Origin of the sequence: Arthrobacter sp. (assembly GCF_030540645.1) — a bacterium.
Classification (GTDB): domain Bacteria; phylum Actinomycetota; class Actinomycetes; order Actinomycetales; family Micrococcaceae; genus Specibacter.
In genome coordinates, this window is record NZ_JAUNVV010000012.1 from 7,488 (window position 1) to 54,588 (window position 47,101).

The 47,101-nt window shown below is 62.0% G+C and carries 39 protein-coding genes and 2 pseudogenes; 27 read left to right on the top strand and 14 right to left on the bottom strand.

All coding sequences use genetic code 11. The features are described from left to right. The 17 genes and pseudogenes from Q4P21_RS03950 to secG all read left to right on the top strand — a co-directional run. A pseudogene (locus Q4P21_RS03950) lies at nt 1–601 on the top strand (trans-aconitate 2-methyltransferase); the annotation flags it as partial. Continuing rightward, nucleotides 598–1,296, top strand: a complete 699-nt coding sequence (locus Q4P21_RS03955) for a PIG-L deacetylase family protein (RefSeq protein ID WP_303387543.1) — start codon at nt 598–600, stop codon at nt 1,294–1,296. The pseudogene Q4P21_RS03950 and the gene Q4P21_RS03955, both read left to right, overlap by 4 nt. Nucleotides 1,297–1,427: 131 nt before the next feature. Beyond that, nucleotides 1,428–3,191, top strand: coding sequence for an ABC transporter ATP-binding protein (locus Q4P21_RS03960; protein WP_303387544.1), 1,764 nt, complete (start codon nt 1,428–1,430; stop codon nt 3,189–3,191). Then, the gene (locus Q4P21_RS03965; protein ID WP_303387545.1) at nt 3,188–5,122 is read left to right on the top strand and encodes an ABC transporter ATP-binding protein; all 1,935 of its coding nucleotides are present in this window, start codon (nt 3,188–3,190) and stop codon (nt 5,120–5,122) included. Before Q4P21_RS03960 ends, Q4P21_RS03965 begins: the two co-directional genes overlap by 4 nt. Next, a complete protein-coding gene (locus tag Q4P21_RS03970) occupies nt 5,119–5,502 on the top strand; it encodes a GntR family transcriptional regulator (RefSeq protein ID WP_303387546.1) in 384 nt (127 codons plus the stop codon). The genes Q4P21_RS03965 and Q4P21_RS03970 overlap by 4 nt, the downstream gene beginning before the upstream one ends. Before the next feature lie 113 nt (nt 5,503–5,615). Beyond that, the gene (uvrA, locus tag Q4P21_RS03975) at nt 5,616–8,504 is read left to right on the top strand and encodes an excinuclease ABC subunit UvrA (RefSeq protein WP_303387547.1); all 2,889 of its coding nucleotides are present in this window, start codon (nt 5,616–5,618) and stop codon (nt 8,502–8,504) included. Between the two features lie 194 nt (nt 8,505–8,698). Further along, nucleotides 8,699–9,490, top strand: a complete 792-nt coding sequence (locus tag Q4P21_RS03980) for an HAD hydrolase-like protein (protein ID WP_303387548.1) — start codon at nt 8,699–8,701, stop codon at nt 9,488–9,490. Further along, complete coding sequence (locus tag Q4P21_RS03985; RefSeq protein ID WP_303387549.1) at nt 9,477–10,145, top strand: 1-acyl-sn-glycerol-3-phosphate acyltransferase; 669 nt, start codon at nt 9,477–9,479, stop codon at nt 10,143–10,145. Before Q4P21_RS03980 ends, Q4P21_RS03985 begins: the two co-directional genes overlap by 14 nt. Before the next feature lie 3 nt (nt 10,146–10,148). Then, nucleotides 10,149–12,152 (top strand): excinuclease ABC subunit UvrC, encoded by a 2,004-nt coding sequence (gene uvrC / locus Q4P21_RS03990; RefSeq protein ID WP_303387550.1) that lies wholly within the window; start codon nt 10,149–10,151, stop codon nt 12,150–12,152. Between the two features lie 66 nt (nt 12,153–12,218). Next, nucleotides 12,219–13,139 carry an RNase adapter RapZ gene (gene rapZ / locus Q4P21_RS03995; RefSeq protein ID WP_303387551.1) on the top strand — a complete coding sequence of 307 codons (921 nt, stop codon included), beginning with the start codon at nt 12,219–12,221 and terminating at the stop codon, nt 13,137–13,139. Between the two features lie 17 nt (nt 13,140–13,156). Continuing rightward, the gene (yvcK, locus tag Q4P21_RS04000) at nt 13,157–14,137 is read left to right on the top strand and encodes a uridine diphosphate-N-acetylglucosamine-binding protein YvcK (RefSeq protein ID WP_303387573.1); all 981 of its coding nucleotides are present in this window, start codon (nt 13,157–13,159) and stop codon (nt 14,135–14,137) included. A 25-nt stretch (nt 14,138–14,162) separates the two neighbouring features. Then, nucleotides 14,163–15,143 carry a DNA-binding protein WhiA gene (gene whiA / locus Q4P21_RS04005; protein WP_303387552.1) on the top strand — a complete coding sequence of 327 codons (981 nt, stop codon included), beginning with the start codon at nt 14,163–14,165 and terminating at the stop codon, nt 15,141–15,143. 107 nt (nt 15,144–15,250) lie between these two features. Beyond that, nucleotides 15,251–15,874, top strand: coding sequence for a superoxide dismutase (locus tag Q4P21_RS04010; protein ID WP_207344379.1), 624 nt, complete (start codon nt 15,251–15,253; stop codon nt 15,872–15,874). Between the two features lie 242 nt (nt 15,875–16,116). Continuing rightward, nucleotides 16,117–17,124 carry a type I glyceraldehyde-3-phosphate dehydrogenase gene (gap, locus tag Q4P21_RS04015; RefSeq protein ID WP_303387553.1) on the top strand — a complete coding sequence of 336 codons (1,008 nt, stop codon included), beginning with the start codon at nt 16,117–16,119 and terminating at the stop codon, nt 17,122–17,124. A gap of 8 nt (nt 17,125–17,132) precedes the next feature. Then, nucleotides 17,133–18,368, top strand: a pseudogene (gene pgk / locus Q4P21_RS04020) (phosphoglycerate kinase); the annotation flags it as partial. A 111-nt stretch (nt 18,369–18,479) separates the two neighbouring features. Beyond that, nucleotides 18,480–19,295 (top strand): triose-phosphate isomerase, encoded by an 816-nt coding sequence (gene tpiA, locus Q4P21_RS04025; protein WP_303387574.1) that lies wholly within the window; start codon nt 18,480–18,482, stop codon nt 19,293–19,295. Between the two features lie 75 nt (nt 19,296–19,370). After that, nucleotides 19,371–19,622: a preprotein translocase subunit SecG gene (secG, locus tag Q4P21_RS04030; RefSeq protein ID WP_207344382.1), complete on the top strand. Its 252-nt coding sequence runs from the start codon at nt 19,371–19,373 to the stop codon at nt 19,620–19,622. A gap of 79 nt (nt 19,623–19,701) precedes the next feature. Here the strand turns inward: secG and pgl are convergent, their stop codons facing one another. From pgl to tkt, 6 genes are all read right to left on the bottom strand, one after another. After that, complete coding sequence (pgl, locus tag Q4P21_RS04035; RefSeq protein ID WP_303387554.1) at nt 19,702–20,505, bottom strand: 6-phosphogluconolactonase; 804 nt, start codon at nt 20,503–20,505, stop codon at nt 19,702–19,704. Next, a complete protein-coding gene (locus Q4P21_RS04040; protein ID WP_303387575.1) occupies nt 20,502–21,443 on the bottom strand; it encodes a glucose-6-phosphate dehydrogenase assembly protein OpcA in 942 nt (313 codons plus the stop codon). The genes pgl and Q4P21_RS04040 overlap by 4 nt, the downstream gene beginning before the upstream one ends. Continuing rightward, nucleotides 21,440–22,984, bottom strand: a complete 1,545-nt coding sequence (zwf, locus tag Q4P21_RS04045; protein ID WP_303387555.1) for a glucose-6-phosphate dehydrogenase — start codon at nt 22,982–22,984, stop codon at nt 21,440–21,442. The genes Q4P21_RS04040 and zwf overlap by 4 nt, the downstream gene beginning before the upstream one ends. 16 nt (nt 22,985–23,000) lie before the next feature. Beyond that, on the bottom strand, nt 23,001–24,638 hold the full coding sequence (locus Q4P21_RS04050) for a glucose-6-phosphate isomerase (RefSeq protein WP_303387556.1): 1,638 nt from the start codon (nt 24,636–24,638) through the stop codon (nt 23,001–23,003). A gap of 5 nt (nt 24,639–24,643) precedes the next feature. Continuing rightward, on the bottom strand, nt 24,644–25,765 hold the full coding sequence (gene tal / locus Q4P21_RS04055; RefSeq protein ID WP_303387557.1) for a transaldolase: 1,122 nt from the start codon (nt 25,763–25,765) through the stop codon (nt 24,644–24,646). A 159-nt stretch (nt 25,766–25,924) separates the two neighbouring features. Then, a complete protein-coding gene (gene tkt, locus Q4P21_RS04060) occupies nt 25,925–28,051 on the bottom strand; it encodes a transketolase (RefSeq protein ID WP_303387558.1) in 2,127 nt (708 codons plus the stop codon). A gap of 435 nt (nt 28,052–28,486) precedes the next feature. Here tkt and Q4P21_RS04065 point away from each other — a divergent pair, with 435 nt between their 5' ends. Beyond that, on the top strand, nt 28,487–29,446 hold the full coding sequence (locus Q4P21_RS04065) for a heme o synthase (RefSeq protein WP_303387559.1): 960 nt from the start codon (nt 28,487–28,489) through the stop codon (nt 29,444–29,446). Between the two features lie 262 nt (nt 29,447–29,708). Here the strand turns inward: Q4P21_RS04065 and Q4P21_RS04070 are convergent, their stop codons facing one another. From Q4P21_RS04070 to Q4P21_RS04080, 3 genes are read right to left on the bottom strand one after another with little or no spacing between them, the layout of a single operon-like run. Further along, nucleotides 29,709–30,638: a heme A synthase gene (locus Q4P21_RS04070; protein ID WP_303387560.1), complete on the bottom strand. Its 930-nt coding sequence runs from the start codon at nt 30,636–30,638 to the stop codon at nt 29,709–29,711. 59 nt (nt 30,639–30,697) lie between these two features. Continuing rightward, on the bottom strand, nt 30,698–31,468 hold the full coding sequence (locus tag Q4P21_RS04075; protein ID WP_303387561.1) for an ABC transporter permease: 771 nt from the start codon (nt 31,466–31,468) through the stop codon (nt 30,698–30,700). Then, nucleotides 31,465–32,403 (bottom strand): ABC transporter ATP-binding protein, encoded by a 939-nt coding sequence (locus Q4P21_RS04080; RefSeq protein ID WP_303387576.1) that lies wholly within the window; start codon nt 32,401–32,403, stop codon nt 31,465–31,467. Before Q4P21_RS04080 ends, Q4P21_RS04075 begins: the two co-directional genes overlap by 4 nt. Nucleotides 32,404–32,624: 221 nt before the next feature. Between Q4P21_RS04080 and Q4P21_RS04085 the strand changes: the two genes are divergently transcribed. Genes Q4P21_RS04085 through Q4P21_RS04110 form a run of 6 tightly spaced genes read left to right on the top strand, consistent with a single transcriptional unit; the run spans nt 32,625 to nt 37,756 of the window. Further along, nucleotides 32,625–33,413: a metalloregulator ArsR/SmtB family transcription factor gene (locus Q4P21_RS04085; protein ID WP_303387562.1), complete on the top strand. Its 789-nt coding sequence runs from the start codon at nt 32,625–32,627 to the stop codon at nt 33,411–33,413. Further along, the gene (gene sufB, locus Q4P21_RS04090) at nt 33,413–34,888 is read left to right on the top strand and encodes a Fe-S cluster assembly protein SufB (protein WP_303387563.1); all 1,476 of its coding nucleotides are present in this window, start codon (nt 33,413–33,415) and stop codon (nt 34,886–34,888) included. Before Q4P21_RS04085 ends, sufB begins: the two co-directional genes overlap by 1 nt. Next, on the top strand, nt 34,889–36,205 hold the full coding sequence (gene sufD, locus Q4P21_RS04095; protein WP_303387564.1) for a Fe-S cluster assembly protein SufD: 1,317 nt from the start codon (nt 34,889–34,891) through the stop codon (nt 36,203–36,205). Continuing rightward, complete coding sequence (locus Q4P21_RS04100) at nt 36,202–36,558, top strand: non-heme iron oxygenase ferredoxin subunit (RefSeq protein WP_303387565.1); 357 nt, start codon at nt 36,202–36,204, stop codon at nt 36,556–36,558. The genes sufD and Q4P21_RS04100 overlap by 4 nt, the downstream gene beginning before the upstream one ends. Before the next feature lie 41 nt (nt 36,559–36,599). Beyond that, the gene (gene sufC, locus Q4P21_RS04105; RefSeq protein WP_303387566.1) at nt 36,600–37,370 is read left to right on the top strand and encodes a Fe-S cluster assembly ATPase SufC; all 771 of its coding nucleotides are present in this window, start codon (nt 36,600–36,602) and stop codon (nt 37,368–37,370) included. Between the two features lie 35 nt (nt 37,371–37,405). After that, entirely contained in the window at nt 37,406–37,756 is a 351-nt protein-coding gene (locus Q4P21_RS04110) for a metal-sulfur cluster assembly factor (protein WP_207344396.1), read from the top strand. Nucleotides 37,757–37,895: 139 nt separating this feature from the next. On the opposite strand, the gene Q4P21_RS04115 is transcribed toward Q4P21_RS04110, so the two are convergent. After that, on the bottom strand, nt 37,896–38,798 hold the full coding sequence (locus tag Q4P21_RS04115) for a neutral zinc metallopeptidase (protein WP_303387567.1): 903 nt from the start codon (nt 38,796–38,798) through the stop codon (nt 37,896–37,898). A gap of 75 nt (nt 38,799–38,873) precedes the next feature. Here Q4P21_RS04115 and Q4P21_RS04120 point away from each other — a divergent pair, with 75 nt between their 5' ends. Together Q4P21_RS04120 and Q4P21_RS04125 are read left to right on the top strand one after the other, a co-directional pair. Continuing rightward, nucleotides 38,874–40,283: a class I adenylate-forming enzyme family protein gene (locus tag Q4P21_RS04120; RefSeq protein WP_303387568.1), complete on the top strand. Its 1,410-nt coding sequence runs from the start codon at nt 38,874–38,876 to the stop codon at nt 40,281–40,283. Then, complete coding sequence (locus Q4P21_RS04125) at nt 40,264–41,451, top strand: thiolase family protein (protein ID WP_303387569.1); 1,188 nt, start codon at nt 40,264–40,266, stop codon at nt 41,449–41,451. The genes Q4P21_RS04120 and Q4P21_RS04125 overlap by 20 nt, the downstream gene beginning before the upstream one ends. Nucleotides 41,452–41,600: 149 nt before the next feature. Here the strand turns inward: Q4P21_RS04125 and Q4P21_RS04130 are convergent, their stop codons facing one another. From Q4P21_RS04130 to Q4P21_RS04145, 4 genes are all read right to left on the bottom strand, one after another. Next, nucleotides 41,601–42,617 carry a bile acid:sodium symporter family protein gene (locus Q4P21_RS04130; RefSeq protein WP_303387570.1) on the bottom strand — a complete coding sequence of 339 codons (1,017 nt, stop codon included), beginning with the start codon at nt 42,615–42,617 and terminating at the stop codon, nt 41,601–41,603. Nucleotides 42,618–43,201: 584 nt separating this feature from the next. Beyond that, nucleotides 43,202–43,852, bottom strand: a complete 651-nt coding sequence (locus Q4P21_RS04135; RefSeq protein ID WP_303387571.1) for an energy-coupling factor transporter transmembrane protein EcfT — start codon at nt 43,850–43,852, stop codon at nt 43,202–43,204. Beyond that, complete coding sequence (locus Q4P21_RS04140) at nt 43,852–44,544, bottom strand: energy-coupling factor ABC transporter ATP-binding protein (RefSeq protein ID WP_303387577.1); 693 nt, start codon at nt 44,542–44,544, stop codon at nt 43,852–43,854. Before Q4P21_RS04140 ends, Q4P21_RS04135 begins: the two co-directional genes overlap by 1 nt. Nucleotides 44,545–44,570: 26 nt before the next feature. Beyond that, a complete protein-coding gene (locus Q4P21_RS04145) occupies nt 44,571–45,221 on the bottom strand; it encodes a biotin transporter BioY (protein WP_303387572.1) in 651 nt (216 codons plus the stop codon). A gap of 152 nt (nt 45,222–45,373) precedes the next feature. Between Q4P21_RS04145 and Q4P21_RS04150 the strand changes: the two genes are divergently transcribed. Beyond that, nucleotides 45,374–46,972 carry an ABC-F family ATP-binding cassette domain-containing protein gene (locus Q4P21_RS04150; RefSeq protein WP_207345986.1) on the top strand — a complete coding sequence of 533 codons (1,599 nt, stop codon included), beginning with the start codon at nt 45,374–45,376 and terminating at the stop codon, nt 46,970–46,972. Nucleotides 46,973–47,101: the final 129 nt, after the last annotated feature.

Below are 47,101 nucleotides of genomic sequence, written 5' to 3' on the forward strand. Positions count from 1 at the left end.
CTCTGATGCTCCGGGCCTCAGTTTCGCTGTGGCGGACATCACCGACTGGCATCCTGCGGGGGACACGTTCGGCCCGACTCCCGACGGACGTGCTCCGGAGAGCCGCGCCCCCGACGTCGTCGTATCCAACGCTGCACTCCAATGGGTCCCCGGGCACCGCGCCCTGATGGCTGGTTGGTTGGATGAGTTGCACCCCGGAGCGTGGCTGGGCGTGCAGGTGCCCGGGAACTTCAACGCCCCCTCACACGTGATCATGCGCGAACTGGCAGCAAGTGCCCGGTGGCGCAAACAGCTCGACGGCGTGCTGCGCCACGGGGATGCGGTGGGGGAGCCAGCCGAGTATCAGGAGCTGTTCCTGCGGGCTGGCGTGCAGGCGGAAGTGTGGGAAACCACCTACCTGCACCTGCTGCAGGGCAAGGACCCCGTGCTTGACTGGGTGCGTGGCACCGGTCTGAGCCCTGTTCTGGCAGCGTTGGGGCCGGATGAGAGCGAACACTTTGAGAAGGAGTATGCAACCGTGCTCGCGCAGGCGTATCCGCCGGGTGGGCATGGCACAGTATTTCCATTTAGGCGCATTTTCATGGTGGGAGAGAAGCAATGAGTGAACTTCAGGAGTTTCCGCAGGACTGGCAGCGGGCGCTGGTGATTGTGGCGCACCCCGACGACCCCGAATACGGGCAGGGGGCCGCGGTTGCCGAATGGGTTGCCCAGGGGAAGGAGTTGCACTATTTGCTGGCAACCCATGGTGAGGCAGGCATTGCCGGACTGGCACCGGAGCTTTCCGGGCCGCTTCGTGCTGTGGAACAGCGGCGGGCGTGCGACCAGGTGGGTGTCAGTGAGTTGACCATGCTCCACTATCCCGATGGAAGAATTCAGGAAGGTCCTGGGCTGCGGCTGGATTTTGCCCGGCATATCCGCCGCGTCAAGCCGGACTTAGTGTTGACAATCAACCACCGGGATCACTGGGGGCCGGGACGTTGGAACAGCGCCGACCACCGGGCCGTGGGACGCACCGTCCTGGACGCCGTCTCCGACGCAGACAACGACTGGATCTTCCCCGAATTGCTGCAGGAAGGACTGCGCCGGCACAAGGTGCGGTGGGTTGCCATCAGTTCGCCGCAGCCGACGCACGCCCAAACCGTCAGCAGCGCCAGTATTGAAAAGGCGGTGGCCTCGCTCGCCGAACACAAGGAATACCTTCGGGCACTCAGCGACGAAGCCGTGGAAATTCAGGCCCGCAGGCACATCGAAATGGTCACGGACGGTGGTGCAGTGGCGTTTGAACTCTATGGCTGAAGAGGCCTAGCGGCGGCCCGGTTCCGCTCTCAGCGGTTGGGCACAGACATTGTCGGCAGGCAGGAGTAAATTGTTCTCAGCGGATGGTTGTCAATGCGAACTGATTATTCGCGCAAGTCATAGGAGGATGTGTGCTGTTCAAGCTTGTTGCCCGCAATCTGGCACCACACAAGGTGCCGTTGATTGCCATTGTGGTGCTGCAGTTCCTGTCAACGCTGGCAACGTTGTACCTGCCCACGCTCAACGCCGACATCATCGACGACGGCGTGGTCAAGGGCAACATCGGCCTGATCTGGAGCTTGGGCCAATGGATGCTGCTGATCACCGCCGGTCAGATCGTGTGCGCCATCACGGCCACGTATCTCAGTGCCCGGCTGGCCATGGGTGTGGGACGGCAGATCCGCCGCGACCTTTTCAATAAAGTCGAGACGTTTTCCTCCCAGGAAGTGGGCACCATCGGTGCCCCGTCATTGATTACCCGTACCACCAACGATGTCCAGCAAGTGCAGATGCTCACGTTGATGTCCTTCACCCTGATGGTGACAGCGCCCATTATGAGCATCGGCGGAGTCATCCTCGCCATGGCCCAGGACGTGCCACTGTCCGGCCTGCTGCTCGTCATCCTCCCGGTACTACTCGTCGCCATCGGGCTCATTGTGCGTGTCCTGGTCCCCACCTTCCGGAAGGTCCAGCGCCAGCTCGACGACATCAACGGCGTGCTGCGCGAGCAAATCACCGGCATCAGCGTCATCCGCGCCTTCGGCCGCCGGAACTACGAGGCCGACCGTTTCGCCACAGCCAACGGTGCCTTGACAGCGTCCCAACTGCGGGCCGGTCGACTTATGGCCCTGATGTTTCCCACCATCTTCTTCGTCGTCAACGTCACCAGCGTGGGCGTGCTGTGGTTCGGCGGGCAGCGGATCGACTCCGGTGCCATGCAGATCGGCGCCCTCACGGCGTTCCTGAGCTACATCATGCAAATACTCATGGCCGTCATGATGGCCATGTTCATGTTCATGATGATCCCGCGCGCCGCCGTCAGCGCTGAGCGCATCATGGAGGTCCTCACCACGGACTCCACCGTGGTGGACGCGCAGGACGCCGTGCACGTTGCCAAGCTCGACGGCGTGTTGCACGTCCGTGACGCAGCGTTCCGTTACCCCGGTGCCAAGGACCCCGTCCTTTCGGGTGTCACGTTCAGCGCGGGCCCCGGAACCACGACGGCGATCATCGGCTCCACCGGTAGCGGCAAGTCCACACTGGTGAACCTCATACCCCGTCTGTTGGATGCCACGACCGGGGACATCGAGCTGGGTGGATACAACATCAAGGCCGTCACCTTGGCAGGGCTGCGCGGTTCCATCGGGCTCGTGCCGCAAAAGGCGTATCTGTTCACCGGGACGGTGGCCAGCAACCTTCGCATGGGCAACCCCGACGCCACCGATGAACAGTTGTGGGAGGCCTTGGAGACGGCCCAAGCCGCAGATTTTGTGCGCCGCATGCCCGGGGAACTGCAGGCAACCATTGGACAAGGCGGTTCCAACGTCTCCGGCGGCCAGCGCCAGCGCCTGTGCATAGCCCGGGCCATCACGGCGCAGCCGTCGCTCTACTTGTTTGACGACAGCTTCTCCGCCCTCGACTACGCCACCGACGCCAAGCTGCGGGCCGCCCTGAAACCCGTAACCCGAGAGGCTGCCGTGCTTGTCGTGGCACAGCGTGTGGGCACCATCAAGGATGCCGACAATATCCTCGTGCTTGATGAAGGGCGTCTGGTGGGACAGGGAACCCACGAACAACTGCTCGAAACGTGCCCCACCTACCAAGAAATCGTCACCTCGCAACTCAGCGCAGAGGACTCGGACATCAGCGCAGAGGACCAGGAGAGCCCAGCATGAGCATGATGAGAGGACGCGGCGGTCCGCCACAAAAAAAGGCCATGAACTTTGGGCCCAGCCTTAAGCGAATCCTGCTGCTGATGGCCCCCGACAAGGTTCGCATCGCCGTCGTGTTGGTCATGGCCGCCATTTCGGTGGGCTTGTCAGTGGTGGCGCCCAAAATCCTGGGCAACGCCACGGACATCATCTTTGACGGTGTCGTGGGGAAAATGCTCCAGCAGTTCCCGGCTGGCACCACCAAGGACCAGGCTGTGGCAGCGCTGCGTGCCAGCGGCCAAGGTCAACTGGCGGACATGCTCTCAGCCATGAACGTGGTGCCAGGACAGGGCCTTGACTTATCGGCTCTCGGGGCAATCCTGCTGGTTGTGCTGGGCCTGTATGTGTGCGCCTTCTTCTTCAACTGGTCGCAGGGCTACATGACCACAGGCATAGTCCAACGTGCGATGTACCGCTTGCGGCAGGGCATTGAGGAAAAGCTCGACCGGCTGCCCATGTCCCACTTTCAAGAAGAATCCCGCGGTGACGTGCTGTCCCGCGTCACGAATGACATCGACAACTTCGGCCAAACCCTCAACCAGACCCTGACTCAGATCCTTATTGCCGTCCTGACCGTCGTTGGGGTGCTGGGCATGATGTTCTCCATCTCCCCGCTGTTGGCCGGCATCTCCCTGCTCACGCTGCCCATCGTGGCCCTGATCACGGTGCTCATTGCCAAGCGGTCACAGGTGCAATTTGCGGCACAGTGGAAAAGCACGGGCGACTTGAACGGCCATGTGGAGGAAATGTTCACCGGACACGAGATCGTGAAGGCCTTCGGCCAGCAGGAAGCAGCGATTGAAAAGTTTAAGGTTTCCAACGACTACCTGTATGAATCCAGTGCCAAGGCACAGTTCATTTCAGGGATCATCATGCCGAGCACCAACTTTGTGGCGAATCTGAACTACGTGGTGATTGCCGTGCTCGGCGGTATCCAGGTAGCCCAGGGCGTCATCACCATCGGCAGCGTTCAGGCGTTCATCCAGTACTCGCGCCAGTTCAGCCAGCCCATGGCCCAGCTGGCCAGCATGATCAACCTGCTCCAATCCGGTGTGGCGTCGGCCGAGCGGGTCTTTGAACTGCTCGATGCGCAGGAGCAGCGGCCCGACCACATTCCAGCTGCCCTCTTGGCAGAGCCTGCCGGACGCGTCGTGTTCGACCACGTCAACTTTGGCTACAAGCCGGACGAGCCGCTCATCAAGGACCTTTCCTTCGTCGCCGAGCCGGGTGAGACGGTGGCCATTGTCGGTCCCACCGGTGCTGGCAAGACCACGCTGGTGAACCTGCTCATGCGGTTCTACGAGATTGATTCCGGGACCATCACCGTCGACGGCGTCAACACGGCCAAGCTGACCCGCGAGGACCTGCGCAGCCAGTTCGGCATGGTCCTGCAGGATGCGTGGCTGTTTATCGGCACCATTCGGGCCAACCTGGCCTACGGGAAGCTGGATGCCACCGACGAGGAGATCCTGGCAGCGGCCAAGGCAACGCACGTGGAGCACTTTGTGCGCTCACTCCCGGATGGCTACGAGACCATCTTGACGGACGACGGCGGTGGGCTCAGCCAAGGGCAGCGCCAGCTCATGACCATTGCGCGCGCCTGGATCTCCAACCCTGGCATCCTCATCCTTGACGAGGCCACCAGCTCCGTTGACACCCGCACCGAAGTCATGATCCGCCAAGCCATGAATCGGCTGCGCGCCAACCGGACCAGCTTCGTCATCGCGCACCGGCTTTCCACGATCCGTGATGCGGATCTGATCCTTGTCATGGACCACGGTGAGATCATTGAACAAGGCAGTCATGAGGAACTGTTGGCACGCAAGGGTTTCTACTACGATCTGTACATGAGTCAATTCGGAGATCCCATGGTGGAGGAGGTGGCGCAGCGATGAACTCAATGGATGTACTCTTGCGACGCTGGCACCTTGACACGGCGTCAACTGTGCCGCCGTTCGAGCAAATCCGTCTGCGCATCCTTGATCTGGCATCCTCCGGTGGCCTAGCCGTGGGGAGCCGGCTACCGTCGGTGCGGGCGCTTGCGGCCGAACTCAGCGTGGCAGCGAACACCGTGGCCCGGGCATACCGAGAGCTGGAGCAAGCAGGCATTGTGGTGACCGCCGGGCGCAGCGGCACGGCCGTTGCCTCCGGGGGGGACAAGATGGCCGCCCAGGTGGCGGCTGCTGCGGACGTGTTCGCCGCCGTCGTGCGTGAAATGGGAGTGCCGCAGGCGCAGGCGCTGCGCATCGTCACGGCAGCGCTTGAGCACCGCTAAAATCTGAACAATACTTCGAACGAACTTTCGATTAGACTAAATCATGAATGCAATGCGCGGCGGACCGCCAGCCGTTACGCGGCCCTGCCGTGGACAGTGATGTGAAGGAAACAATGGCCCAGTCTTCAACCCCTGCAAGTGTGCAAAAGCGCCCCGACCTGTCGCGTCTGGTGGTCAAGGGGGCTCGTGAACACAACCTGCGCAACGTCGACCTCGACCTGCCGCGTGACGCCATGATCGTGTTCACCGGGCTTTCCGGTTCCGGAAAGTCCTCGCTGGCTTTCGACACGATCTTTGCCGAGGGTCAGCGCCGCTATGTGGAATCCCTCTCCGCCTATGCGCGCCAGTTCCTGGGCCAGGTGGACAAACCCGATGTGGACTTCATCGAGGGGCTGTCCCCGGCCGTCTCGATCGACCAGAAGTCGACGAGCAAGAACCCCCGTTCCACCGTGGGCACCATCACTGAAATCTATGACTACATGCGCCTGCTCTGGGCCCGGGTGGGCACACCGCACTGCCCCGTGTGCGGGGAGCCGATCGCGAAGCAGACACCGCAGCAAATCGTGGACCAGCTGTTGGAGATGGCCGACGGCACACGGTTTCAGATCCTGGCGCCGGTGGTGCGGGACCGCAAGGGAGAATTTGTTGAGCTGTTCAAGGAGCTCACCGCCAAGGGATATTCGCGTGCCCGGGTCGACGGCGAGCAGATCCAGCTCTCGGATCCGCCCAAGCTGAAGAAGACGTTCAAGCACACCATCGAGGTGGTGGTTGACCGCCTGGTGGTGAAGGATGGCATTCAGCAGCGCCTGACGGACTCCGTGGAAACTGCCTTGGGCCTGGCAGACGGCCGTGTCCTGGCTGACTTGGTCGACTTGGAGGAAGCGGACCCTGCACGTTTGCGGTCCTTCTCCGAGAATTTGGCCTGTCCCAATGAGCACCCGCTGGCCATCGATGAGATTGAGCCGCGTTCGTTCTCTTTCAACAACCCCTTTGGCGCCTGTACTGCGTGCAGCGGCATCGGCACGAAACTCGAAGTCGACGAGGAGCTTGTGGTCCCCAACCCGTTCCTGTCGCTGCGCGAAGGTGCCATTGCCCCGTGGTCGCTGGGCACCGCCACCACCGATTACTGGAACAGGCTCCTGGACGGACTGGCGGCGGACCTCGGTTTTGCGCTGGAGACGCCATGGAACAAGCTGGACTCCGATGCGCGCACCGCCATCCTGTACGGCAAGGACCACAAAGTGGTGGTGCAGTACAAGAACCGTTTTGGCCGCGAACGCAAGTACAGCACCGGCTTTGAGGGTGCCGTGCAGTACATCCAGCGTAAGCACACCGAAACGGAGTCGGACTCCGCCCGTGACCGCTACGAAGAGTACATGCGCCAGATTCCGTGCCCGTCCTGCGGCGGCGCACGCCTGAATCCTGCCTCGCTGTCAGTGCTGATCAACGACAAGTCGATCGCCGAAGTATGTGCGCTGTCCATGCGTGACTGCTTTGCGTTCCTATCCAACCTGGTACTGACCGGCCGTGAAGCCCAGATTGCCAGCCAGGTGTTGAAGGAAATCCAAGCCCGGCTGAAGTTCCTGCTGGACGTCGGTCTGGAATACCTGAACCTGGAACGTGCCTCCGCCACTCTCTCCGGCGGTGAAGCCCAGCGCATCCGCCTGGCCACACAGATTGGCTCCGGCCTGGTCGGCGTCCTCTACGTGCTGGACGAGCCGTCCATCGGCCTGCACCAACGCGACAACCGCAGGCTCATTGAAACGTTGACTCGCCTGCGCGATCTGGGCAACACGCTCATCGTCGTCGAGCATGACGAGGACACCATCAAGGAGGCCGACTGGATCGTGGACATCGGCCCCGGCGCCGGCGAGCACGGCGGGGAAGTGGTGCACTCCGGCTCCTTGGAGGGACTGCTGGCCAACACCCGCTCCCTGACAGGTGACTATCTATCAGGCCGCAGAAGCATTCCACTGCCAGCCAAGCGGCGCAAGTATGACAAAAAACGTGAACTCGTCGTGGTGGGCGCGAAGGAAAACAACCTGCTCAACCTTGACGTGAAGTTCCCGCTCGGTGTGTTCACTGCGGTCACGGGTGTCAGCGGCTCCGGCAAGTCAACGCTCGTCAACGAGATCCTGTACAAGGTCCTGGCCAACAAGCTCAACGGTGCCAAGCAGGTAGCCGGTCGGCACCTGCGCATTGACGGGCTGGAACACCTCGACAAGGTGGTCCACGTGGACCAAAGCCCCATTGGCCGCACCCCGCGTTCCAACCCGGCCACGTACACGGGCGTTTTCGACAACATCCGCAAGCTCTTTGCGGAGACGAACGAGTCCAAGATGCGCGGCTACCAGCCGGGCCGCTTCTCCTTCAACGTCAAGGGCGGGCGCTGCGAAGCGTGCACGGGCGACGGCACGTTGAAGATTGAAATGAACTTCCTGCCCGACGTGTACGTTCCCTGCGAGGTGTGCCACGGCGCGCGCTACAACCGTGAAACCCTCGAGGTGCACTACAAGGGCAAGTCCATTGCGGACGTGCTGAACATGCCGATCGAGGAGGGCGCGGAGTTCTTCGCCGCGTTCACCCCGATCGCCAGGCACCTGCGCACGCTGGTCGACGTCGGGCTTGGCTACGTGCGGCTGGGGCAGGCGTCCACCACGCTCTCCGGCGGCGAGGCGCAGCGCGTGAAGCTGGCTGCGGAACTGCAAAAACGTTCCAACGGACGCAGCATCTACGTTTTGGACGAGCCCACCACGGGCCTGCACTTTGAAGACATCCGCAAGCTGCTGCTCGTGCTGCAGGGGCTCGTGGACAAGGGAAACACCGTCATTGTCATTGAACACAACCTCGATGTGATCAAGAGTGCCGACTGGATTGTGGACCTCGGCCCCGACGGGGGCACTGGCGGCGGGCGCGTTGTGGCCACCGGCACGCCGGAGAAAGTGGCGAAAAGCACGGAAAGCTACACGGCGGAGTTCCTGCGCGAGGTCCTGGCGCCCTAGCCCCTTCCACTACGACGCACGAGTTGCCACTTATGGCGCCCAAGAACGTGTTTTGGGCACCACAAGTGGCATCTCGCGACGACTCGAGCCGACAGGGCAGCATTTAGGCGTTTGATGTCCGGCTAGTGTGCTGAAATATGTGCGCTGGGACATAGATGAGGCAAGCCGGTGCCCTATCGTGAGAAACTATGGACGTGACTACGCCCTCTCCAGCCATAAACAACACCGGTCGCCGCTCAGCCGTCATTTTTGATCTGGATGGCACGCTGGTGGACCCTGCAGGCGGCATTACCGGTGGGGTTGAACATGCCCTCCGCGCCATGAACATTCCGGTCCCGGACACAAACGTCCTGAACAGCCTGATCGGACCCAAGTTGGCTGACACCCTTATCCGCGTTGCCGGCGTGCCAGCGGCGCAGGTGCACGAAGTAATCGCTATCTACCGGCAGTGGTACCGCGAACGTGGCATGGCAATGTCACTGGTGTACCCGGGCGTCAGGGAACTGTTGGGGCAGTTGAAGAACGACGGCGTGGTGCTGGCTGTTGCCACGCAAAAGCCGGAGCCGCTCGCCAAGGTGCTTTTAGCCCACCACGGACTGGCCGACTACTTTTTTGTTATTCGCGGCTCCCATTCCAACGAGTCGCTCATGCCTGGGGATGACGGCTACCGCCCCGGCAAGAACGAGATCATTGCCGCAGCGTTGCAGGACCTGGTTGCGCACCCGAACGGAGTGGAGCATGCCGTCATGGTGGGGGACAGGAGTCAGGACGTGCAGGGGGCGCGCAGCAACGGGCTCGACTGCATTGGGGTCGCCTGGGGATTTGCCGGTGACGGTGAGTTGGCCGGGGCGGGTGTGAGCGTGCTTGTCCACAATGCCGGCGAACTGGAACTGGCACTGGCAACGCCCACGGCACCGCAGGCGGAGAAAATGCGCTCGAGCAGCACGTCAGGGAAATCAGGAGAGGCCCATCATGGAGCTGTATGACCTGACCCGGGTGTTGACGCGAGGCACCATTGCTGCGCTGTGCAGGCCTACCGTGGAGGGGTTGGAGAATGTGCCTGTGGAGGGTCCCTTCATTGTGGCGCCCAACCACTTGTCCTTCTTTGACTCGGTCATTGTGCAGGCACTGACCCCTCGCCCGGTGTCATTCTTTGCCAAGGCTGAGTACTTCACGGGCAAAGGCCTGAAGGGCAGGGCCATGAAGTCGTTCTTTGAGTCTGTGCACTCCATTCCCGTGGAACGCGGCGAGCAGGCGGCCAGTGTGCAGGCACTGAAAACCCTGTTGGAGATTCTGGGCCGTGATGAAGGGGTGGGCATCTATCCCGAAGGCACCAGATCGCGCGACGGCATCCTGTACCGGGGACGCACAGGAGTGGGCTGGCTGGCATTGACCACCGGAGCACCGGTGGTGCCCGTGGGCGTCATTGGCACGGAAAAGTTGCAGCCGGCCGGGAAAAAGACGTTCAGGCCGGCGAAGTTCACGCTGCGCTTTGGCAAGCCGCTCTACTTTGATAAAACCGGCCCGGACCATTCCCTGCCGGCACGCCGCCATGCTACCGACACCATCATGGACGCAATCGCGGAACTGTCCGGGCAGAAACGCAGCACGAAGTACAACCAGAGCCCCAGCATCGAGTAACCCATGGCAAATCCAGAAAGCTACAGGCCCAAACCGGGCGAAATTCCCACAGATCCCGGCGTCTACCGTTTCCGCGACGAGAACGGGCGCATCATCTACGTCGGCAAGGCCAAAAACCTCCGCTCGCGCCTGAACTCGTACTTTGCCAACCCCGCGACTTTGCTGCCTAAAACCCATGCCATGGTCCACCACGCGGCCAGCGTGCAGTGGACCATCGTGGGCAGCGAGCTTGAGGCGCTGCAACTCGAATACACGTGGATCAAGGAATTCACCCCCCGCTACAACTTGGCGTTCCGGGACGACAAAACGTACCCCTACCTCGCTGTTTCCATGGGGGAAAAGTTCCCGCGGGTCCAAGTCATGCGCGGGGAACGGCGCAAGGGCACAAAATACTTCGGCCCCTATACGGCTGGGGCCATCCGCGAAACCATGGACACGCTGCTGCGCGTGTTCCCCGTGCGTAGCTGCAGTCCGGGGGTGCTGCGCCGTGCCGAACGCAGCGGTCGCCCCTGCCTGTTGGGCTACATCGACAAGTGCGCGGCCCCGTGCGTGGGTCGCATCAGCATCGAGGACCACAAGGCACTGGCCCAGGACTTCTGCGATTTCATGAGCGGGGAGGCGAAACGCTTCATCGTGGACCTGGAAAAGCAAATGGCTGCCGCAGTGGCCGAACTCGACTACGAGTTGGCTGCCCGGCTGCGCGATGACATCATCGCCTTGCGCAAGGTCTTTGAACGCAACGCCGTGGTGTTGTCCGAGGACACGAATGTGGATATCTTCGCCATCGAACAAGATGAACTCGAAGCAGCGGTCCAAGTGTTTTACGTGCGCGGCGGGCGCATCAAGGGCCAGCGCGGCTGGGTGGTGGAAAAAGTGGAGGACGCCACGCCCGCCGAATTGTGGGAGCGCCTCATGCAGCAGGTCTACGGGGAGGAGGCAGCGCAGCCGGAGGCCATACCGCGGCAAATCCTTGTGCCCGAACTTCCCTCCAACCATGAGGAACTGGCTGTGTGGCTGGGTGGGCTGCGCCACGGCAAGGTGTCCATCAAGGTGCCCCAGCGCGGAGACAAGGCGGCGCTGATGGACACCGTCCAGGCCAATGCGCGCCAGGCCATGATTCTGCACAAATCACGACGCGCGGGCGACCTCACCACCCGTTCCCTCGCCCTGCAGGAGCTGCAGGAGGCCCTCGAACTGCCCATGCCACTGCTGCGCATTGAGTGTTATGACATCTCCCACGTGCAGGGCACCAATGTGGTGGCGTCGATGGTGGTGGTGGAAGACGGACTGTCCAAGAAGAGCGAGTACCGCAAGTTCGCCATTACCGGTGATGCCGCCATCGACGACACAGCCTCCATGCATGACGTGATCACCCGGCGCTTCAAGAACTACCTTGCGGAAAAAGCAGAACGTGCGCAACAGGTGTCAGTCAGTGGGGAAGTCGGTGCCGCTCAGCCGATGGGTGCGGGGGAGGCCGGGATGCTGCCCAAGTCAAAGTTTGCCTACCCGCCCAACCTGGTGGTGGTGGACGGCGGTGTGCCCCAGGTCAATGCTGCCGCCCGTGCCCTTGCCGAGCTGGGTATTGACGACGTCGCCGTGGTGGGCCTGGCCAAACGGCTGGAAGAAGTGTGGGTGCCCGGCAGCGACTTCCCTGTGATCCTGCCACGGTCGTCGGAAGGGTTGTACCTGCTTCAACGCATCCGTGACGAAGCGCACCGCTTTGCCATCACGTTCCACCGCGCTAAGCGTGGCAAGGCCATGACTGCCTCAATCCTTGACACCGTTCCAGGGATGGGTGCGGCCAAGCAGAAGAACCTGCTGACGCATTTTGGCTCGCTGAAGAAAATACGCTCGGCCAGTTTGGAAGAACTTGCGGAGGCGAAGGGTATTGGCCCAGTGCTGGCGCAAGCGATTTTTGACACCGTCAACGCGGCAGGAGCAGGTGCCGGCAGCGTCGAAGAAGCTGCTCCGGCAGTGAATATGACCACCGGCGAGATTCTTGACTAGGCTTGCAGGGTGGCAACGGCCAATAGCGCCCGCCACGCACAGGCAACCAACCGACAGGGAAGAGCAATGACCGAACAGCAAGACCCAACCGTCGAAGACGTGGAATTGACACCCGTGAAGCCTGTTGAATCGGAACTGCTGGTGGTCACGGGCATGTCCGGGGCCGGACGCAGTACTGCTGCCAACGCGCTGGAGGACCACGGCTGGTACGTCATTGAGAACCTGCCCCCGCAGATGCTGGGCACCTTGTCGGAGCTCGTGGCACGGATGCCGGCAGCGCTGCCCAAGCTCGCCGTTGTCGTCGATGTTCGCGGCAAGGCGCTCTTTGCCGACATCCGTGACTCCCTCAACGCGCTTTCCGCAGCTGGGGTGGCCTACCGGGTGCTGTTCCTGGATGCCAGCGACGACACCCTGGTCCGCCGGTTTGAACAAGGCCGCCGCCCGCACCCGCTCCAAAAGGATGGCCGCATCCTTGACGGCATTGCGGCCGAAAGGTTGCTGCTGGCGGATATGAAGTCGCAGGCGGAAATCGTGCTTGACACCTCCGTCATGAACGTCCACCAGCTCGGCACGGCAGTCACTGAGCTGTTCTCCGAATCAGGCCCCGTGGTGTTGTCCCTGACGGTGATGAGCTTTGGTTTCAAGTACGGTCTGCCGGTGGATGCCAACTATGTTGCGGACGTGCGCTTCATCCCCAACCCGCACTGGATTCCCCAGCTGCGCCCGCTGACCGGTCAGGATGAGGCGGTCAGCAACTTCGTGCTCAAGGACAATGGGGCTGCGGACTTCGTTGACCGCTATGTCCACGCCCTGGAACCGGTGCTTGAGGGCTACCGCCGCGAAAACAAGCACTACGCCACGATCGCCGTAGGTTGCACCGGCGGAAAGCATCGCTCGGTGGCAGTCGCCATTGAGCTGGCAAAACGCCTGAGCCAGCTGCCGCGTGTGACCACCAGCATCCGGCACCGCGATCTGGGCCGGGAGTAGGCGTGTACACGGGAATCCTGCCGATCATCCCCGCGGCGAGCAAACTGCCAAGCCCCGACGCCGGTGTGCGCGTTGCCGCACTCGGAGGCGGGCACGGACTGTCCGCATCCCTGTCCGCGCTGCGTCTGCTGACAGGGAACATCACTGCCGTTGTCACTGTCGCGGACGACGGCGGCTCCTCCGGGCGCCTGCGCGAAGAGTTGGGTGTCCTTCCGCCGGGAGACTTGCGGATGGCCCTGGCCGCGCTGTGTGATGACACCGACTGGGGCCGCACGTGGCGTGACGTCATGCAGCACCGCTTCAGTTCCAAGGAAGGCGTCACCGGGTCGCTGGACAACCACGCTCTCGGGAACCTGCTCATCGTCACCCTGTGGGAGCTGCTGGGAGACACCGTGGCAGGCCTGCGCTGGGCTGGTGCCCTCTTGGGCGCGCGCGGGGAGGTGCTGCCGATGGCCAGCGTCCCGCTGACCATCGAAGGGCACGTGCGCGGCAACGGGACACCGGGGCAGCTGATCCGCGGCCAGTCACTGCTGGCCAAAGCTGGCGAAGTGGAAAACGTGCAGCTAGTGCCACAGGATGCCCCGGCTTGCACCGAAGCCGTTGCGGCCATACGCAACGCCGACTGGGTGGTGCTGGGACCAGGTTCCTGGTACACCTCGGTGCTGCCGCACCTGCTGCTGCCGACCATGCGTGAGGCGTTGTGCAGCACCAGTGCCAAACGCCTGCTCACCATGAACCTGGACGTCAATGATGCCGAGGCGGTGGGCATGAACGCAGCCGACCATTTGCATGTGATCTCACGCTACGCCCCCAACTTCAGTGTCGACGTTGTGCTGGCCGACCCGCATTCGGTGGGAGACCTGGTCGAGTTTAAGGAAGCAGCCGCCATGATCGGGGCAGAGGTTGTCTTTGCCCAGGTGGGAAGTTCCACCGGCACGGCCGTCCACGACCCGCTGCGTCTGGCAGCTGCATACCGCGATATTTTTGGGGAACACTAATGCTCGTGAAAGTGAAGGCTGAACCATGGCGCTGACAGCTGCCGTTAAAGAGGAATTGTCCCGGCTTGACGTGAAGAAGTCCTCGGTGCGCAAGGCCGAAGTGTCAGCACTGCTGCGCTTTGCCGGCGGACTTCACATCGTCTCCGGGCGCATTGTCATTGAAGCCGAAGTGGACACAGCGGCCACCGCGCGGCGCCTGCGGGCGGCCATTGCCGAAATGTATGGGCATCAAAGTGAAATCGTCGTGGTTTCCGGCGGCGGCCTGCGCCGCGGCAGCCGCTATGTGGTGCGTGTAGTGCGCGACGGCGAGGCACTGGCCCGGCAGAGCGGTTTGCTGGACGGGCGGGGCCGGCCCGTGCGCGGCCTGCCGTCCGCCGTCGTCAACGGCTCCACCGCTGACGCCGAGGCTGTGTGGCGCGGGGCATTCCTGGCCCATGGTTCGCTGACGGAACCAGGACGTTCCTCAGCCCTTGAAGTCACCTGCCCGGGCCCCGAAGCAGCACTGGCGCTGGTGGGTGCTGCACGGCGGCTGGACATTTCCGCCAAGGCCCGTGACGTGCGGGGCATCGACCGGGTGGTCATTCGTGACGGCGATACCATCGCTGCACTGTTGGTGCGCATGGGCGCCCATGACACGTTCCTTGTCTGGGAGGAACGGCGCATGCGCAAGGAAGTGCGGGCCACGGCCAACCGCCTCGCCAATTTCGACGACGCCAATCTGCGCCGCTCGGCACAGGCCGCAGTCGCTGCCGGCGCCCGTGTTGAACGGGCTCTGGAAATTTTGGGCGAGGACGTCCCGGACCACTTGAAGTACGCCGGGGCACTGCGTGTGGCTCACAAGCAGGCGAGTCTTGATGAGCTGGGCCGGCTTGCCGACCCGCCGCTGACGAAGGACGCCATTGCCGGACGGATCCGGCGCCTGCTTGCCATGGCAGACAAAAAGGCGAAAGATACTGGTATCCCGGGCACTGAGTCGAATGTCACTTTTGACATGCTCGATGGCTAGGACGCCTAGTATGAAAGAGTAGAGAGCGGAGCCGCCGCAGAGACGGTGGTTCCGCGTCCGGGGCTCGGCTCCGGTCAGACACCAAGAAGAATCGCAATGGAGGAACAGTGACTAAGTACACACTTCCGGAACTCAGCTATGATTACGCTGCCCTGGAACCGAATATTTCCGCCCGCATCATGGAATTGCACCACAGCAAGCACCACGCCGCCTACGTGGCTGGCGCGAACACTGCAATGGACCAGCTCGCCGAAGCCCGCGAAAGCAACAACTTCGCCAACGTCGCCAAGTACTCCAAGGATTTGGCCTTCAACCTGGGCGGTCACACCAACCACTCGATCTTCTGGAACAACCTTTCCCCCGAAGGCGGCGACAAGCCCGAGGGTGAACTGGCCGCAGCCATTGACGACGCCTTTGGTTCCTTTGACGCTTTCCGCGCGCACTTCACAGCTGCAGCCATGGGCATCCAGGGCTCCGGCTGGGCATTGCTGTCCTTTGAAGGCCTCGGCGGCAACCTGCTCATCGAGCAGCTGTTCGACCAGCAGGGCAACATCCCCGTAGCCACGACACCGCTGCTCATGCTGGACATGTGGGAGCACGCTTTCTACCTCGACTACGTCAATGTGAAGGCAGACTACGTCAAGGCATTCTGGAACATTGTGAACTGGGCGGACGTCTCCAAGCGTTTCGCAGCGGCCAGCAAGAACGCCACCGGCCTGATCCTGCCGTAGGCACAAGGCCCGAGATGCAGGGCCCCAAGGTTGCGAAGACGCAGCTGGCACATGCAATATTTGGGGCCCGCTCCGTAAGATTTCCGGAGCGGGCTCCAGAGTAAGTAATATAGATCACGGCGGTTGCCCAGCAACACGCCGCACAAGTAAGTCTCTGCCCAACGTCGTGCGGGAAACAACGGTTGAAGGTGACCTTCAACCTCACTACGCGTGCTCGCATGAGCACCAAGGAGAGAACTATCGTGACTACTCGTATTGGAATCAACGGCTTTGGCCGCATCGGCCGCAACTATTTCCGCGCAGTCCTGGCCCAGGGCGCAGACATCGAAATCGTTGCCGTCAATGACTTGACCAGCCCCGAGGCTCTGGCCCACCTGCTCAAGTACGACTCCGTAAGCGGTCGCCTGCCCGTTTCCGTGGAAGTTGTGGATGGACACCTTGTTGTGGACGGCAAGACCATCACCGTGTTCGCCGAGCGCGATCCTGCCAACCTGCCCTGGGGCGAGTTGAACGTGGACATCGTCATCGAGTCCACTGGTTTCTTCACCAAGGCCGCCGACGCACAGAAGCACATCGATGCCGGCGCCAAGAAGGTCCTCATCTCCGCACCGGCCTCCGACGAAGACCTCACCGTCGTCCTCGGCGTCAACGACGAGCTGTACGACCCCGCAACGCACCACATCATCTCCAACGCATCGTGCACCACGAACTGCCTCGGCCCGCTGGCCAAGGTGCTCAACGACAGCTTCGGCATCGAGCATGGCCTGATGACCACCATCCACGCCTACACGGCGGACCAGAACCTGCAGGACGGCCCCCACAGGGACCTGCGCCGTGCCCGCGCCGCCGCAGTGAACATGATCCCCACCTCCACCGGTGCAGCCAAGGCGATCGGCCTGGTCCTGCCGGAGCTGAAGGGCAAGCTGGACGGCTACGCCATCCGCGTGCCCGTCCCCACCGGTTCCGCCACTGACCTTACCGTCACGGTCAGCCGCGAGGTCACTGTCGCCGAAGTGAACGCCGCCTACAAGGCAGCCGCTGCTGAAGGCAAGCTCGCCGGTTACCTGGTCTACACCGAAGACCCGATCGTCTCCTCGGACATCGTCGGGGATCCGGCATCGTCCATCTTTGACTCCGGCCTGACCAAGGTCATCGGAAACCAAGTCAAGGTAGTCTCCTGGTACGACAACGAGTGGGGCTACTCCAACCGCCTGGTCGACCTGACTGAACTCGTCGGCTCCAAACTCTAAGGATACGAATGACACTCCACACCCTCAGCGAACTCATCGATGAAGGTGTCCGCGGGCGGTACGTTCTGGTTCGAAGTGACCTGAACGTGCCGCTCGACGGCTCACTCGTCAGTGACGATGGACGCATCAAGGCGTCCCTGCCTGTGATCACGGCATTGGCCAACGCCGGTGCGCGTGTCCTCGTGGCAGCCCACTTGGGCCGTCCCAAGGGCGCCCCTGAAGCCAAGTATTCGCTCGCTCCTGCCGTTGCACGGCTGGCCGAGTTGGCGCCCGCATTGCAGGCAACGCTTGCTGCGGACACCACGGGCCCCGCTGCAAAGGCTGGCGCGGAGGCGCTGGCCGACGGTTCGGTGCTGGTGCTGGAGAACGTCCGCTTTGACGCTCGTGAGACGTCCAAGGACGACGGCGAACGCGCGGCTTTTGCGGCCGAGCTCGCCTCCCTCACGGGGGACAACGGCGCTTATGTGGACGATGCCTTTGGCGCCGTTCACCGCAAGCATGCCAGTGTGTATGACATCGCCAAGGCGCTGCCGTCGTACCAGGGCGACCTGGTGCGTGCAGAGTTGGAAGTGCTGCGGAAGCTGACCACCGATTCGGAACGGCCCTACGTGGTAGTGCTGGGTGGTTCGAAGGTTTCGGACAAGCTGGCCGTCATTGACAACCTCATTGGCAAGGCAGATTCAATCCTTGTTGGCGGAGGCATGATGTTTACCTTCCTTGCTGCGCAGGGACACAAGGTGGGCGCCTCGCTGCTTGAAGTGGATCAGATCCCGGTGGTCAAGGACTACCTGGCCCGCGCGGCGGAAGCTGGCACCAGTTTCGTCTTGCCCACCGACGTTGTTGTGGCGGCAGGCTTCGCAGCCGATGCACAGCACGAAGTGGTTGCAGCCGATGCCATTGAGGCCAGCGCGTTCGGTGCAAACGGTTTGGGCTTGGACATTGGCCCGGACTCCGGTGCAGCCTTTGCTGCTGCCATTGGCACTGCAAAGACCGTGTTCTGGAACGGTCCCATGGGAGTGTTCGAGTTCCCCGCATTTGCCGAAGGGACGCGCGCAGTTGCCGGTGCCCTCAGCGAGAACAGCAGCAACGGCGGGTTCACCGTGGTGGGCGGCGGCGACTCTGCCTCGGCAGTTCGTTCACTGGGCTTTGCCGATGAATCGTTCGGGCACATCTCCACGGGCGGCGGGGCCAGTCTGGAGTACCTTGAAGGTAAGGAACTTCCGGGCCTGCTCGCGCTCGACCGCTTGGACCACACGTGGCGGCAGGGTTTCCCTGCCGCCACTTTTTGCCGGAACCGACTTTCGGCTCAGAATTGACTCAGTTGTACTTAAAGTGATGCAAGAAACGAGAAAATGATGACAACGTCAACCAATGGCAGCTTCGACCGGACACCGCTGATCGCGGGCAACTGGAAGATGAATATGGACCATGTTCAGGGCATCACGTTGCTGCAGAAGCTCGCCTGGACCCTTTCCGATGCACGCCACGACTTTAGCCGGGTGGAAGTTGCCGTCTTCCCCCCTTTCACCGACCTGCGCGGCGTCCAGACTCTGGTGCAGGGTGACAAGCTTGAGCTGGTTTATGGCGGCCAGGACCTTTCCGAGCAGGACTCCGGCGCCTACACGGGGGACATCTCCGGTGCGTTCCTGAACAAGCTCGGATGCACCTATGTGCTGGTGGGACACAGCGAACGTCGCAGCATTCACGGCGAGGGCGACGAACTGCTCAACGCCAAGGTCAAGGCAGCGCTCCGCAATGAAGTCACTCCCGTGCTGTGCGCAGGTGAAGGCCTTGAGATCCGCCAGGCCGGCACCCACGTGGAGCACACACTGGCCCAGGTTCGTGGTGGAGTTGCCGGCCTGAGCGCCGAGCAGGCCGCGAACCTTGTCATTGCCTACGAACCCGTCTGGGCCATCGGGACAGGCGAAGTTGCCGGACCTGCCGACGCCCAGGAGATGTGTGCAGCGATCCGTGCTGAACTCGCTGAGCTGTTTGACGGCGAAACCGCAGCCAAGACCCGCCTGCTGTATGGTGGCTCGGTCAAGGCCAGCAACGTTGGTGCCATCATGGCCGAGCGTGACGTCGACGGCGTGCTGGTGGGCGGGGCAAGCCTGGATGCCGGCGAATTCGCCAGTATTGCCCGTTTTGAAAAGCACCTCGTCACCAAGTAGCGCCTGCGCATTGGCTATGTGCCAGTGGACAACGCTAGACTTTACCCAAATCGTTAACATGGCGAAAGGCCACTAGTGCAAACACTACAAATTGCCCTGCAGATTCTCCTGGGCGTCACCAGCTTGCTGCTGACCCTGTTGATCCTGCTGCACAAGGGGCGCGGCGGCGGCCTGTCAGACATGTTTGGTGGTGGCATGAGCTCAAACCTCGGTTCCTCCGGTGTGGCTGAGCGCAACCTCAACCGCTTCACGGTGATCCTGGGCCTCGTATGGGGTGCGGTCATCATCGGCCTGGGCCTCATTATGTCCTACGGAAACGTCAACTAGCTTCTGCTCCACGCAAGAACAAGTAAAAAGAGGTCCCGCCCGGCACATGCCGGGCGGGACCTCTTTTTACTGACAGGTTCTAGTGCTCGCTGCGCATGAGCGCTCCCGGCACCTTCGCAGCAGCAGCCTGGTCCAACAGCCACATCGTCTTGTTGATGCCGCGGGCGCCAGAGGCCGGCACCTGGACGGCGTTGGCACCGGCAAGCCCAAGACCCACTGCCGCAGCCTTGTCAGCCCCCGCAGCCACAAGCCAGATCTCCTGAGCTGAGTTGATGACCTCAAGGGTCAAGGAGACACGCAACGGCGGTGGCTTGGGCGAATTGCGTACGCCTACTACGGGCACACCCTTAGTGCGGATGCCCGCCATCTCGGGGAAGAGCGAGGCGATGTGAGCGTCGGGGCCAAGGCCCAACAACAGAACGTCAAAACGGGGGAAGGCAGGAGCTTGCGCCGGGGACGCGTCGTCGTTCTCCCATTCGGTTTGGGCGGCAGCAGCCAACTCGGCCGCATACTGTGCCACGGCTTCCTCCAACCCGTCAACAGTGTCTGAAGCCGCCATGGTGTGGACGCGGGCCGGATCCACCGGAACGTGGTCCAGCAGCGCCTGCGCAGCCTGGAGGCAGTTGCGATCAGCGGAATCGGACGGCACGAACCTGTCGTCCCCGAACCAGAAGTTCACTTTGCCCCAGTCAACAGCGAGGTGTGCCGGTGACTTCGCGACCTCGCGCAAGGTGGCAATGCCAACACTGCCACCTGTCAGCACCACGGTGGCTTCGCCGCGTTCGCTTTGCACATCCAACAAGCGGGTGATCAGCCGTGCCGCCGTCGTGGCTGCCAACACCTCAAAGGAGGGGTGCCGGGTAATCCGAACGTTCGAACTCATGGGTGTCCAACCTTCTCTTCAGCCAACAGTCTCAACAGGCCCTCGGTGACTACTTCACCAAACACTTCATCAGGGTCCAAGCGGCGCAACTCTTCCGCAAGGCAGTCCTGCAGCGAGCGGCGCGGCAAAGCCACATGCTGCTGCGGCTGGCCCGGCTGTGACAGGATGGCATCCATGGAACCAGGACGGGTCAGTTCCACATTGCCGTCGGCACGCTCTATGACCACCGAATGGATGCCTGTGCTGCCGGGAGCCTCCGAAACGGTGATGGGGACATCGAGCGCCCGGTAGAGCCAGGAAGCGAGCAGCAACGTGCTGGGGGAGTCGCTGGTGCCTGCCACGCGCAATCCCGTGACGGGGTTGCGGGGATCGTACTGGTCCAAGGCCGCAGCAAGCTGGATGCGCCAGTTCGTCAGGCGTGTCCAAGCCAGGTCCGTATCGCCGGCAGCATAGCTTTCGGCGATGTGCTTCAGGGCTACGCGTGGATCGCCTGCATTGCCTGAATCGGTAATCCGCCGGTGCGCAATCCGCCCCACGGGTGACTTGCTGGGAACCTCGGGGGCGTCATGCGGCCACCAGGCCACGATGGGGGCGTCCGGAAGCAGCAGTGCTGAAACCAGCGACTCGCTTTCGACCGCCAATTCCCCCTGTCCGCGCAGGACGATGACTTCCGAGGCGCCGGCGTCGCCGCCCACCCGGATTTCGCCGTCGATCCGGTTGGGTTCATCGGCTGATCCGGCGGCCAGCACGATGATGCGGCACGGATGCTCACGGCTGGCCAGGTTGGCCGCCGCGATTGCTTCTTCCTCAAATCCACTGCGGGTGATCACCACCAGTGTCAACACACGTCCCAGAGCGACAACGCCGCCCTGCTCGCGCATCTTGACAATTTCCTTCGTGATTTTGGAAGTTGTTGTGTTGGGCAGTTCAACTATCACGGCCTGCGCCACGTCCTTCCGTCTCGTTTCAATAGTTCTTCGGCCGAGGCGGGGCCCCAGCTCCCTGGTTCATAACTTTCGGGCCGCACGCCCTCTGCTGCCCAGAATTCCTCAAACGGGTCGAGGATCTTCCAAGACTGTTCCACTTCTCCGTGGCGGGGGAACAATGGCGGCTCTCCCAGCAGCACGTCGAGAATCAGCCGCTCATATGCTTCGGGGCTTGATTCGGTGAAAGCATGCCCGTAGCCGAAGTCCATCGTGACGTCGCGGACTTCCATCTGCGTGCCCGGAACTTTGGAACCAAACCGGATGGTCACGCCCTCGTCGGGCTGAACCCGGATCACGACGGCGTTTTGGCCGAAGTCGTCCTCTGCGTGGTCGGTGAACAGCAGGTTGGGGGCGCGTTTGAACATGACGGCAATTTCCGTCACGCGCCGGCCCAGGCGTTTGCCCGTGCGCAGATAGAACGGGACGCCGTCCCAGCGCCTGGTGTGGATGTCAAGGCGGATGGCGGCGTAGGTTTCAGTCGTGGAGTCGGGGGCAATGCCCTCTTCTTCCAGATAGCCGAGCACCTGCTCGCCGCCCTGCCAGCCTCCGGAGAACTGACCGCGCGCCGAATGCTTGGACAGGTCCTCGGGCAGTTTGACCGCTGCCAGCAACTTTTCCTTTTCGGAGCGCAGGTGGTCTGCGTTGAAGGAGATGGGCTCTTCCATGGCCGTCAGCGCCAAGAGCTGCAATAGGTGGTTTTGCATGACGTCGCGGGCGGCACCCACGCCGTCGTAATAGCCGGCCCGGCCGCCGGTGCCAATGTCCTCGGCCATGGTGATTTGCACGTGGTCCACGTAGTTGGCGTTCCACAGTGGTTCAAAGAACTGGTTTGCAAAGCGCAGGGCCAGAATGTTCTGGACTGTTTCCTTGCCCAGGTAGTGATCGATCCTGAAGACGGCGTCCGCCGGGAAGACGGACTCCACGATGTCGTTGAGGGCACGGGCTGACGCCAGGTTATGGCCAAAGGGCTTTTCGATGACGACGCGGCGCCAGCTTTCATCCTCGGTCTGTGCCAGTCCGTGGTCGGAGAGTTGGCGGCAGACCAACTCAAAGGCCTTGGGTGGGATGGAGAGGTAGAAGGCATGGTTGCCTCGGGTGCCGCGGACTTCATCAAGTTCGGTCAGCGTCGTCTTCAGCCGTTCAAAGGCGTCGTCGTCGTCAAACTCGCCCTGGACAAAGCGGATGCCCTCGCGCAGCTGGTTCCAGACGGCCTCATCAAACGGGGTGCGGCAGTGTGCCTGGACGGAAGTCTTGACCTCGGCGGCAAAGTCCTCGTCGGCCCAGCCACGGCGGGCAAAGCCCACCAGGGCAAAACTGGGCGGGAGCAGGCCGCGGTTGGCCAGGTCGTACACGGCAGGCATGAGTTTCTTGCGTGCCAAGTCCCCGGTCACTCCAAAAAGTACCAGTGACGATGGGCCCGCAACGCGGGACAGCCTGCGGTCGCGGCTGTCCCGGAGCGGGTTTTCATTATGATTTGAGGCAGAGTTAGACATCTTTTGGGAGGTACCCTTATGCGTCGAGTGGGCGGGCGGCAAGTGCTGCCGCCGCCTGTGTAAGTTGAACCGCGCCGGCGGCCACGTCCGTCAAGTGCAGGCGCAGCACCGGACGGCCATGGGCTGCCAGCACGGCGGCATCCCCGGCTGCCTGGGCAGCGATCAGTTCCGCAAAACCGAAAGGCCGGTCCGGAATTGCCAGGTCCTGCGCTGCAGTTCCGGTCACCTGCAGGAAAATACCCACGGCGGGTCCGCCCTTGTGGAACTGGCCCGTTGAATGCAGGAAACGCGGACCCCAGCCAAACGTGACGGGACGCTGCGTGGCTTCCGCCAGCTCATCCCGGATCGCGGCCAAGGAAGCGTTGGTCAGCCGGTCCAGATAAACCTGGACGCTGAGGTAGCCATCAGCTGGCAGTGTACCCGTCAACGCGGCGAGAGCCTCGCCCAGCGTGGCAGCGCCAGCCAGCCATCCGGCGTCGTCGTTGGCAGTGCGCACCTCGATGGCACCGTCAGTGAATAGCGCTGGTGTGGCGGCAGGTGTCTCATCAAGCAGGCCACGTGCGGCCGCCTTGGCAGCTTCCACATCGGGCTGGTCGAAGGGGTTGATGCCCAGCAGGCGTCCGGCGACGGCGGTGGCAAATTCCCACACCATCATCTGCGCACCCAGGCTGCCGGCAATACTCACTTCGTTTTCGCGAAGTTCAACGTCGGCGTCCCCGGCAATGAGGCGCACCACCAGCACGTCCGGAGCGCCCGCCGTGACCTCGGGAGAATGAGGTTGGGCCACGACAGGAAGTACACCGGTTCCGGATTTACCCGTGGACTCAGCCAGCAACTGCTCGGCCCAGTCCGCTAAGCCAACCATTCCCGAGCCTTCATCGACAATGACAATCTTGTTGCGCAGGGGCTTCGTTCCGCCCAGGGCTGCGCCGAGGCGCAGCCCAACATTGTCAACGTCGTCATCGCGCAGCATTTCCGCCGCTTCCTCGGCCGAATCAAGCAGGGCGGCAATGTCCGCACCGGCCAGCCCCGAAGGGACCAGGCCGAAGGCAGTCAGCCCCGAGTAGCGCCCACCCACGTTGGGGTCGGCATTGAAGACCTTGCGGTATCCGGCCTTCCGGGCTGACTTGTCCAACGGTGAGCCGGGATCGGTGACAATCACGATGCGTGACTTGGCGTCGATGCCGGCGGCCGTGAACTCCTGCTCGAAGATGCGGCGCTGGGAATCAGTTTCCAGCGTCGAACCGGACTTGGAGGAGACCACGATGGCCGTTGACTCGAGACGGTCGCTGACGGCTGTCCGCACCTGGTCGGGATCCGTGCTGTCCAGGACGGTGAGTTCAACTCCGGCTGTGGCAGTGATGACTTCAGGGGCCAGCGAGGACCCGCCCATGCCACAGAGCACGATGTGGTTAATGCCTTCGGCACGCAGTTCATCGCGCAGTGCGGTGATGTCCTCGAGCAGGGCAGCCGAGACCTCGGGCGCCTCCACCCAGCCGAGCCGGATGGCTGACTCGGCTTCGGCATCCGGGCCCCACAACGTGGGGTCCTTGGCGAAGATGCGTGAGGCAACCTGGTCGGCGGCAAGGGTCAACAGGAACGTGCTGCCGGCTTCTTGGGCAGCACCAGTTGCCGCAAAGGCCAGTGATGTCATGGTTCTTAGCCTTCCGCACCCGCAGCGTCCAGGGCATCCTGAACGTGGTTTAGCAGCTCTTTCCAGCTGGCGACGAACTTGTCCAGGCCTTCAGTTTCAAGCAGGGCCACAACCTCGTTGTAGGAGATGCCGAGGCCTTCGAGCTTATTGAGCAGCGCATTGGAGTCTTCGTAGGTGCCGGTGATGGTGTCGCCGGTGACCACCCCGTGCTCGAACGTTGCGTCGAGAGTCTTCTCCGGCATGGTGTTCACGACGTTGGCTGCCACGAGCTCGGTGACGTACAGCGTGTCGGGGTAGGCCGGGTTCTTCACACCCGTGGAAGCCCAGAGCGGACGCTGGGGGAGTGCGCCGGCGTCGGCCAGCAGTGCCCAGCGCTCGGAGGAGAAGATCTCCTCGAACGCCTGGTATGCCAGGCGTGCGTTGGCGAGGCCGGCCTGGCCCTTGAGTGCGGCTGCTTCCTCAGTGCCAATGGCGTCCAGGCGGCTGTCGATCTCCGAGTCCACGCGGGAGACGAAGAAGGATGCCACCGAGTGGATGTCGGCCAGGTTGTGGCCGTTGGTCTTGGCCAGTTCGAGGCCGCTGAGGAACGCGTTGACAACGGCGCGGTAGCGCTCGAGGGAGAAGATCAAGGTCACATTGACGCTGATGCCAGCGCCCACGGTGGCCGTGATGGCTTCCAAGCCCTCAACCGTTGCGGGAATCTTGATGTAGACGTTCTTCTTGTCCACCTTGGCGTACAGGCGCTTGGCTTCGGCGATGGTGCCTTCGGTGTCCCATGCCTTGCGCGGGTCAACCTCGATGGAGACGCGGCCATCGACACCCTTGGTCGCTTCGGCGATGGGGGCGAAGAGGTCGCAACCGTCGGCAACATCTGCCGTGGTGAGTTCGAACACGGCATCTTCGGCACCGACACCGGCGGCGGAGAACTTCTTCAATTCCGGCTTGTAGTCGGCGCTTTTGGTGATGGCCGCTTCGAAGATGCTGGGGTTGGTGGTGACGCCGACAACGTTCTTTTCCTCGATGAGCTTGGCCAGGCTGCCGCTGTTCAGGCGGGTGCGTGAGAGATCGTCAAGCCAGATGGAGACGCCGGCGGCGGAGAGAGCGGCGGTGGGTGTGGTGTTCGTCATTTTGCTACTTCCTTAAAGTTCAGGGCCCTGCATTGTTCAGCATTGCAGGCGGGGATTCCATTCCCTTGCCGTCGGCAACAGCTGGCGGCAAGGGAATCAGGGAAACGGGGCGGGCAGCCCGTGCACAAAGCATGTGGGGCTGCCCACCCGGCGGTGCCGCTATTGCGCTGCTGCCGCCAGGGAGTCCTTGGCTGCGGCCGTGACGGCGTCGGCAGTGATGCCAAATTCGTTGAACAGGACCTTGTAGTCGGCGGAGGCGCCAAAGTGCTCCAGCGAAATGGAACGGCCGGCGTCGCCGATGATTTCACGCCAGCCCAGGGCCAGTCCGGCCTCCACGGAGACGCGGGCCTTCACAGCCTTCGGCAGGACCTGCTCGCGGTATTCTGCGGGCTGGGCGTTGAACCACTCGACACAGGGCATGGAGACGACGCGGGCGCCGATGCCTTCCGCTGCCAGTGCTTCGCGGGCTTCCACAGCAAGCTGGACCTCGGAACCGGTGGCAACGAGGATCACCTGGGGGGTGACCACTGCGCCGTCGGCCACTGCCTCGGCCAGGACGTAACCGCCCTGTGCCACGCCGTCAGCTGAGGCGAATTCGGTGGCTGTGGCTGCGCCGGTGCCGCGGGCGTAGGTGGGGATGTTCTGGCGGGTCAGCACAATGCCGGCCGGATTGTCCGTGAGTTCCAGGATCTTCTTCCACGCCGTGGCGACTTCATTGGCGTCGCCGGGGCGCACCACGTCCAGACCCGGGATCGCGCGCAGGCTGGCGAGCTGCTCGACGGGCTGGTGTGTGGGGCCGTCCTCACCCAGACCGATGGAGTCGTGCGTCCACACGTAGATGGACGGCACTCCCATGAGCGCGGACAGGCGGATGGCGGGGCGCTGGTAATCGCTGAAGATCAGGAACGTGCCCGAGTAGGCGCGGGTGGGGCCGCCCAAGTGGATGCCGTTCACGATCGCGGCGGCTGCATGCTCGCGGATGCCAAAGTGCAGCACACGGCCGGAGGGGCCGCCGGACCAGGTGTCCGTCTGCCGCGAGGTGGGAACGAAGGAGCCGGTGCCTTCAAGGGTGGTGTTGTTGGAGCCGGCCAGGTCGCAGGAGCCGCCCCACAGTTCGGGCAGGACATTGGCGATGGCGTTGAGCACCTTGCCGGACGCCGCACGGGTGGAAACATCCTTGCCAGCTTCAAAGGCGGGCAGGTTCTCTTCCCAGCCGGCCGGCAGCTCATTGTTCTGGATGCGCTCAAGGAGTGTGGCGTTCGCCGGGTTGGCCTTGGCCCAGGCGTCAAAGCCGGTGTTCCACTCCTTGTGCGCTTCGGCGCCGCGCTGGACAACTTCGCGGGCGTGTTCCAGCACTTCCGGTTCTACATCGAAGTGCTTTTCCGGGTCGAAGCCCAGAATTTCCTTCACTGCAGCAACTTCGCCTGCGCCCAGGGCAGAGCCGTGGATGCCGCCGGTGTTCTGCTTCTTCGGTGCCGGGTAGCCAATGATGGTGCGCAGCGAAATGATGGAGGGCTTGCCCGTCTCGGCCTTGGCAGCGGCAAGCGCTGCGTGCAGCTCCTCGACGTCCTCGACGTACTTGCCGGTCTTCGTCCAGTCCACCCGCTGCACATGCCAGCCGTACGCTTCGTAGCGCTTGAGCACGTCTTCGGAGAAGGCAATGTTGGTGTCGTCTTCAATGGAGATGTGGTTGGAGTCGTACACCACCACCATGTTGCCCAGTTCCTGGTGCCCGGCCAGGCTGGAAGCCTCGCTCGTGACACCTTCCTGCAGATCGCCGTCGGAGGCAATGACCCACACGGTGTGGTCGAAGGGGCTGGTGCCGGGTGCGGCGTCGGGGTCCATGAGCTCGCGCATGCGGCGCTGCGAGTACGCAAAGCCAACAGCTGATGACAGGCCCTGGCCCAGCGGCCCGGTGGTGATTTCAACGCCCTTGGTGTGCTTGTACTCAGGGTGGCCGGGGGTCAATGAGCCCCAGGTGCGCAGCGCTTCCAGATCGGAGAGTTCCAGGCCGTAGCCGGAAAGGAACAGCTGAACATACAGCGTCAGGGACGTGTGGCCGGGGGAGAGGATGAAGCGGTCGCGGCCCAGCCAGTCCGGATCGGACGGGTCAAGGCGCATGACCTTTTGGAACAGCAAATACGCGGCGGGCGCCAGGGACATGGCGGTTCCCGGGTGGCCATTGCCAACCTTTTCAACGGCGTCAGCAGCCAGAACTCGGGCAGTGTCCACTGCTCGCTGATCGTTGGCGGTCCAGGTGAACGATGGCAAATCCAAATGTGACACTGACAGGTCCCTCTCGTTATGGGCATATATGGTGCAGGCGCATGCAGGCATGCGCCACAAACTAAAAACCAGCGTCGACCATGTTTCCACGAAAGTCCTGCATCCCTCAATAGCGCACCGGAGAGTGCAAGGGACGTTTCATGGGCACGAACTAGGAAATCTACACGCAAGCGTGCCGACTGTTCGGGCCGGGTCGGACGTCTCTAAAGTTACACGAGATAAAGGAGCCCATGTGATTAGTTTCCGCATGTTGAGAAGTTCCATCTCATTCCTTCGCCAGTGCGTCCGCTGGGGGCGTCCTTAGTGCGCCGGCGGGGGAACGGCTATGATATGTAGTGTTCCAAACCTGCGCGTTGGCATTTCCCTTGCGGGAGTAGCCATGTCCTGGGGGAATCATCTGTGCCGAATCAACAATGAAACATGGTGACAATACCCGTGAGTGCAACGCATCGCCCGGCCACCGAAACTCCGCAAAAGGTTTCGGTTGGTTTTTCGGAAAAGGCCAAGGGCTACTTGGCCCTGACAAAACCGAGGGTCGTGGAACTGCTTCTCGTCACCACTTTGCCGACCATGTTCTATGCCCATGGCTTCGCTGGCAAGGCCGGTGTGCCGAGCCTGTGGCTCATGTTCGCGACCATGGTGGGCGGCGCGTTGGCGGCTGGCGCATCCGGGGCGTTCAACTGCTACATTGACCGCGACATCGACAAGATCATGAACCGTACGTCCAAGCGCCCGCTGGTTACCGGCGTCATCACCCCGCGTGAAGCGCTGGTGTTCTCTTGGATTTTGACGGTGGTGGCCGTGGTTCTGCTGTGGAGCATCAACCCGCTCACCGGCATGCTGGGCATTGGCGCCATCTTCCTGTACGTAGTGGTGTACTCGCTGATCCTGAAGCGCCGCACCACGCAGAACATCGTCTGGGGTGGCGCGGCCGGCTGTATGCCAGTTCTTATCGCGTGGGCGGCCGTGACCAACACCGTCCAGTGGCCCGCTGTGATTCTTTTCATGATTATCTTCCTGTGGACGCCGCCGCACTACTGGCCCCTGTCCATGCGCTACAGCGACGACTACAATGCCGTGAACGTCCCCATGCTCGGTGCCGTGGCCGGTTCACGCACCGTGGCCGTGCAGGTTGTGCTTTACACGTGGGCCATGGTGGCCTGCTCATTGCTCATGATCCCGCTGGGCGGGGCCGGCATCGTCTACACGGTCACCACTGCCGCCGCCGGTGCCTGGTTCCTGTACGAGGCCCACACGCTGTACAACAACTCCAAGAAGGACCTGGTCACGAAGAAGAACGCCATGAAGGTCTTCCACGCCTCCATCACGTACCTGACACTGGTGTTCCTGTCCCTGGCCGTGGATCCCTTCGTGGGCTCGGCCCTGATGGGCTAGCCCTTCCCCTCTCCCTTCCCCAACGTTCGACGGCGGACGGTGCCTCCCAGCGCGGAGGCACCGTCCGTTTTCCTTTCCCCCTCCCGCTGGCCGCGTCGTGCGGCGCCTCCTCCCGCCGTCGAGCCTCCCATAGTCGCTCCCTCCCACGGTCGAATTGGCGCATGGTCCAGTGGCGACAAAAGATTGAAGGGTGGGAGCAAAAAAGTCCGGTGTGCGGCCAACGCAGCACACCGGACTTTTACGGTTTCATTCCTGTTGAGAACTAGACGGCAGGAAGCCTGTCCCTGCCGCGGGACAGGGCTACGTCGACAATGTTGGTGGCCACGGCAAGCATCAGCGACGCGCCGAGCATGTGAACGCCCACGAGGATGGCCGGGATGCCAGTGAAGTATTGCCAGTAGCCGATGCTGCCCTGGAAAATCACCGAAACCACGAGCAGGATGGCTGCGTTGCGGAGCATGTCTCCTCGGGGGCTGCGCCAGAGCAAGACCACAAGCAACACGGCGGTGACGACCAGCACGTACACGGGCAGCACGTGGATGCGTGTGCTCAGGTAGCCATCAAGCTGCATGCGTGGGGAGGTGGAATCACCTGAATGTGGCCCGGACCCGGTGACGAGGGTTCCAAGCACCACGGCAAGATAGCTCGTCACTGCTGCGACTACACTGAGCTGACGCAACAGCGGACGTGCTCTGCGCACATTGGTTGGTGCCGTGGCGCCGGTGCGGTCGTAGGCCCTGTTGACCAGCAGCATGGATACAACCACAAGTCCGGCGGAAACGAGGAAGTGCAGGCTCACCACATACGGGTTCAGGCCTGTCAGTACGGTGATGCCGCCAATGACTGCCTGCGCCGGAATGCTGGCCAGCAGCGCAAACGCGAGCCAGAACAGGTCCTTGCGTTCCTTCCGCATGTTCCACAGCATCACCAACAGGACAAGCCCGACGGCGGCCAGCGCGAACGTGAGCGTGCGGTTGGCGAACTCGATGATCCCGTGGATTCCCATGGCAGGGGTGTTGGTTAATGACTCCGGCGTGCACTTGGGCCAGGTGGGGCAGCCAAGTCCGGATCCGGTCACCCGAACAACACCGCCGGAGACGATCAACACTCCTTGGCCGATCAGAGAGGCGATGGTGAGGCGCTTGATCGCAGGAGTGACCGTGCTGGGCAGTTTATTGGTGATGTTCTGCATCGGGCTTTGTCGTGTTGTTGGTGATGAAGGACTGCTTTGACTCACTTCAGTGACGCCTTTCAATTCCATTTGAACCATTTGACTGCAGCAAAGGAGGCAACTGCTGCCCATGCCAGCAAAACTATGAGGCCCCACACATCAAGGCGGCTGTCGATCAACGCCGCGCGCATGAGGTTGCCCAACGCTCCGGAAGGCAGCCACTGCACGAATCCTTCAAGGGCGCTGGAGAACTTGCCCGCCGGCAGCACAATACCGCCCAGGGCGGCAAACAAGATCCAGCCGAGGTTGGTGATGGCCAAGGTGGCTTCCGGGCGGACCGTCCCTGCAATGAGCAGGCCCAGGGCCGTGAAGGCCGCCGCTCCCAAGATGAGCAGCGGAATGCCCAGCAGCACTCCAGCCAGTGGCGGTCGCCAGCCCATGAAGACGGCCACCAGCGAAATCAACGCCACTTGAAGGGCCAGCGCCACCAGCACAGCGAGAACCTTGCCGGCAATCAGCCCGCCTTTGCCCAGCGGGGTGGTGGACAGGAAGCGCAGCACACCGTAGCGGCGGTCGAATCCGGTGGCAATGCCCTGGCCCGTAAATGCCGTGGAAAGCGCGCACAACGCCAGGATGCCCGGGGCGGCGATGGCAACACGTGGATGGCCCATGCCGTCGAGCAGGGGAGTGGCGACCAGGGCCACCAGACCCAGCAGCGGCATCACCACCATCAGCACCAGCTGTTCGCCGTTGCGCAGCATGGTGGCTGCCTCATACTTGCCCTGATTGAGTATCCGGCTGGTCAGGGATGCAGCCTGGCCGGCGGGGGCGTCGTGAAAGAGCGTAGTCATGAAATCCCCATCGTTTCCGTATTCGAGCTGGTGGGCTCGGCGGATGCTGTTGCCGGAGCGCCGTTGGAGATGGCCAAAAAGACGTCCTCAAGCGATTGGGATGCCAGATGGACGGCCGTGGGCATCACTTGATGTGCAACACACCAACTGCCGAAACGGGCCAAATCGTCCGGTTGCAGCCCGCCGGCAATGCTGTAGCTTCCGGGGCGGGTTTCGGTGCAGGCAAGCCCGGGGCGTTGGAGGGCGGACAACGCCAACCCTGCTGTGGTCTCAAACGTCATGACGCGATGCTTCTGGGCCGACGTCGAATGTTCAAGCAATTCCTGCACGGTACCTTGGGCGACGGACTCACCCTTGTCCACGATGTAGACGTAGTCGGCAAGGCGCTGTGCATCGTCAAGTAGGTGGGTGGTGAGGATGATGGCCTTCCCGCTGTCACGCAATTCCCTGATCAACTCAAAGACCATGAGCCGCGACTGCGGGTCAAGGCCAGCACTGGGTTCATCGAGAAACAACACCTCGGGGTTGCCCAGCAGGCTGGCGGCAAGGGCGACGCGCTGCTTTTGCCCACCGGAAAGGCGGCGGATGTTGGTGTCGGAAAATTCACGTATTCCGAGCCTTTCAACCAGTGCATCAACGCTGAGCGGGTTGGCGTAAAGGCTGGCAACATGGCGCAGCAACGCAATGGGGCGGGCGGCAGGGGGCAGCCCGCCGTCCTGCAACATGACACCGACCCGGGCGCGGAGGTCTGCGGATGCATGTTGCGGATCATGACCGAGCAACGAAATATGCCCGCCAGTGCGCTGTTGCAGGCCTTGGGCACATTCGATGGTGGTGGTTTTACCCGCGCCGTTGGCGCCAAGCAGTGCCGTAACTGCACCAAAGTGCGCCTTCAGGCTAATGTTGGAAACAATGCGTTTCATCCGGCCGTCCATTGCCGGAAGGGGCCCCACGTCCTTGATGAGCCCGGAGATCTCTAGGGCAGGGGAAAGTGTCTTTGTCACGCGGCCATTCTACGCGAAGTACGCCAGTGACATGCCTCACAGCTGGAGGCTGGCAGGGGTGGGAAGGCTCACCTTAGTGGAAACGGCACCCCAATTACGGCATACTTGTCTTGTCTATTGTTGTGCTTTAATTCGATCGCGTGGAGGTGTTAATGAGTCAGGACGTTGAAGCCGGGAAGCTTCCCGCTCTCGAGCCCGATGAAAGAACCCGAGACCGCGTATTGACTGCCGTGCTTGAACAAGGACCAGTCAGCGCAGCGCAACTGGGTACTTTCCTCAAGCTGACACCGGCAGCCGTACGCCGCCACCTTGACAGCCTCACCCGTGAAGGGTTGATCGAAGTCAAGCTCATCAGCAACGCCAAAACCGGCGCCGGACGCCCCGCACGACGCTATGTTGTTTCGCGCCGGGGTCAAACTGAAATAGGCGACGACTACCTGGAGATTGCCCGGCTGGCCCTGAAGGAAATTTCAGGCTTCCGTGGCGAGGCGGGTGTCATCGAGTTTGCCGAACGCCGTTTTGCGAAGATGGAGGCAAAGTACCAGCCTCTCGTTGACGCAGCTGGCAGTGACGTTGCCGCCCGGTCCAAGGCGCTGGCGGAAGCGTTGAACGCTGACCAGTTTGTGGCCAGTTCCAACTCCCTCAACGCTGGAACAGCCATGGCAGCGGAGCAGCTGTGCCAGGGCCATTGCCCCATTCAGGAGCTAGCCAGCACCTTTCCCGAATTCTGCGACGCCGAGACCGAAGTTTTTGCCCGGCTCATCGGCGTCGATGTACGCAGACTCTCCACCATGGCCAGTGGCGGACATGTCTGCACCACGCATGTGCCCACCGGCCGTGCAGTGGTCCGAAAACTTGCCGGAACACCGGCAAAAAGTGTTCCGACGGGCGTTCAAGGCCTGTCGAAGCGAATTTCCACCCATCAGCAAGAAAGGCCGTGATGACGGATCAACTAGCGCAGGATGTAGGCGCGAAGGCTGCTGTCGAAGACACCACACTCCACCACATCCTCGAAGCAAACCCCGAACTGGAAGGCTTGGGAAACTATGCCTTCGGCTGGTCGGATAAGAACGAGAGCAGTGACAATGCACGTCGTGGAATCAACGAAGAGGTAGTCCGCGACATCTCAGCCAAGAAGGGCGAGCCGGCGTGGATGTTGGATATGCGTCTGAAGGGCTTGAAGTACTTCGATCGCAAGCCCATGCCCACTTGGGGTGCGGACCTGTCGGGCATTGACTTCGACAACATCAAGTACTTTGTGCGTTCCACCGAGAAGCAGGCCAAGACGTGGGAAGACCTGCCCGAGGACATTCGCAACACGTATGAGCGCATCGGCATTCCCGAAGCCGAGCGCAACCGCCTCGTCGGCGGCGTGACGGCTCAGTACGAGTCCGAGGTTGTCTACCACCAGATTCGTGAGGACCTGGAGGAACAAGGCGTCATCTTCACCGACACCGATACCGGCCTGCGTGAATACCCGGAACTGTTCCAGGAATACTTCGGCACCATGATTCCGGTGGGCGACAACAAGTTCGCCTCACTGAACACGGCTGTCTGGTCCGGCGGCTCCTTCGTCTACGTCCCCCCGGGCGTTCACGTGGAAATCCCGCTGCAGGCCTACTTCCGGATCAACACCGAGAACATGGGCCAGTTTGAGCGCACCCTCATCATCGCTGATGAAGGCAGCTACGTGCACTACATTGAAGGCTGCACGGCACCGATCTACACGACGGATTCCCTGCACTCGGCCGTTGTCGAGATCGTGGTGAAGAAGAACGCCCGCGTTCGCTACACCACTATCCAGAACTGGTCCAACAACGTGTACAACCTGGTGACCAAGCGCGCCATTGCACACGAAGGCGCCACCATGGAATGGGTCGATGGCAACATCGGTTCCAAGGTCACCATGAAGTACCCGGCCGTCTACCTTGTGGGCGAGCACGCCAAGGGTGAGACTTTGTCGGTTGCTTTTGCCGGCGAGGGCCAGCACCAGGACACCGGTTCAAAGATGGTCCACATTGCGCCCAACACGCAGTCCTCGATCATTTCCAAGTCGGTTGCCCGCGGCGGCGGTCGCTCGGCATACCGCGGCCTCGTGCAGATCCGTGAAGGCGCCAACCACTCAGCCAACACGGTTCGCTGTGACGCTTTGCTGGTGGACACCATTTCACGCTCCGACACCTACCCCTACGTTGACGTTCGCGAAGATGACGTCTCCATGGGCCACGAGGCTACCGTCTCCAAGGTCAGTGAAGAGCAGCTGTTCTACCTGCAGTCCCGCGGCATGCCCGAGGACGAGGCCATGGCCATGATCGTGCGCGGGTTCATCGAGCCCATCGCCAAGGAACTGCCCATGGAATACGCGCTTGAACTGAACCGCCTGATTGAACTGCAGATGGAAGGGGCCGTCGGCTAAATGACCGAGCTCACGCAAGAACACGCAACAGATTCAAATGTTTGGAGCCAGGGCTTCATTAAGGGAATGACGGAGGAGGGCGAGAGCCTGTCCGAAATCAACCCCGAGTCCGGCCCGCTCGGTGGCAGTGCAGCCAAGGCCCACAGCCATGGCGGCGACAGCCACGGTGGCGGCATCGGAGTTCCGGACAGCTCGCGCGCCGGGCGTCTGACCTCCTACAAGCTGGCTGACTTCCCGGCCATCACGGGACGCGAAGAAGACTGGCGCTTCACCCCGCTCAAGCGCCTGCGCGGCCTTGACCGGGTTGGCATCAAGGGCCAGGAAATCAACGGCCCCGCACCGCTGGTTGAGGTTTCCAAGCCCGAAGCCGTCACAGTAGAGACTGTGGGCCGTGACGATGTTCGCATCGGATCAGCCGGCATCCCGGAGGACCGTGTGGCAGCAGCTGCGTGGGAGAACTTCAGCGAAGCCACCATCGTCACCCTGCCTGCCAACCATGAAGGCACTGTGGATGACATCACCACGCTGACGCTGACCGGCCAGGGCGACGCCCCTGCCGCAGCGCACATTGTGGTTGAGGCCAAGCAGTTCGCCACCGGAGTGGTTGTGCTGGATCACCGCGGCACAGCCGTGTTGAGCGAGAACGTTGAAATCCTCGTCGGGGATGGCGCCAACCTGACGGTTGTCAGCATCCAGGACTGGAATGACGACTCCGTGCACGCAAGTGCCCAGCACATCCAGGTGGGCCGCGACGCCAAGGTCAAGCATGTCATTGTCAACCTTGGCGGCAACCTGCTGCGCACCACACCGTCAGCGCGTTACACGAGCACCGGCGGAGACGTCGAAATGTTCGGTCTGTACTTTGCCGACGCCGGCCAGCACTTGGAGCAGCGCCTGTTCGTGGATCACTCCACCAAGCACTGCAAGTCCCGCGTCACGTACAAGGGTGCGCTGCAGGGCGAGAACGCCCACGCGGTGTGGATCGGCGATGTGTTGATCCGTGCCGAGGCAGAGGGCACCGACACGTACGAGCTCAACCGCAACCTGATCCTGACCCGCGGCGCACGCGCCGATTCGGTGCCGAACCTGGAGATCGAAACAGGCCTGATCGAGGGAGCAGGACACGCAAGTGCCACGGGCCGTTTCGATGATGAGCAGTTGTTCTACCTGCAGACCCGCGGCATTGAGGAAAGCGTTGCCCGCCGTCTGGTGGTGCGTGGCTTCCTGAACGAGGTCATCCAGCAGATCCGTGTTCCCGCCCTCGAAGAGCGTTTGCGCGAATCGGTGGAAGCCGAATTGGCGGCGACACCGCAGTGAGTGATTCCTCCACGCCTGCCGGCGTCGTTGTCTGCCAAGACAGCGACGTTGCGGTCAAGTCAGCCATGTTGGTCGAGATTGATGACTACCCCATCGCCATTGTCAGGGACTCCTATGGAGAACTGCATGCGATCGGGGACACCTGCTCACACGCAGAAATCTCCCTCAGCGAAGGCGACGTGGAGGAGTGCACCATCGAATGCTGGGCACATGGCAGTTCTTTCGACTTGAAATCAGGTCAACCACTGACCCTGCCCGCATTCGAGCCTGTGCCCGTCTTTGCACTGGCCGTCCATGGCAGCGACGTCTATGTGGACGTCAACAACATTCTTAACGGTGTCAGCACGCAGTAGCGTTGCGGCCCGCACAACATATTTTTAGGAGAAAATAGAGTATGTCTACTCTGGAAATCAAGGATCTGCACGTCAGCATCACCACCGCCGATCAGGGCACCAAGCCGATCCTCAAGGGCGTCAGCCTGACCATCAACACCGGCGAAACCCACGCCATCATGGGCCCGAACGGTTCAGGCAAGTCAACCCTTGCCGCCACCATTGCCGGGCACCCACGCTACAACGTGGACAGCGGAACCATCACCCTTGACGGCGAAGACGTCCTGGCGATGACCGTTGACCAGCGTGCCCGCGCCGGCCTGTTCCTGGCCATGCAGTACCCCGTGGAGATCCCCGGCGTCACCATGACGAACTTCCTGCGCACGGCCAAGACGGCCATCGACGGCGAGGCCCCCAAGCTGCGCACCTGGACCAAGGACGTCAAGGCCGCTATGGCCAAGTTGCGCATTGAGCCGGAGTTCGCCGAGCGCAATGTCAACGAAGGCTTCTCCGGTGGCGAGAAGAAGCGTCACGAGATCCTCCAACTGGAGCTTCTGCGCCCGAAGTTCGCAGTCCTGGACGAGACGGACTCCGGACTTGATGTTGATGCCTTGAAGGTTGTCTCAGAAGGCGTCAACCGCGCCATCGACGCCGGCGGATTGGGCACCATCCTCATCACCCACTACACCCGCATCCTGCGCTACATCAAGCCCGACTTTGTGCACGTTTTCGTTGACGGCAGCATCGCCGAGCAGGGCGGCCCCGAGCTCGCCGACCGTCTGGAAGCAGAAGGCTACGACCGCTTCCTGGTGGCCGAAACCGCAACCGCCTAGTCGCTGCGCAAACCAACCACCGCGAAGAAGGAACCATGACTGACATCAGCGAATCAAGCCAGGCCGTTGCGCCGGCGCAGACTGATCTCGAAGACGTTGAGGAAGCACTCAAGGACGTCATTGACCCGGAACTGGGCGTCAACATCGTTGACCTGGGGCTGTTGTATGGCCTGCGGTATGGCGACGATGGAGCCTTGCTGTTGGACATGACGCTCACCACGGCCGCCTGCCCGCTGCAGGACGTCATCGAGGAGCAGGTGGAGAACTCACTGAGCCCCATCGTTGACGAATGGCGCATCAACTGGGTGTGGATGCCGCCGTGGGGTCCGGAACGGATCACCGACGACGGCCGCGACCAGATGCGGGCCCTCGGCTTCAACATCTAGTCACCACTGAGGCAAGCGCCCCGGTTCCCTCGCGGGCAGTAAGATTTCCGCGGTCGCTGAGCGACCTTGTGAAATCCATCCCCGCTCCGGGAATCGGGGCGCTTGTCTGTCGTCCGACTGTTGCTGGTCTGGTGCCTGACTACACCTTGGGGGCGGCGAACGTGTCGCAGGCATCAAGGTCGGCGTTTTGGTAACCGATGGACAGCCATTTCTGCCTTTGTTCGCTGGAGCCGTGGCTCCAGGATTCCGGGTTGGTGCGGCCGGTGGCGGCCTTTTGGATCCTGTCATCGCCCACGGAGGACGCTGCGGAGAGGGCGTCGTTGAGGTCTTTCTGTGTCAACGCCTTCAGGAATGGCTGCTTGGTGCCCGGCGCTGGCTGGGTGGACGCGTAGCGCATCCAAATCCCGGCATAGCAGTCTGCCTGCAGTTCTGTGCGCACGGCGGCAGACTGGGAACCCTTGGAACCTTGCTGGGCGTTTCCGATGGTGCCCGTCAGGTTTTGCACATGGTGGCCAAATTCGTGTGCCACCACGTATTCCTGGGCCAGGGGTCCGCCGGATGAGCCGAACTGGGTTTCCAGTTGCGAGAAGAAATCCGGGTCAAAATACGCCTTGCTGTCTCCGGGACAGTAGAACGGGCCGACGGCGGAGCTTGCCTGACCGCAGGCGGTGCTGACGCTGCCGCTGAAAATTACTGTCTTGGGTGCCGGGTAGCTCACTTTGTACTGCGCAAGGTAGGCGGGCCAGAAGCTGTTGAGTGAATTGGCAGTGCCGAGAATGCGGCAGTCGAGGTTCTCATTCGCGTCTTGACCGGTCTGGCATTTCTCCAGGCCGCCAGCACCCTGCTGTTCAATCGCCGACTGATTGCCCGTGTCCCCGACAATGGAGGACAGCAGTTCCGGGTTGATGCCCAGCAGGGCACCAATCAACACCACCAGTCCGCCACCAAGTCCCAAGCCAACTTTGCCACCGCGGCCCATGCTGCGCCCGCGCCTGTCCTCTGCCTGTGATGGGTCAAGACGGGCACCTTCATTAAAAGTCATGGAGCTAGGATAACCTGCCGCATCCGCCCGGGCTCGGAACCGGCGGTGTCGGTGAAGTGATCTACCATGAAAAGCATGCCGTTCATTGACAAGCTCAAGCACTGGGCCGTGGACCACGGCGGCCGGACTGCGCTGATTGTGGGTGGGCAGCGGCTGACGTACAGCGAGTTGCTCCAAGCTGCCGAATCCCAAGCTGCCGAGGCCCATTCCGTTTCCACGTCCGGAGCCCGCGGTGTGTCCGTCATCGACAGACCCTCCAGCGCTGAGCTGGTCGTGGATTTCTGTGCTGCCTTGTTCCTTGGCCACACATCCATGATTCTCGATGCCAGTTGGCCAGCAGCGTTGAGAGCGAAATTGACACAGGCAGCACAGTCGTGGTCGTCCGTTCAGGACCCTGCCGTGCAGCCGTTCCTCCTGGGTCTGTCCTCCGGAACAAGCGGGCTGCCGAAGGCCTTCGTCCGCACCACGGAATCGTGGCGGGTATCCTTCGTCCGCAGTGCGAAGTATTTCGAATTGGGGCCGGACAGTGTGACGCTTACTCCGGGACCGCTTGCGGCCAGCATGAATCTGTATGCGCTGGGGGAGTCGATTCACGCTGGCTCCACGTTGGTTGCGTTGCCTCGCTTCAGCCCGGACGCCGCCTTGGACGCAATGGAGGTCCACGGTGTCACCCGACTCGTGTTGGTGCCCACGGTCTTGGAACTGATGGCTGCACGTGGCATGGCGACGGGTCGTGACGGCGGTCAACTGAGGTCGATCGTGTGTGCGGGATCCGCACTACCGGAGCGGACTCTGACACTGGCGCGGAAATGGGCGCCCCATGCGCGCATCCAGCAATACTACGGGGCGGCCGAACTGGGTTTCGTGGCCGCTTCCACCGTGGAACCATCCGCGGTGGAGCCTTCGGGTGCTCGAGCGGTGGGCACGGCCTTCCCGGGCGTCGACATCAGCATCCGCGACAACGACGGCTGTGAAATGGCCGCGGGGGAACAGGGTCACATCTGCGTCCGCAGCCCCTATGTGTGTAGCGGATACGCGTGGGGAGATGACGGCTTGGCGTTCGGTGAACAAGCCACGTCCTGGTACACCGTCCGCGACCAAGGACACGTGGACCAGAATGGCGTCCTGCATGTGTCTGGACGTGCCAGTGAGATGATCGTCACCGCCGGGGCGAATGTGTATCCGCACGCCGTGGAGGAAGGGCTGGCCGCGGCTGCCGGTGCTGCGTGCACCATTGTGGTTGCGGGCGTCATGGACGGACTGCGCGGCCAACGTGTTGCTGCCGGAATTTTCAACCCCACCGGGCCGGACGCCATCGACCTTGCCGCGCTGAGACTTGCAGCCGCACAACTTCCCGCACAGCAGCGGCCCGGCTCGTACTACTTTCTGAGCGACCTGCCGTTGATTGGGAGCGGAAAGACGAGCCGGGCGATGCTCGGACAATGGATCTCTGAAGGGGATGCCCGTGCCCAACGCCTCCACTGATCCCAACACCACCGCCGTCGTCCTTGCCGCCAAGCGGCTGCCCAACGCCAAGGCGGGAGGCCCCTATGGGAAGTTCCGGGCGCATGAGCTTGCCGCGGCCGTCATTGCCAATCTGGTGGCGGAAAACAACCTGCCGACCGCAGAGATCAACGATGTCATTTTGGGCAATGCCACGGGCGGAGGCGGGAATGTTGCCCGGCTGGCGGCCCTGACGGCGGGACTACCGCACGGGGTGCCGGGCCTAACCGTGGACAGGCAGTGCGGTTCGGGACTTGAGGCCATCGTCTTGGCCTGCCGGCTCGTTCAGGCAGGAGCGGGTGACTTGTACCTGGCCGGGGGAGTGGAGAGCATCAGCACAGCGCCTGCACGTGCCAACCGCACTGCGGACGGAGGCCTGGAGTTCTTCCAGCGAGCACAATTCGCGCCAACCGAAATCGGTGATCCGGACGCCGGGCAGGCCGCCGAAAACGTGGCCGTCCACTACGGCATCACCCGGGCGCGACAGGACGACTATGCTCTGGCAAGCCACGCTAAGGCGGTCAGTGCAGCCCTGCAGGGACGCTTTGCGGACGAACTCGTACCCTTTGCCGGACTCAGTGCAGACCAAGGCCCGCGCAGGCAGCTCACGCCAGCCCTCATGGCACGTTTTCCTGCCGTCTTTGTGCCGGGCGGAACCGTCACGGCCGGAAATTCGTGCCCCAACAGCGACGGAGCTGCTGCTGTGGTGGTCACCTCGTTGGCGCGGGCCCGGTCAATGGCGGCCAACGGCGGGACGACCGCAATGGGCCTTATTTCTCGTGACAGCGCCACCGTAGGCAACGAGCCCACGCTGTTGGGTGTGGGGGCTGCCCATTCAACCCGGCAGCTCATGGCCCACACCGGCTTCAGCACGCAAGATCTCAACGGCGCCCTCGTGGAGTTCAACGAGGCCTTCGCAGCGCAGGTTCTTGCCGTTGCCGACCTGCTTGGCGTTGATCCGGCGCTGTTCAACCACGACGGCGGAGCGCTGGCCTTGGGGCACCCCTACGGTGCGTCGGGGGCCGTGCTCGTGACGCGGCTGCTGGCGCGGGCCCGCCGCGGGGCAGTGCCTGGCACGGACGCACTAGCAATGATCAGCATGGCCGGGGGCATGGGCATTTCAGCACTCTTCCGGTGGGCCGAGCTCTAGGCGGCCCCGCGAGATGCCTATCTGTCGGTCACCCTACTGGGTCAGAGAGAACCTACCGGCCTCAGTATTGGCATATGGGCATAAAGCAGGCGGATTCTGGAAAGCCACGTGCCCAGAACCCGCCTAGCCTGCCTTAGAGGATTTGTCCGCTAACTTGTTTGGTGACTTTCTACTGCAACCTTGGTAGCGATCTTTCTACTGCTCGCAGCTTCCTGACGACGTTCGATCAGGCCGAACAGTGTGGCAAGGAGGGCGCCGGCAACGTTGTGCCAGATGGTCGCCACTGCGGCAGGCAAAGTGGCGATGGGACCAAAGTGGCTGTTGGCGAGGGCAGCTGCCAACCCTGCATTTTGCATACCGACTTCAACGGCAACAGCGCGTCGCTCCCTTACTCCCAGTCGTCCGGCCTTAGCAGCGAGATAACCCAGTGTGAAGCCAGCTGCGTTGTGGAGGATTACGGCAAGGACCACCATGGCGGCAGAGTTCATCACTACATCCGCACTTTTTGCCATAATTCCGGCAATGACCAGTGCCAGCACAGAAACTGAGATCCAGGGTATGGCCGATGCAATAACCTTGACGAACTTACCTGCGAAGAGCTTGACGATGAGCCCCAACGCCACAGGAACAATCACAATTTGCATGATTTGCATGAACATGGACCAAAAATCAATCGGAAGGTAACTACCTGCAAGCCAAAGGACGATCAATGGAGTCAAGAATGGGGAGAGGATTGTCGACAGCGTCGTCATAGCAACGGAAAGGGCTACATTGCCCTTGGCGAGGTAGGCAACAATGTTAGAAGACGCCCCACCCGGAACTGCCCCCAGAAGCACCATGCCGACTACGAGCATTGGCTCGAAATTGAATAGTGTTGCAACGCCGAGTCCTAGTAGCGGCATAATACTAAATTGGGCGATGAACCCGATCACGACCGCATGCGGCATCCGAACAATGAGCTTCAGATCCGGTGCCTTCATGGTCAGACCCATGGTGAACATGACGATTCCGAGCAGATACGGAACCATCGGATTTAGTGGCAGTGCAACCTTGGGTGCAAAGATGCCGAAGGCTCCCGCTGCAACGATGATGAGCGGGAAAAGTAGTACAGCAATGCGGGCCGAACGCTTTTCACGTTCAACCTCGGGAAGGCGATTTGTTGTCATCAGGGTTTCCTCTAGCTGAATTCACGTCGAGGGCTGCTTGGAGTGCCTTCGACATCTAAGTCTTTGTCTAGTTTTCAGTCGTCGATACTCTTGCCGCCGGGGATGTACCTGTAACGCGCACGGTCAGAAACTTCCGAACCAAGCGCTCAGCTTGTGCCGAATATAAATGTGAATGGACGTAGTGGATCTCGACGCGTTCGGTCACTGAGGGTCTGCAAGTGCGCCCCAGCAGGTGAATGATGCCGGTGGGTCCAAGCACTTGAAACTGCAGAGATCCAAGGCCACGGCGCTGCCAAGCGCGGCTAATGTAGTTGGAAACCAAGTTACGGTTTCCTCGGTTTCGAGGGTATGACAAATCACATCGATCTGCAACTTATACATCCGATGTATAACAGAACGCGGACGATCTCATCGAGTGGATTTCCTGAGGTAATGTGGACTGTTCTCCTTGTGAGAATCCGCTTGGATGAGACATAGTGGTGGTTCTGTCAGCGTCCTGTCATTTTAGAAATAATCTGAAGCCTCCGGTGATACATCGGATGTATATCGTTTGTACTTGGAGGACGATAACGGTTCCACGCTACTTATTCGACGTCGTCGTCAGGGTCGCCCAAGCCGCGTGCGGCCAGTGCTTCCCCCGTGGCGCGGGCATAGCCCACCGTGGCAATCACCACAGGAAGTGAACGGGCCAGCAGGTTACGCTCCAAACCCCTCGCCCGGGCGGCGTCGCGCACATCGGCAAAGGCGCCGATGACAAAGGGGATGCTGCGCAGCATCAGCGCCACGGTCAGTGAAAAACGTTCCGGGTCGGCGCCAAACCTGGCCAAGGGCTGCACCAAGGCGGCCAGGCCGTCCAGCAGTTCGTCCACCGGGGTGGTGGCCGTAAGAATGTTCGAGGCAAGCACGGTGGCCACAATGGCGGCAATCACCTGCCACGCGACCCACGGGCCATACTGCCACCATTGGTAGGCCGCAATAAGGACCAAAAAAATCAGCATCATGCGCACGGCCCGCCACATGCGCGGCCACGTCAGCCCGGCCACAAAGTGGCTGGTGGCGACCACCACCAGCGTTGCACTGGTGACCACCACTCCCGCGCGTACCGAAACGAGGGGCGAGGCCAGGCACAGTACGGCTACGCCCAACAACAGCAAGGCCTTCACACCGAGCGGAAGCCTGTGGACGGGGGAGTTGCCGGGCACGTATCCGGCCACCAAAAATGCGTGCCCGCGCACTACGCGCCCACCAACACCCTGTACCGGGCAATCGCTTCCTGAGGGTCGCCGTCGTACGCAACGTCTCCCTTGTCAATGACCAGAACACGGTCAAAGGTGGCGGCCAGCGTGAGGTCGTGCGTGGACATGACGATTTGCTGCGGCAGGGCGTCGAGCCGGTCCATGAGCAGTTTCGTGTTGCGCAGGTCCAGGAGCGTGGACGGCTCGTCAAGAACAAGGATGTCGGGTGCCACGGCAAGAACTGTGGCCAGTGCTGTCAGCTGGCGTTCGCCGCCGGATAGCTCGAAAATACTGCTCTGGGCTAGGTGCCCTAAGCCGTGATCGGCCAGAATCGCCGCTGCCTTCTGCGCCCGCTCCTTCTTGCCCAGCTTTTGCCGCCGCAGCGAGAGTTCCAGATCTTCCTGCGGTGTCGGCATCACCAGCTGGGACAGCGGATCGGTGAACACGAAGCCCACGCTGCGCCGCACTGCCGTGGCCTGGGTGCGGGTGTTGCGCCCGTTCACGTGTACGGTCCCGGTCGAGGGCAGCACCAGTCCGTTGATCAGGCGTAGCAGGGTCGACTTCCCTGAGCCGTTCGCGCCGATGACGGCAATGCGCTGTTCAGCCAGGGTCAGGGTGAGTGGGGCAAGGATGATCTTGTCCTGCGTGTTGCGCGGGTCCGACAGCGGAATGCTCACGCCGGCGCCGACCATGACAATCGAGTTTCGTGCGGAAGCATTCACTTGCGGCGGCGCACCAACAGATCAGGGAAGGCGCGGTGCAGGCTGAGTGCAACGAGGACGGCCAGCACGTTTTTGATGATGTCCCCGGGCAGGAAGATCATGTCGGCGACCACGGCGGTTTGGACGCCCATGCCTTTCATGACAAATCCCACAATGCCGAAAAGGTGAATCACCACGGTTCCGGCCATGGCAGCACCGAACAAAGCTGCGGCGCGCCAGTGGCTTCGAACTGCCACAGTGGCCAGCAATCCGACCACCGCGGCACCAAACACGAAGCCCACAATGTATCCGGCGGACGGACTGGCCAACACGGCCGGCCCGGCTCGGAAACCACTGAAGATGGGCAGTCCCACGAGCCCGAGCAGCACGTAGAGGCCTACAGCTGCGGTGCCACGGCCAAATCCAAGGACCAGGCCGCAGAGGATCACCACCAGGGTCTGCAACGTGATGGCCACCCCGAGCGGGCCCACATTGATGCCCGGCACGGCGATTGAAGCAGCCAGGAGGGCGGCAAAAACAGCGATGAGGGACAGGTCCATGGCACCCCAGCGCTGCCGCCCTCGAGTGTGCTGCTTCTTGCCTGAGCCTTCACCCGGGAATTCGTTGGGTGTGGTCAAAGTCTCATCCACAGGCCGGGAAGAAGTCATTATTGCTGCTTTCGTTGAAGTCTGAACACACAGGGATTTCCGCTGCCACTGAACCTCGTTAGACTGGATTGGTTGTTCAACGCTGCTCGCTGCCATTTTTGCCGGGAGTTTCGTTTCGCGGCATCTACCCACTTACGTGAAAGGTTACTACGTTGATATCGGTCCAAGACCTTGAGTTACGTGCTGGAGCGCGCCTGCTCATGGACGAAGTATCCTTCCGCATCGACAGCGGTGACAAGATCGGACTGGTGGGTCGCAACGGTGCAGGTAAGACCACGCTGACGCGCGTGCTCGCTGGCGAGGGTCTGCCCGCCGGTGGCAAAGTCATCCGCACCGGCGAGATCGGCTATCTGCCGCAGGACCCGCGCACCCCAGACATGGAGCAGTTGGCGAAGGACCGCATCCTTTCAGCGCGCGACCTGGACAAGGTCATCACGAAGTTGCGCAAGGCCGAGACTGACATGGCCAGCGAAGACGATTCCATCCGTGACAAGGCCATGCGACGCTACGACAGGCTCGAAATCGAGTTCCTGGCCAACGGCGGCTATGCGGCCGAAGCAGAAGCAGCCGCGATCTCCTCCAACCTGGCCCTGCCTGAGCGCATCCTGAACCAGCCGTTGAAAACATTATCTGGTGGTCAGCGACGCCGCGTCGAGCTGGCCCGGATTCTGTTCTCCGGTGCCCAGACCATGCTTCTGGATGAGCCCACCAACCACCTCGATGCCGACTCCATCGCCTGGCTGCGCGAGTTTTTGAAGAACCACAACGGCGGTTTGATCGTGATCAGCCACGACACCGAACTGCTGGAAGCCACGGTGAACAAGGTTTACCATCTGGACGCGAACCGGGCCACCATCGACCAGTACAATCTTGGCTGGAAAAAGTACCTGACCCAGCGTGAAACGGATGAACGCGCACGACGCCGGGAACGCGCCAACGCGGAAAAGAAGGCCGGGGTTCTCATGGACCAGGCCAACAAGATGCGCGCCAAGGCCACCAAGGCTGTGGCAGCACAAAACATGGCCAAGCGCGCCGAGCGTCTGCTGGCCGGACTCGAAGAGGTTCGGGCGCAGGACAAGGTTGCAGCACTGCGCTTCCCCAACCCTTCCCCATGCGGAAAGACGCCGCTCACGGCCGAGGGCCTGAGCAAGTCGTATGGTTCGCTGGAAATTTTCACCGATGTCAGCCTGGCCATCGATCGTGGATCCAAGGTGGTCATCCTGGGCCTCAACGGTGCAGGTAAGACGACGTTGCTGCGTATGCTTGCCGGAGTGTCCAAGCCGGACACCGGGGAGGTCATCGCCGGGCACGGACTGAAGGTTGGCTACTACGCCCAGGAACACGACACTCTTGATGTAACCCGCACGGTGCTTGAAAACATGCGCTCAGCTGCCGGTGACATGAACGACGCCGAAGTGCGCGGCATCCTGGGCTCCTTCCTGTTCTCCGGTGATGACGTGAACAAGCCTGCCGGTGTGCTTTCCGGTGGCGAGAAGACGCGTCTGGCCTTGGCAACCATTGTTGCTTCAAGCGCCAACGTGCTGCTGCTCGATGAGCCCACCAACAACCTTGACCCCGCCAGCCGTGCCGAGATCCTCGGAGCCTTGAAGAACTACACGGGCGCTGTTGTCCTCGTTAGCCACGACGAGGGCGCTGTTGCGGCCCTCGACCCGGAACGTGTGGTCCTGTTGCCCGACGGTGACGAAGACCTGTGGAACCAGGACTACCTAGACCTCATCACCCTGGCTTAGTTGTTGTTGGGGTCGCCTCGGAAAACGTAAAACGTACGGTATGGGCAAAGGCGGCCAGGTAGCCTCGGCTACCGGCTTGTCGATTGGATCTAGTCAAAGTCTGTCCATATGCGGAACGGTCTGCGGGAC

Excerpts from the sequence above, each read along its gene's own strand:
- Q4P21_RS03955 (WP_303387543.1), top strand. The coding sequence starts at position 598 with ATGAGTGAACTTCAGGAGTTTCCGCAGGACTGGCAGCGGGCGCTGGTG.
- Q4P21_RS03965 (WP_303387545.1), top strand. The coding sequence starts at position 3,188 with ATGAGCATGATGAGAGGACGCGGCGGTCCGCCACAAAAAAAGGCCATG.
- Q4P21_RS03970 (WP_303387546.1), top strand. The coding sequence starts at position 5,119 with ATGAACTCAATGGATGTACTCTTGCGACGCTGGCACCTTGACACGGCG.
- uvrA (WP_303387547.1), top strand. The coding sequence starts at position 5,616 with ATGGCCCAGTCTTCAACCCCTGCAAGTGTGCAAAAGCGCCCCGACCTG.
- Q4P21_RS03985 (WP_303387549.1), top strand. The coding sequence starts at position 9,477 with ATGGAGCTGTATGACCTGACCCGGGTGTTGACGCGAGGCACCATTGCT.
- uvrC (WP_303387550.1), top strand. The coding sequence starts at position 10,149 with ATGGCAAATCCAGAAAGCTACAGGCCCAAACCGGGCGAAATTCCCACA.
- rapZ (WP_303387551.1), top strand. The coding sequence starts at position 12,219 with ATGACCGAACAGCAAGACCCAACCGTCGAAGACGTGGAATTGACACCC.
- whiA (WP_303387552.1), top strand. The coding sequence starts at position 14,163 with ATGGCGCTGACAGCTGCCGTTAAAGAGGAATTGTCCCGGCTTGACGTG.
- tpiA (WP_303387574.1), top strand. The coding sequence starts at position 18,480 with ATGACAACGTCAACCAATGGCAGCTTCGACCGGACACCGCTGATCGCG.
- pgl (WP_303387554.1), bottom strand. The coding sequence starts at position 20,505 with ATGAGTTCGAACGTTCGGATTACCCGGCACCCCTCCTTTGAGGTGTTG.
- zwf (WP_303387555.1), bottom strand. The coding sequence starts at position 22,984 with ATGTCTAACTCTGCCTCAAATCATAATGAAAACCCGCTCCGGGACAGC.
- Q4P21_RS04050 (WP_303387556.1), bottom strand. The coding sequence starts at position 24,638 with ATGACATCACTGGCCTTTGCGGCAACTGGTGCTGCCCAAGAAGCCGGC.
- tal (WP_303387557.1), bottom strand. The coding sequence starts at position 25,765 with ATGACGAACACCACACCCACCGCCGCTCTCTCCGCCGCCGGCGTCTCC.
- Q4P21_RS04070 (WP_303387560.1), bottom strand. The coding sequence starts at position 30,638 with ATGCAGAACATCACCAATAAACTGCCCAGCACGGTCACTCCTGCGATC.
- Q4P21_RS04075 (WP_303387561.1), bottom strand. The coding sequence starts at position 31,468 with ATGACTACGCTCTTTCACGACGCCCCCGCCGGCCAGGCTGCATCCCTG.
- Q4P21_RS04080 (WP_303387576.1), bottom strand. The coding sequence starts at position 32,403 with ATGGACGGCCGGATGAAACGCATTGTTTCCAACATTAGCCTGAAGGCG.
- Q4P21_RS04085 (WP_303387562.1), top strand. The coding sequence starts at position 32,625 with ATGAGTCAGGACGTTGAAGCCGGGAAGCTTCCCGCTCTCGAGCCCGAT.
- sufB (WP_303387563.1), top strand. The coding sequence starts at position 33,413 with ATGACGGATCAACTAGCGCAGGATGTAGGCGCGAAGGCTGCTGTCGAA.
- sufD (WP_303387564.1), top strand. The coding sequence starts at position 34,889 with ATGACCGAGCTCACGCAAGAACACGCAACAGATTCAAATGTTTGGAGC.
- sufC (WP_303387566.1), top strand. The coding sequence starts at position 36,600 with ATGTCTACTCTGGAAATCAAGGATCTGCACGTCAGCATCACCACCGCC.
- Q4P21_RS04110 (WP_207344396.1), top strand. The coding sequence starts at position 37,406 with ATGACTGACATCAGCGAATCAAGCCAGGCCGTTGCGCCGGCGCAGACT.
- Q4P21_RS04115 (WP_303387567.1), bottom strand. The coding sequence starts at position 38,798 with ATGACTTTTAATGAAGGTGCCCGTCTTGACCCATCACAGGCAGAGGAC.
- Q4P21_RS04120 (WP_303387568.1), top strand. The coding sequence starts at position 38,874 with ATGCCGTTCATTGACAAGCTCAAGCACTGGGCCGTGGACCACGGCGGC.
- Q4P21_RS04130 (WP_303387570.1), bottom strand. The coding sequence starts at position 42,617 with ATGACAACAAATCGCCTTCCCGAGGTTGAACGTGAAAAGCGTTCGGCC.
- Q4P21_RS04140 (WP_303387577.1), bottom strand. The coding sequence starts at position 44,544 with ATGGTCGGCGCCGGCGTGAGCATTCCGCTGTCGGACCCGCGCAACACG.
- Q4P21_RS04145 (WP_303387572.1), bottom strand. The coding sequence starts at position 45,221 with ATGACTTCTTCCCGGCCTGTGGATGAGACTTTGACCACACCCAACGAA.